This window comes from Photobacterium aquimaris, from assembly GCF_002954455.1.
GTDB lineage: Bacteria > Pseudomonadota > Gammaproteobacteria > Enterobacterales > Vibrionaceae > Photobacterium > Photobacterium aquimaris.
In genome coordinates this window covers 2,357,614-2,415,284 of the sequence record NZ_MSCC01000001.1, presented here as the reverse complement: position 1 = coordinate 2,415,284, position 57,671 = coordinate 2,357,614, and the positions used below count along the sequence as shown (strand labels likewise).

Below are 57,671 nucleotides of genomic sequence, written 5' to 3'. Positions count from 1 at the left end.
GCAGGTAATTTTAATAATGATATTGGTGTGCCACTAACATTATTGCGCTTAACACCTGCCGATAAGTATGCCGTGATCGAACTGGGTGCGAATCACTTAGGTGAAATAGCCTATACCACTGCATTAGTAAAACCTGATGTGGCATTGATTAATAATCTGGCAGCGGCTCACCTTGAAGGTTTTGGTTCATTAGCTGGTGTCGCCAAAGCCAAGGGTGAAATTTTTGAAGGGCTAACCGCATCAGGACAAGCGGTGATTAATCTTGATTCTAATCGACTTGAGATGTGGCAACCGTCACTGGTAGCACATACTGTCGCGAGCTTTTCTGCTACTAGCGATAATGCCGACTACTTTGCAACTGCGATCAAAATTAACCCTCAAGGTTTAGCGTGTTTTATGATGCAAACCCCACAAGGTGCTATCGAAATCAGCTTAACGCTTGCTGGAATGCATAATGTCAGTAATGCGTTGGCTGCGGCGGCATTAACCATGGCATTAGGGGCAACGTTAACCGAGATTAAACTGGGTTTAGAAACCGTAACTAATGTCAAAGGACGATTAGCGATCACTGAACCACGCTCAGGGTTACGGTTAATTGATGATACTTATAATGCCAGTGTCGCCTCGGTGAAAGCCGCGATTGATGTGCTGTCTAGCTTTAGCGGTAAACGTTACTTTATTCTTGGTGACATGGCTGAACTGGGCGTCGAAAGCGACAGTTTACACCGTGAAGTTGGCGAATATGCGCGTGAAAAACAGTTTGATGGTGTGATGACATTTGGTCGTGCCAGCGCTGTTGTTAGCCAATTAAATAATGGTCAGCATTTTAGTGATAAAACTGCATTGATCGATGAACTTAAACAAAAATTACATCAACAACTTAGCCAACATCATACTTCACAAGTGACTGTGCTTGCCAAAGGTGCGCGTAGCTCACATATGGAAGATGTTATTATTGCATTGCAGGAAGATAAATAATGATTTACTGGTTAGCTGACCACTTTCAGTCCTCAATCCCTTTTTTCCGTCTGTTTGAATACCTGACGTTTCGCGCCATCATGAGTATTTTAACAGCGTTACTGTTCTCATTGTGGCTTGGTCCACGGATGATTGCGCGTTTACAAATGCTGCAAATTGGCCAAGTGGTACGTAATGACGGCCCTGAGTCACATTTCAGTAAGCGTGGTACGCCAACCATGGGCGGACTAATGATTCTCGCTGCAATTACGTTAACCGTATTATTGTGGTGTGATCTGAGCAACCCTTATGTTTGGGCGGTACTGGTTGTCATGCTTGGTTATGGCGCAGTGGGCTTTGTTGATGATTACCGCAAAGTTGTCCATAAAAACACCGACGGCTTAATTGCGCGTTGGAAATATTTCTGGCAGTCAGCCATCGCACTTGTGGTGGCTTTTGTGCTTTATGCTTACGGTAAAGATACTGCTGCAACCCAATTAGTAGTGCCGTTCTTTAAAGATGTGATGCCACAATTGGGTCTGGCTTATATCGTACTGACTTATTTTGTGATTGTTGGCACCAGTAACGCAGTTAACTTAACTGATGGTCTCGATGGTCTGGCAATTATGCCAACAGTGATGGTTGCTGCAGGTTTTGCCTTCATTGCTTGGGCAACGGGTAACTACAACTATGCCGAATATCTGCACATCCCTTACTTAAGCAATGCGGGTGAGTTAGTTATTTTGTGTACTGCAATTGTTGGTGCAGGTTTAGGTTTCTTATGGTTTAACACTTACCCAGCGCAAGTGTTTATGGGCGATGTAGGCTCATTAGCATTAGGTGGCGCACTGGGTACGATTGCAGTATTGGTTCGCCAAGAGTTTTTGTTGGTGATCATGGGTGGTGTATTTGTGATGGAAACTGTATCGGTAATTCTACAAGTCGGCTCGTTTAAATTACGTGGTCAACGTATTTTCCGTATGGCACCGATTCACCATCACTACGAATTAAAAGGCTGGCCAGAACCACGTGTTATTGTCCGTTTTTGGATTATCACGTTGATGCTGGTATTGATTGCATTAGCAACATTGAAGGTACGTTAACATGAATGGCTTGGTTGGTATTAATAAGGTTGTTGTGATTGGACTTGGTATGACCGGTCTATCTGTAGTTAACCATTTAGTACGATTACCGCAATCGCTGGATATTAAAGTGATTGATACTCGTGATAATCCACCAGGCCAAGACCAATTGCCCGCAGGCGTTGCTATGTGTGCTGGGCAGTGGAATTTAGCATGGTTGTTAGATGCTGATTTGATTGTGGCTAGCCCAGGTATTGCATTGGCAACGCCGGAGTTATTGTTAGCAGCACAAGCAGGGATTGAGCTTGTCGGTGATATTGAATTATTTGCGCGTGCGGTTAATAAACCCGTGGTTGCGATCACAGGATCTAACGGTAAAAGTACTGTCACCAGTTTAGTCGGTGAAATGGCTAAAGAAGCCGGTATCAATGTTGGTGTTGGTGGCAATATTGGTTTTGCGGCGCTGGATATGTTGGCGCAAGATCATGATCTTTATGTATTAGAACTTTCAAGTTTTCAGTTAGAAACCACCTCATCATTAGCTCTTGAAGCGGCGGTATATTTAAATTTATCTGAAGATCATATGGATCGCTATCCTGGCGGTTTAGGTGATTATAGTAACGCTAAAATGCGTATTTTTAATCATGCCAAATTAGCTGTTTATAACCGTGATGATCTGGCCACGAAACCGTTATTTAGCAGTGACATGACCAGTTTTGGTTTTGATAGTAACGATTATGGTTTAGTTAGCGTTGATGGTGCGGAATGGCTCGCTATAGCAGGTGAGCCATTAATGGCTGTGAGTGAGATTGCTTTAGTTGGGCGTCATAATGTAGCTAACTGTTTAGCGGCATTAGCGTTAGCTGACGCGATCGGCATTGATCGTCAGGCTGCTTGCCAAGCAATGCGTCGTTATACCGGCCTTGCTCATCGTTGCCAACTTGCCGTTAATCAACATGGTGTTAAATGGGTTAATGACTCTAAAGCAACCAACCTTGCTAGCACTTTGGCAGCATTAACAGGCTTACAACTGGCTGGCAAACTGCATTTATTAATGGGTGGCGATGGTAAAGGTGCTGACTTCAGTGAACTTAAACCTGTTCTGGCTGACTTAAATGTACAACTGTATTGTTTTGGGCGTGATGGTCATTTATTTAGCGAACTCGTAGAGGATGCGATAAATGTCGACACCATGAGTGAAGCAATGGATCGTGCAGCAGCAACAGTACATGCTGGCGATATGGTTTTATTATCACCGGCATGTGCCAGTTGGGATCAATTTGCCAACTTTATGGCCCGCGGTGATGCTTTTGTTGAACAAGCCATTCGGCTTCAAGATTCAGTCTCAGGAAATATGTAATGTTTAAAATGGCCCGTAACGGATTATCGGTAGTGTCTGGCTGGTTTTTAAAGCCAGCCAAACCGATTCTGTATGATCGCCAATTAGTGTGGATAGCTATAGCCTTAATGATTACCGGTTTAGTGATGGTAACCTCAGCATCCATACCTGTCGCCACTCGTCTTACTGGCATTCCTTTCTTCTTTGCACTGCGACATGCGTTTTTTCTCGCGTGTTCATTAGTGATTGCAGCGATTGTAATGCAAGTTCCATTAACCAAATGGGAAAAATATAGCGTACCGATGTTACTAACTTCGATCTTATTATTGATCGTGGTATTAGTTATTGGGCGTTCAGTTAATGGTGCGGCACGTTGGATTCCACTTGGTGTGTTTAACTTGCAGCCAGCCGAAGTTGCTAAACTGTCATTATTTGTGTTTCTAGCGGGCTATTTAGTTCGTAAAAATAAAGAAGTTAGAGGCAGTGTTACCGGTTTTCTAAAGCCTCTTGCAGTGCTGGGTATTATGGGGTTTTTATTACTCCAACAACCTGACTTAGGCTCGTTCGTGGTAATGTTCGTTGGTACTATTGGCATGCTGTTTCTTGCTGGTGCACGTTTATGGCAATTCTTAGTCATGATAGGTGTGGCATTGGGGGGGATTACGATGTTGATCGTATTTGAGCCCTATCGTCTGCGACGAGTAACCTCATTCTTAAATCCATGGCAAGATCCATACGGTAGTGGCTATCAGTTAACCCAGTCACTAATGGCATTTGGTCGTGGTGATTGGTTTGGGCAAGGTTTAGGTAACTCGATTCAAAAGCTGGCTTACCTTCCTGAAGCACATACTGACTTTGTGTTTGCGGTGTTAGCCGAAGAATTAGGTTTGATTGGGGTTATCGTGGTATTAACGCTGTTATTTGCGTTAGTGTTTAAAGCGATCATAATTGGCCGTAAATGTCTTGAAGATGGCTTGCTTTTTGGTGGTTATCTGGCAACTGGATTTGGTATTTGGTTTGCATTCCAAACCTTAGTTAACGTTGGCGCAGCTGCCGGTATCGTACCGACTAAAGGCTTAACGCTACCGTTGATCAGTTATGGTGGTTCGAGCCTATTTATTATGGCCGCCGCGGTGGCAATTTTGATTCGGATTGATTTTGAACAACGGGTTGCCGCTAAATTCTCATCAGAGCAACCAGCTGATGTTGATGATGAAGCATTAGATAATATGGAAGTAGCGGTTGAGCAAGGATCTTTAGGTTTACAGAGCCTAGCAACTGCTGAACATTCACAACTAGAACAAGATAAAAAGCATTCTAATGACAAAGAATAAACGTTTATTGGTGATGGCTGGTGGTACTGGTGGTCACGTATTCCCTGGACTTGCAGTTGCACGTCAATTACAGCAACAAGGTTGGGAAATTCGCTGGTTAGGCACTGCGGATCGAATGGAAGCGGAATTAGTACCCAAGCATGGTATTGATATTGATTTTATTAAAGTCAAAGGCCTACGTGGTAGCGGAATTGTAGCGTTACTTGGCGCGCCATTTAAAATTCTCAAAGCGATTTTTCAAGCTCGTAAATACATGCAAGCATGGCAGCCTGATGTGGTGCTAGGTATGGGGGGGTATGTCAGTGGTCCCGGTGGTGTAGCTGCTTGGTCACTTGGTATTCCGGTGGTTCTGCATGAACAAAATGCCGTTGCGGGTTTAACCAATCAATGGCTTGCTAAAATCGCTACCAAAGTATTACAAGCATTTCCAGGTGCGTTTAAGAATAAGCAAGTAGTGGGTAATCCTGTTCGTCAAGATGTAACTTTATTGGCTGATCCTAAGCAACGTTTTGCTGAACGTAGTGGTCCGATTCGCGTGTTAGTGATGGGTGGCAGTCAAGGTGCGCGTATTTTAAATCAGACCATGCCTGAAGTTGCGGCGCTGTTAGGTGATAACGTCACGATTTGGCACCAAGCGGGTAAAGGCAATCAGCAATCGACTGAACAAGCCTACGCTAAAGATACCCATACATCGCACAAAGTTACTGAGTTTATTGATGATGTTGCTGCCGCGTATGGCTGGGCTGATTTAGTTGTTTGTCGCTCTGGTGCATTGACGGTATCAGAGTTATCAGCGGCAGGGGTGGGAGCGATCTTTATTCCCTTTATGCACAAAGATCGACAACAAGCACTAAATGCCGAGCACTTAGTGGCGTGTGGCGCAGCAAAAATGATTGAGCAACCGCAATTAACCGTTGATGGTTTAGCGCAACAAATTAATTTATTAAATCGTATTGCGCTTGAGCACATGGCTTGTGCCGCGCGTAATGCCGCTATCATTGACGCAGACCAACGGGTTGCTGATGTGATCAAATCACTAGCAAAGAATTAAACAGGAACAAAAGTGATGAGTAAACTGGATAACCAGCAATTAGCAAAGATTCGAACTATGGTGCCCGAGATGCGCCGAGTCGAACGGATCCACTTTGTTGGTATTGGTGGTGCTGGCATGAGTGGCATCGCAGAAGTATTAGTTAATGAAGGTTATCGCATTAGTGGGTCGGATATTGCGCCTAATGCGGTTACGAATCGTTTGACTGCCAAAGGGGCTGAGATCTTTTTTGGTCATGCGGCTGAAAATGTTGAAGGCGCAAGTGTGGTGGTAGCATCAACCGCTATCAGCAAGCAAAATCCAGAACTATTAGCAGCAACAGAGTTACGTATTCCTGTAGTACGTCGTGCTGAAATGTTGGCTGAGTTAATGCGTTACCGTCATGGTATTGCAATTGCGGGAACGCATGGAAAAACCACCACCACAGCGTTAGCGACGCAAATTTATTCTGAAGCTGGGCTTGATCCAACATTTGTTAATGGTGGCTTAGTTAAAAGCGCAGGTACTAATGCCCGTCTAGGTTGTAGCCGTTATTTAATTGCTGAAGCTGATGAAAGCGATGCTTCTTTCTTACACTTACAGCCAATGGTGTGTGTAGTCACTAACATTGAAGCTGACCATATGGATACTTATGGTGGTGATTTTGAAGTGTTAAAGCAGACCTTCATTGATTTCATCCATAACCTACCATTTTATGGTTTAGCGGTGATGTGTATTGATGATCCTGTGGTACGTGAATTATTACCACGCGTCGGGCGTCCAATGCTGACTTACGGTTTTGCTGAAGATGCTGATGTACGATTAGTAAATTACACCCAAACTGGTCAGCAAGGTCACTTTACCGTATTACGTAATGATAAGCCGGCATTGAATATTACTCTTAATATTCCAGGTAAACACAATGCCCTTAATGCAACAGCGGCGATTGCGGTTGCGACAGAAGAAGGTGTTAGTGATGATGCCATCATGCGTGCTTTGATTGAGTTTGAAGGTACAGGTCGTCGTTTTGATCATCTTGGTGAGTTTGAGACCGGCAATGGTAACGTGATGCTGGTTGATGATTACGGTCATCATCCAAGTGAAGTTGATGTAACGATTCAGGCGGCACGCGCTGGTTGGCCAGATAAACGCTTAGTAATGATATTCCAACCCCATCGTTATAGCCGTACTCGCGATTTATATGATGATTTTGCCAATGTACTTGAGCAAGTCGACGTACTGGTGATGTTAGATGTTTATGCTGCTGGTGAAACACCGATTGCAGGTGCGGACGGGCGTTCACTATGTCGTACAATTCGCTCTCGTGCCAAAATAGATCCTGTCTTTGTGCCACAAGCAGAAAATTTGCCTGCAATATTAGCCAATATTATTCAAAATGATGATTTGGTTTTGACACAAGGTGCCGGTGATGTTGGCAAAATAGCTCGCCAGTTAGCAGAGTTGCAGTTAAATGTCGTCGCTATGCGCAATGATACCTAGAGGGTATTAAGTGTTGCTGATGGTATCGTAAATACTGATCACTGGCTGTAAATTGGATATTCCATCGCCAGTGATTGCTATTTTTTGCGATTTCTCGACAAATAGATAAATTTATTGTCAGGTTATGCTCGGAAAACGCCTAATGAGTGTTGGAGTGGGTCGAGTTGCTCGGTATAATCGTTTAACTTTGCTCGTTATACCTGACTGAGCGCACCATCGTAAAATACCTTTATGGAATGGTTTGGCTTAAATGGTAAGGTAAATAGACACGCGATGACTGAAGAAGTCGTAAATAAAGAGCATACATCATCCTCTCCTCGAGGTTTAAAACGGTGGGGAGGATTGGCATTTTTTCTCTTTGTCATTGGTTTTACGGTTTGGCTTGTCAGTGCTACCAAAGACTGGATGACGGATGCAAACCGATTACCCTTGTCAAACTTAGTGATTCAGGGGCAGTTACATTATCTGACTCAAGATGATGTTAGACAGTCAATATTACATTTAAACCATCTGGGTACTTTTATGACCCAAGATGTAAATAGTATTCAAGCATCGGTAGAGACATTACCGTGGGTTGCTCAAGCTGCTGTACGTAAACAATGGCCGAATACTATCAAAGTCTTTTTGGTTGAAAACCAACCTGTCGCCGAATGGAATGGTACTTATTTAGTTAATCGTTCTGGTAAAGTTTTTAAGGCGCCAGCATTACAAGTGGCAGGATTAGGGTTAACCAATCTTATTGGTCCTAAAGGTAGTAGCCAAGAGGTTTTAGCTGGATTGCGTGAAATGCGTCCAGTGCTGAAAAAAGCGGGTTTTGGAATTGCATCATTAGCCTTTAATGAACGTGGTTCTTGGCGCGTGATATTAAAAAACGGAATTATACTTGAATTAGGGCATGAAGCTCGAATGCAACGTATACAACGTTTTATCGAGATTTATCCTGAGCTATTGAAGCAGGATAAGCCGATTAATTATGTAGATTTGCGTTATGATACTGGCGCTGCTGTGGGTTGGAAAACAAAACCGGAGTATGAAAAACATGCGCCGGCTAAAAAATAAGAGCGTGCACTGATGACTAAGGCTGCAGATAAAAAACTCATAGTTGGTCTTGATATCGGCACTTCCAAAGTTTGCGCTTTGGTAGGGGAAGTCCTTCCCGATGGCAATGTTAATGTTATCGGTGTAGGTAGCAGCCCGTCACGCGGAATGGATAAAGGTGGGGTTAATGACCTTGAGTCAGTAGTAAAGTCGGTTCAGCGTGCTGTTGATCAGGCTGAACTTATGGCTGACTGCCAAATTGGTTCCGTGTGTTTGTCGCTATCAGGTAAACATATTAGTTGCCAAACAGAAAAAGGCATGGTGCCGATTTCTGATAAAGAAGTAACTCAAGATGACGTCGATAATGTTATTCATACGGCGAAATCGGTAAAAATAAGCGATGAGCAACGTACGTTGCATGTGATTCCACAAGAATTTGCGATTGATTACCAAGAAGGGATTAAAAACCCTGTTGGTTTATCTGGTGTTCGTATGGAAGCAAGTGTTCACTTGATCACTTGCCATAACGACATGGCGCGCAACATCGTTAAAGCAGTAGAGCGTTGTGGCTTGAGCGTTGATCATCTGATTTATTCAGGATTAGCAGCAAGTCAGGCTGTACTGACCCCAGATGAGCGAGAGCTCGGCGTATGCGTGGTCGATATTGGCGGCGGTACAATGGATCTTGCTATTTGGTCTGGTGGTGCATTACGTCATGCGGAAGTGATTCCTTATGCAGGTAATGTAGTTACTAGTGATATTGCTTATGCGTTTGGTACACCGCCGGGTGACGCTGAAGATATTAAAGTGAAATACGGTTGTGCACTGAGTGAGTTGGTGAGCAAAGATGCTAAAGTGGACGTACCTAGTGTAGGTGGTCGTCCATCGCGGAGCTTGCAAAGTCAAACACTGGCAGAAGTGATCGAGCCTCGATATAGTGAATTGCTAGGGTTAGTAAATCAAAAATTACTAACCGTACAAGATCAATTGCGAGAGGCTGGTGTTAAACACCACCTAGCAGCGGGCATCGTCCTTACCGGGGGCGCTGCACAAATGGAAGGTTTAACTGAATGTGCTGAGCGGGTTTTCCGCAATCAAGTACGTATAGGTCAGCCTCTTGAGCTGAGTGGATTGACTGACTATGTTCAGGCTCCACCTTATGCTACCGCAGTAGGATTACTGCACTACGGAAAGGATAGTCAATCATTTGATGAAAATGCTCTTGAGCCGAAACGCTCGGTAACAGGAATATTTTCACGAATCAGTGGTTGGTTCGAAAAGAATTTTTAAACCTGATGCGAACAGGATAACGGAGAGAACAAATGTTTGAACCGATGATGGAAATGTCTGATGAAGCTGTAATTAAGGTCATTGGCGTTGGCGGCGGCGGCGGTAATGCTGTCGATCACATGGTACGTGAGTCTATTGAAGGCGTGCAGTTCATTAGTGTTAACACTGATGCACAAGCTCTTCGTAAAACAAGCGTAAGTACTGTTATTCAAATCGGTGGTGATATCACTAAAGGTTTGGGTGCGGGTGCTAACCCACAAGTGGGTCGTGATTCAGCGTTAGAAGATCGTGAAGCAATCAAGAAAGAGCTTGAAGGCTCTGACATGATCTTCATTGCAGCGGGCATGGGTGGTGGTACCGGTACTGGTGCTGCGCCAATCATTGCTGAAGTGGCTAAAGAACTTGGTATTCTTACTGTTGCTGTTGTAACTAAACCATTTAGCTTCGAAGGTAAGAAGCGTATGGCATTTGCAGAGCAAGGTATTGATGAGCTTTCTAAGCATGTTGATTCATTAATCACTATTCCTAACGAAAAGCTACTTAAAGTACTTGGCCGTGGTATCACATTACTTGATGCCTTTGCGAAAGCAAACGACGTACTTAAGAATGCAGTTCAAGGTATTGCCGAGCTAATTACTCGCCCAGGCATGATCAACGTCGACTTTGCGGACGTACGTACCGTAATGTCGGAAATGGGTCATGCAATGATGGGTAGTGGTGTTGCTGCTGGTGACGACCGTGCTGAAGAAGCTGCTGAAATGGCAATTTCTAGCCCATTACTAGAAGATATTGATCTAGCGGGCGCACGTGGTGTACTTGTTAACATCACTGCAGGTATGGATATGCGTCTAGACGAGTTTGAAACTGTGGGTAACACAGTTAAAGCATTCGCGTCTGATAACGCAACAGTGGTTATTGGTACTTCACTTGACCCTGATATGACTGATGAGCTACGTGTAACCGTAGTAGCAACAGGTATTGGTAAAGAGTGCAAGCCAGATATCACACTAGTAACGTCATCTAAGCCAGCGCCAGTTGTTGCACAGGAACAACCTGCTGCAGTCGCTGAAGAGAAGCCTGTTGAAACTCAACAAGCTAAATCTCAAGGTGCTGATCATGACTACCTAGATATTCCAGCATTCTTGCGTAAGCAAGCGGACTAAAATAGTCATCATATTGATTGTGGTACTAATTTTAGTTAAGCGAGCAGTGCATCTTTTGTTTCACCACAAAAGGTGCATTGTTTCACCGCAGTGAATTATTTTGGATATTTTTTGGGTTATGGTATGATAAGTGTTCAATTCGCCAAGTCGGCGTTGCGAATAGTTTCTATTCACCTAATTAGTTTGCAAACAAAAGTTTGTTTAACCGTTGAGATATAAAGCAGATGATCAGACAACGTACACTTAAAAGCATTGTGCAGACGACTGGTGTGGGCCTCCACTCTGGACGTAAAGTGACGCTTATTCTGCGTCCTGCTGCCGCAAATACTGGCGTGATTTATCGCCGTACTGACCTTAATCCACCTGTGGATTTTCCTGCTAATGCAGACTCAGTACGCGATACCATGTTATGTACTGCCCTTGTGAATGAACAAGGAGTGCGCATTTCAACTGTTGAGCACTTGAATGCTGCACTAGCCGGTATGGGTATCGATAACGTAATTATCGAAGTTGATGCGCCTGAAATTCCAATTATGGATGGTAGCGCAAGCCCATTTATTTACCTGCTTCAATCAGCAGGTATTGATACGTTAAATACGCCGAAGCGTTTTTTACGTATTAAAAAGCCTGTTCGCATTGAAGATGGCGACAAGTGGGCGGAACTCGTGCCTTTTAACGGTTTCCGTCTCGATTTTGCTATCGACTTTAACCACCCTGCGATTGATTCAGATCAGCAGCGTCTAGTGTTAGATTTTTCAAGCCAGTCTTTTGTTAAAAAGATTAGCCGTGCGCGTACTTTCGGTTTCATGCGTGATATCGAATACCTTCAGTCGCAAAACTTGTGTCTTGGTGGTAGCTTTGATAACGCGATCGTATTGGACGACTACCGTATCCTGAACGATGATGGTTTGCGTTTTGACAATGAGCTTGTTACTCACAAAGTATTGGATGCTATTGGCGACCTTTACATGTGTGGTCATAATATCATTGGTGAGATGCGTGCTTATAAATCAGGTCATGCGCTTAACAACCAACTACTGCGTGCAGTATTGGCTGACCAAGAAGCTTATGAGTGGTCAACCTTTGAAGATGAGCGTGAAGTGCCAGTCACTTTTGCGCAACCGGGTATGGTATTGGCGTAAATCACGCAATAGCCTTGTATTAAAAAACGCCGAGCATTTATGTTCGGCGTTTTTGTATTTGTTGGTTGTGATTAGCTGGTTTTCTTTTTAGCCAACTTTGCTAACCGTTCAAGACACGCTTTAACTTTATCCGGTGCATTGGCTGCGGTGGCTAATAGGTGTTGGGCGGCAACATCGCTGATCGGTTTTTGAATAATATCAGGAATTTTATCTTGCTTACGAATCGCAACTGCCGCCAGTGCTGGGTTTACCTTGACTTCAATATCACGCAATTTAGGCAATAATTTCTCGCGTAATTTGATCATTAATTGGTAGCGTTCATAATTGAGTCGCATCGACCATGCCGCTGAGGCGGTTTCAATGATCAGTACCCCTTGACGATAATTACTAACACGACAGTGCTCGGCACAATTTAAATGCGCTTTGACGGCGCTATCGAGTTGGCTTAATGCAGCTGCACGTTGTTGAATCGACGATAGACCATCACTGTCGAGCAGATGAGCTGGGGTTTGTGGACGATGATCTCTCATGATTTTAGTTCCTGAATATTCAACAGAATAAAAATGTTACTTTTGCGGATATGATTCTAATTTTTTATAGATAAACGCCGTTGCTGTGGCTTTTATCATAGGCGATGACATTAATATGACTTATCATATCAGACATATAGGTTAATATATGTTGAGTGATATGTCTGCCACGCGTCAGTGACCATGGTATTTTTTGTGCTGCAATGGCAATAAAGACGATGAGTTTAGCATTGAGTAAGGTGCTTTTTGTTAGGATAATAATGTTAGCCCTTGAAAAGCGATGAGCACGACACAATATCAGTACTACATGTTTCAGGATTAACCTCTTAGTCACCGTTGTGACGATTCCAGTGGGATAAGGATGGCTTAGGTCCCCCAAGGAATGAAACCCGAATTAAGCGATTCAGCAATAGAAACGCTGATATAACAAAGAGAAAACGGCATCACCATGTTATCAAAACTACTCACTAAAGTTATCGGTAGCCGTAACGACCGCACTCTGCGTCGTATGCGCAAAATTGTTGATCAAATCAATAAGCTAGAACCTCAGTTTGAAAGCCTACAAGATCATGAGCTGCAAGCAAAAACAGCTGAATTTCGAGAGCGTTTAGATCAAGGCGAAACGCTGGATCAACTACTACCAGAAGCCTTCGCGACTGTTCGTGAAGCATCAAAACGTGTTTATGGCATGCGTCACTTTGACGTGCAGCTACTTGGCGGTATGGTTTTAAACGACTGTAAAATTGCTGAGATGCGTACCGGTGAGGGTAAAACTCTTACAGCAACATTGCCTTCATACCTTAATGCTTTGACCGGTAAAGGTGTTCACATTGTTACCGTGAACGACTACCTTGCAGCGCGTGATGCCGAAACAAACCGTGAGTTATTTGAATTCCTCGGTATGACCGTGGGTGTTAACGTACCTAATATGTCACCGCCAGCGAAGAAAGAAGCTTATGCGGCAGATATTCTTTACGGTACTAATAACGAATTTGGTTTTGACTACCTGCGTGACAATATGGCGTTCCGCCCTGAAGATCGCGTTCAGCGTGAGCGTTTCTTTGCGGTAGTCGATGAAGTTGACTCAATTTTAATCGATGAAGCGCGTACACCGCTAATTATCTCTGGCCCGGCCGAAGATAGTTCAGAAATGTACATCAAAGTGAACAAGCTTATTCCATTATTGGTGCGTCAAGATAAAGAAGACAGCGCTGATTACCGTGGTGAAGGTCACTACACCGTTGATGAAAAGTCTAAGCAAGCGCACTTTACTGAAACAGGTCAAGAATTCATTGAAGAGTTGTTGATCAAAAATGACATTATGGCTGAGAACGATACTCTTTATTCTCCGGCTAATATCAGTTTATTACACCACGTTAATGCCGGTTTACGTGCTCACGTGTTGTTTGAAAAAGACGTCGATTATATCGTGCAAGATGATGAAGTTATCATTGTCGATGAGCACACTGGCCGTACTATGCCTGGTCGTCGTTGGTCTGAAGGTCTTCACCAAGCTGTTGAAGCGAAAGAAGGCGTTAAGATTCAAAATGAAAACCAAACCTTGGCCTCAATTACCTTCCAGAACTACTTCCGTTTATACGAGAAGTTATCAGGTATGACTGGTACAGCTGATACCGAAGCGTTTGAATTCCAATCTATTTATAACCTTGATACGGTAGTACTACCAACTAACCGTCCAATGGCGCGTATCGATAACGGCGATTTAGTCTACATGACTGAAGCGGAGAAATTCGCAGCGATCAGTGAAGATATTACCGAACGTGTTAAGAACGGTCAGCCATGTCTTGTGGGTACGGTATCGATTGAAAAATCAGAGATGCTATCAAATGCACTTAAAAAAGCCGGTATCAAGCACAACGTACTAAACGCTAAGTTCCACGAAAAAGAAGCTGATATTATCGCCGAAGCGGGTGCGCCAGGTGCGGTAACTATCGCAACCAACATGGCCGGTCGTGGTACCGATATTATGTTGGGCGGTTCATGGAAAACGGATGTTGAAAAACTGACTAATCCAACCGAAGAGCAAATTGCTAAAATTCGTGCCGATTGGCAAATTAAACACGATGCGGTGCTAGCATCGGGTGGTTTGCACATTCTTGGTACTGAGCGTCATGAATCTCGTCGTATCGATAACCAGCTACGTGGTCGTGCTGGTCGTCAAGGTGATGCTGGTTCTTCACGCTTCTATCTTTCAATGGAAGATGGCCTAATGCGTATCTTCGCCTCTGATCGTGTTTCTGGCATGATGAAGAAGCTGGGTATGGAAGAAGGCGAAGCGATTGAACACCCATGGGTATCAAAAGCTATCGAAAACGCACAACGTAAAGTTGAAGGGCGTAACTTTGATATTCGTAAGCAATTACTTGAGTTTGATGATGTTGCCAACGACCAACGTCAGGTAGTGTATGAACTACGTGATGAGCTAATGAATGCTAACGATATCAGTGAAATGATTGAGCACAACCGTGAAGACGTGTTGAACGCAATTATTGATAACTATATTCCACAGCAATCATTAGAAGAAATGTGGGATATCGAAGGCTTACAAACGCGTCTAAAAGAAGACTTTGACTTAGAACTACCGATTCAACATTGGTTAGATACTGAAGATAAGCTTTACGAAGAAGCGTTACGTGAACGTATTATTGAAAAAGCATTTGAGCTTTACCGTGAAAAAGAAGCGGTTGTTGGTGCAGAAGTACTACGCAACTTTGAAAAAACGGTCATGCTTCAAAACCTTGATACGTTATGGAAAGAACACCTAGCAGCGATGGATCACCTTCGTCAAGGTATTCACCTACGTGGTTATGCTCAGAAGAACCCTAAGCAAGAGTACAAGCGCGAGTCGTTTGAACTGTTTGAAGAGATGTTAGATAACTTAAAGAGTGATGTGGTATCGATCCTAAGTAAGGTTCGCGTACAGCAGCAGGAAGAAGTTGATCGTATGGAAGAAGATCGTCGTCAAATGGCAGAAATGCTAGCACGTCGTCAACAGTTCCAACATCAGGATGCTGACAACCAAATTGTCGATGAATCATCTCAAACAGAAGACGATAGCCATCAAGGGACGTTTGAGCGTGAAGAGCGTAAGATCGGCCGTAATGAGCCTTGTCCATGTGGTTCAGGTAAGAAATATAAACAGTGTCACGGTAAGATCGACTAAGATCGCCGTTAAGCTGTAATAAAAAAGGTCGCTCTGAGCGACCTTTTTTTATTCCCCATACACCTCAACTATCTTGGCTAATACCGCCGCATTTGCTTTTGGAAATGGATACTGTTCAAGATCGTTAATCGCAACCCATAATCCTGCTTGACCTTCATTGCCGCGAGCTTCACCGCTGAATTTGGTGACAGCAAAGAAATCAAACTTTAGCGCTTTATCGGAGTAATCATGATCAAGGCTAATCAACGGCGCTAATGCCGTGACGGTAATACCTACTTCTTCGCTTAACTCACGTATTAGTGCTTGTTCAGCGGTTTCATTGGCTTCGACTTTACCGCCGGCAAATTCCCATAATCCACCTTGATGAGCATTGGCATCACGGCGAGTAATAAATATTTGATCTTGGGCTGGGTTTAAAATGATCCCGGCCGCGATCCAAAGCCGTTTTTTGAGCATAGCTGGTTGGGTCATAAGCTCGTTCCTAGATAAATCGAATACTAAAATAAAGCGATTAAAAAAGGCGAGCTAATGTGAACATTGACTCGCCCTTAATCAGTAATAGCGTGTTAAACCGATGCTGAAGAGTTAATAGTTATCTTCCGACCAACCATCGCTATCAGACATATCGGGTGCGCCCGCAATGGATTTCTCCTCATCTGCCCACTCACCAAGATCAATCAATTGGCAGCGTTTACAGCAGAAAGGACGATAAGGGCTTTGCTCGCCCCAAACCACATCAGTTTTACAAGTTGGGCATTTCACCACGGTTGGTTGAGATTGCGACATAGTCACCTCAGCAAATAGCTAATTTAAAGTCGATATTGGTTGCCACTGTCGAGCCGTCTTCATAAGGTGAAAAGCGAATAGAGAAGTGGCTACGGTGGCCTGATACCACAGGATAAACACCATAGCTTGCATCGATTTCAATTCGAAGTAAACACGATAAGCTCGCATCATTTTGGAAAAAACCATTATGTGCGACTTGTGGTTGGTATTGTGCTGATTGACGCACTAAATGCAGCCACAGGGTTAACGCTTGATCGACTTCAGCCAATTGATCAAGCCATGCTTGCAAGGTTTGCTGACGTTCATCTAGCGGTAACTGACGCCAGTAATGTAATGCCGGTAGATCAAAACTACAGGTGCCACCAGGAATAGCAAAGCGTTGGCGAATCGAGCTTAGAAAACGGTCTTCACGCAGGCTTTGACCTAGGCGTGGTGCAGCTAATAGGTTTTTCTGAGCATGACTCATGCTATCAAGTAATGATTGGATCGCAACGGGATCAACGCCATCGTAATCTAACCATGCTTTTAATTTGGTACTTTGTTTATCGAGCGCTTTTGCAAGATCGGTTTTAACCGGAATTTGCTCAATGAGTTCAAGTAGATCAAATAAAGCATTAAAGAAAATCGTATATTGCCATGGGTCGCTAAGTTCGCTGCTTTGATGTAATTGTTGTAGTAAGTGTTCAAGGCGCAGGTAAAGGCGCACCTTTTCATTCAGTGGATGTTCATAGCGATGTATTTGCATAACGGAAACCAATGGAAGCCAAAAAAAGAATAATGAATGCACGCAGAGCGTTATTTCGCAGCCTGTGCTAGGGCGAGATAATGCTGGTGTAGCTGAGCGACTTGAGTCAACAGTGCCTGATTATCACCGTTATTACAAATGATATCATCAGCAGCATCGAGGCGTTGTTGACGTGTTGCTTGCGCTGAGAGAATATTTTTTATTTGCTCTAGCGATACATTATCTCGTTGTTGGGTACGCATTATCTGTGTTTGTTGGTCAACGTCAACCACCAGTAACCGATCGGTGAGGGTTTGAAGGTTATTTTCCACCATTAATGGCACGATCAGTAGGCAGTACGGTGATGTTGCGCGATCAATATCGGCTAACATTTTGGCTCGAATCAGTGGATGTAACAGTTGATTGAGCCAGCTTTTAAGTTGTGGGTCACTAAATATTGCCGCTCTTAATTGACTGCGATCGAGATTACCGTCTGCCAGTAGTATGCTTGAACCGAATTTTTCAACAATGCGCGCTAAGCCGACACTGCCAATTGCCACTACTTCTCGAGCAATAATATCGGCATCGATCAAATCAATGCCATAGTTGCCAAATAAATTCGCCACCGTGGTTTTACCACTGCCAATACCACCTGTTAAACCGATCACTACCGCCATTAATTAAAATCCTAAATATGAACTAACATACCAATGTAAAATTGGTTGGCCCCATAGAATAGCAATCCAGCCAGCGACGGCAAGGTATGGTCCAAAAGAGAACGGTGTTTGTTGATCTTCGCCCTTGGTTCGCAGCATGATAATGCCGCAGATCGCGCCGACAAATGAAGACAGTAGTACCACAAACGGTAATAACGACCACCCAACCCAAGCGCCGATGGCCGCTAACAGTTTAAAATCACCGTAACCCATGCCGTCTTTTTTAGTTAGTAGCTTAAACGCCCAAAATACCGACCATAGTGATAAGTAACCCGCCATCGCACCAATAACAGCATCGGTTAATGACACCGGACTGATGCCGATGACAGCCAATAAAATCCCCGCCCACATTAATGGCAGCGTGATTTGATCGGGCAGCAGCATTTTGTCGATATCAATAAAGGTCAGTGCGATAAGAGCAAAACTGCAACCAACGACAGCGACAGCCCACCATGTAGGCGGTAATACTAACGCGACGGTTAAACTAATGATGGCAGTCAGTAATTCAATTGCAGGGTAGCGTTTACTGATTGGCGCATGGCACTCGCGGCATTTACCTTTTAATACTAACCAGCTAATCAGCGGAATATTTTCTAGTGCAGTAATAGCATGATTACAATGGGGGCAACGCGAACGTGGCACACTTAAATTAAACGGCGCATCGGTATCATTGGCTTGAGCATTATCCAGTTCTGGAAAGCAATCTTGGCATTCTTGACGCCATTGCCGCTCCATCATAATCGGCAGTCGATAAATGACCACATTTAGAAAACTACCAATCAATAACCCCAAAATGGTGGCAAACAGCGGATATAGCCACGGGTAATAACTCAATACAGCCATGCAGTGCTCTCTAAAAAAAGTAGTCGGTTAACCTTAGCGTGATGGTGCTTGATTGAGTTGTGATCACCCTATAACGCTCATTAGCGTAAAGATAGGCATGTACATCGCGACTAACAAACCACCGATAATGGTACCAAGAATGATAATAATAAATGGCTCGAGAATTTGACCAAGGTTATCGACAGTATTATCGACATCATCTTCATACAATTGCGCCATTTTATTGAGCATATCATCAAGTGAGCCAGATTCTTCACCTATCATCACCATTTGTAACATTAATTCTGGAAAAACATCTGCTTGGCGCAAGGCTAAGTACAATGGCATTCCCGCTGCGGTGCTGTTATAGACTTCATCAATCGCTTGTTCGATATAAAGGTTATTACTGGTTTTAGCTGCTGATTGAATGCCAGTTAATAATGGAATACCGGCATTAAAAGTGGTCGCAAGAGTACGAGCAAAGCGCGAGATGGTGGCTTTGAGTAATACATCGCCGACGATGGGCAATTTAAGGCTGAGTTTATCGGCACGATAATGAAAGCGGTAGTAATGCTTATAACAATAACGATATAGCAAGATCACAGCCACAATGCCGATACCAAGGTAAGTACCATAGTTGACTAGAAAATCAGAGGCTTTCATTACTTGGCGAGTAAACCACGGCAGTTCAGCACCAAAGCCACTAAAAATAGCCGCAAATTGCGGGATCACAAACACCAGCATTAACACTGTGACCAAAATGGCGGTGATCGATACCATTGATGGATAGATCATCGCTTTAATGATCTTTTTACGCATCGCTTCAGCTTTCTCACGGTAGACTGCAATCCGTGCAAATACTTGCCCTAAATGCCCCGTTTGCTCGCCCGTATCGACTAAATCGCAATAAAATTTATCAAACAGCGGTGAGCTTGAACGCATCGCTTTTGACAGTGATGATCCAGCTTCAACTTGAGTGGTAACTTGATTTAGCGTGGCGCGCATTTCGGCTTTATGATGACTGTTAGCCATTAAAGTTAACGCTTGTACCACGGGTACGCCTGATTCAACCATGGTTGATAACTGCCGAGTGACCATGGTGACATCTTCAGGCTTCATTTGGTTACGAAGACGGCTTAAAGTGCCGGGAGTCGTACGCTTGATCTTTTTAACATTGATCATCTGCTCGGTAAGTTGCAGCCGCACTTCTTGCTCTTGAAAGCCCATGGTGACGCCAGATACTTTACGTCCGGCTTGATTGACGCCACGCCATTGGTAGTAACGAATTTTAGTGGCAGCAACCATAATCAATTCTCTTTAGTTGGCAGGAAAAGGGAAATAAGTGTCGTTGAATATTATCAATAGCACGATTGATGGCGGCTAAAGTTGTAGCACCCGTTGTAATTCTGTCAGGCTAGTAATGCCAGCAACCAGTTTATCGATGCCAGACTCTCGCAGCCGCTGCATACCTTGGCTGGCAGCAATATCTTCAAGTTGTAAGCTGGTGGCATTTTGCATTAATGCTTCGGCGATCTCACGGCTAAATTGCATCACTTCATAAATACCCACTCGACCAACATAGCCTTTGTTGCACTCATCACAGCCTTCTTTATGGGCCTGATAGACGCTGATATTCAGTGGCAGCTGTAGCCGCTCACAGGTGAGATCATCTAATGGGTGTGGTTGCTTACAGTGGCTACATAACCGCCGCGCTAGCCGTTGAGCAATGATCAAACTTAATGATGAGGCGAGGTTAAAATCTTCGACTCCCATATTGGTTAAACGGGTAATGGTTTCAGCGGCGGAGTTGGTGTGCAGGGTTGATAACACCAAGTGGCCAGTTTGGGCCGCTTTCACTGCAATCTCAGCCGTTTCTAAATCACGAATCTCACCGACCATTACTACATCGGGATCTTGGCGCAAAAATGATCGCAATGCTTCGGCAAATCCAAGTCCAGCTTGATTATTGATTTGAACTTGGTTGATGCCTTGCAAGTTGATCTCAACCGGATCTTCGGCAGTGGAAATATTACGCTCATCGGTATTTAAAATACTGAGCCCGGTATATAGCGATACTGTTTTACCGCTTCCCGTGGGGCCAGTCATTAAAATCATTCCTTGCGGGCGCTGAAGAGCGTTTAAATAAGCCTGCTTTTGCGCATCGCTGTAACCTAAAATATCAATATTTAAGCTGGCACTGGAGCTGTCTAAAATTCGCAGCACCACTTTTTCACCCCACAGGGTCGGTAGGGTTGAAACGCGGAGATCAATTGCCAGAGCGTCAGATAACTTTAGCTTAATTCGTCCATCTTGCGGTTGACGACGCTCGGCAATATTAAGCTTTGACATCACCTTTAAACGGGTTGATAACCGCCGTGAAAGGGTCGCAGGTGGTGTGGCATGCTGATGTAAAATACCGTCACAGCGAAATCGAATCCGATAGCTGGTTTCATAGGGCTCAAAGTGAATATCTGACGCTTTACGGCGCAAAGCATCCATTAACACTTGGTTGATATAGCGAGTAACTGGAGCGCTGTCTTGGCTTAAATCGGTGGCCTCATCAACTTCAAGTTCATTGATATCAATGAGGTTACCAAGATCTTCATCGCTGATTTGACGGCTGCTGCCAACATCACCAATGTCACTGCCATAAACCCGCCGAATCGCGGATTCTAGTTGCTTATTGTCTAATAATAATGGTTCAACATTCTTACCAATGGCGAAGCGAAACTCATCTTGAGCATCGACATTGGTAGGATCGCTAAGACCAACAAAAAGGGTGCTGTTGTCTTGTGCCAGTGGCAGGATACGATGACGTAATACTAGTTCACGTTGGTAGACACTTTGGCAACAACCTTGAAAGTCATAGTGGTGAACATCAACCCGATCAAGATTGAACAGGTGCGACAACGAACGCGCTAGTTCATCATCTTCCATGATCCCCAAACGGGTAATGGCGGTCGGGACATTGATCCCTTCCGCCTGTACCGACTCGACTATTTGTTGTTCCTGTTCGCGGCTGATTAACTCAGCTTGGAACAGGATCGAAGCAAGGTTGGTTTGCATTCGCTTTTATTTACAACTTTTTGGTAATAAATCTGATGGTACTGCAGAAGTAGCTCCTGATGTTGTGCAATCCCATGTTCCAGAAGCTGTACGGGTAAGGAGAAAGTCAGTATTAATTAAAAGGCTGTTAACATTTGTAGAATTGAATGTATATGTCATAGTCCCCTCACTTCCTGACGTTTGGGTTAGACTTATTGCACCTAAATCCATACTAGTAGGAATACCTAGAGCTGAGTCTGCAGCTGATGCTGGAAAAACCCCATACTCTGCAGTGTAAGCTTCAACATTTGTTTTGACACCTGACATTGTAGCAAGAGCAGATGCCACTTCCGCTTTAGCAACATATTTTTGGTATTGTGGAATCGCAATTGCTGATAACACACCGATCACCGCTACTACGATCATCAATTCAATAAGGGTAAAGCCTTGTTGCTTTTTCATATTCCATTCCTTGAAAGTTTAGATTCGCGCGTAGCGAACAAAAAAGAGTAGTGCAATAGCTATAGCATAGGTGGCTTAAGGTATTGATTGAATAATGGCTAGAAAATTGCTCGGCTGAGTTTGAATTATTTATTGAGCTGTTGCATAAGTTGCAAAATAGCGCGGGAGTTAAGGCGCAAAAGAGAGGGAGGGATGAGTAGCGAACGAATCGTGATCTACTCACCGCGTGATTGAGGCTTAAAGAAATTAATAAATCCAATGACGCTACAGTGCGCGGTAAGTAGATTCCCTATCTCGCTCGTAACCTCGCTGTAGGGAATGACGGGGTGTGCTCGGTATTCACTGTCGGCAATGACGGGGTGGGTTATACAAACCTCATCGACAAATCCATTGCTCGCACATGCTTAGTTAGCGCGCCGACGGAAATATAATCGACCCCAGTTAACGCGCATTGGCGAATATTAGCGAGAGTAATATCACCTGAGTTTTCCAGTGCCGCGCGACCTGCGTTAATCTTTACCGCCTCGCGCATCATCTCGAGGCTGAAATTATCCAGCATAATAATATCGGCGCCGGCGTTAATTGCTTGTTCTAACTCGGCGAGCGACTCGGTTTCTATTTCTACTGCTTTACCGGGGTTTAATTGTTTAGCGGCGGCGATTGCTTTTTCAATGCCGCCACAAGCCATAATGTGGTTCTCTTTGATCAAATAGGCATCAAATACGCCAATGCGATGGCTAAAACCACCACCACAACTGACCGCATATTTAAGTGCACTGCGCAGGCCAGGAATGGTTTTTCGAGTGTCTAACAGGCGAGTGTTAGTGCCTTGCAGTTGATTGACATATTCGGCGGTAAGGGTGGCACAACCTGATAAGGTTTGAATAAAATTCATCGCGTTACGCTCACCGGTTAACAAAGCCCGTGATGGGCCACTTAGGGTACATAACACTTGATTGGGTTTAACCACCTCGCCATCGCTAACATGCCACTCAATCACCACTTCAGCGCCCAATTGAGCAAACACTTCATCAGCCCACAGTTGACCACAAAAAACGCCATATTCACGGGTGATAATAGTGGCAGTGTTGTAGCTATCAGCAGCAATTAAATTAGCCGTAATGTCGCGGCTGGCATCAATCTCGCCACCTAAATCTTCACGCAGAGCATCAGCCACAGCGCGAGTGATTTCTAGTGGTAATTGTTGCTTAAGGTAAGCAAGGCGGGCAGTGCTGTCGTGTTTGTGTTCCATAGCTGTCATGTCGTATCCATTGCATGAGTTTGCCGGTAAATGAATTACCGCGAGTGATAATCAAAGCATACAGGGAATAGATTCAGTTTTCGAGGGGTGAGGAAGAGCGGAATACGGTGTGGAATATATTTTTCCGTGACTATTTACAGGGGGATAGTTTTAGTTTTTTCTACGGTACTCGATATTTATTTTTTTACTTTGAGGTTGATATGACTTTAACCATTAATAGCGACCATTGGCTTGATAACGTAAAGCGTGTGCCATCCCCCTTTTGTGATGCGCGCCCTGATGATGAGGTTTCTTTGCTGGTGGTGCACAACATTAGCTTACCACCGGGTGAGTTTGGCGGGCCTTACATTGAGCAGTTATTTACTGGTCAGCTTGATCCTAACGAACATGCTTATTTTGAATTAATTCATCAGTTTCGAGTCTCTGCTCACTGCCTGATCCGTCGTGATGGCAGTATTATTCAGTTCGTCCCCTTTAATGTTCGCGCATGGCATGCAGGTGTTTCTTGCTTTGAAGGACGGGACAAATGTAACGACTATTCAATTGGGATTGAGCTCGAGGGGTGTGACAATTTACCTTTCACTGCTAGCCAGTATGAAATCCTAGCCACCCTTAGCCAAAAAATTATGCAGCACTATCCAGCTATCACTCGTCAGCGCGTAACGGGGCATGAATTTATTGCGCCTGGACGTAAAACAGATCCTGGATTGATGTTTGATTGGTCTGGCTATAAAAAGCAGCTATAAAAGCCAGCGACTAAGCGATTATTTATTAATAACTACTGACTATATTGTTGATAAAAGAAGCAAAAATAGCATTGGTCATAGTGGCGTATTACGTGTTTTTAGTGACCAACTGTAGCTTTATTTGGTGGTGAGTGTTGGTTTTGGTTGGTCTTGATGTGTATTTTTTGTTAAGTAATTCCGATTCTATGATTTCAGTCAAGTTGAATGTGGACTTTTGAGATTATTTCTGTAAACTTTCTACGTCAGCAAATTGGTAATACCAATTACCCGTATTGTTAGTTTTGTTATGAAGCAGATTGATTATAAGAAGCATTCATCATAATGACGTATAAACGCATTCGCCAACCTAAACTTTGTGACGCTATTGAGCAAGAGCTTGAGTGTTTGATTGTTGAGGGAACATTATCTCCAGGGCAACAATTGCCACCAGAGCGTGAATTGGCAAAACAATTTGATGTTTCTCGCCCTTCTGTACGCGAGGCGATTCAACGTTTAGAGGCCAAACGTTTACTGACTCGTCGTCAAGGTGGCGGCACCTTTGTTACTGATAATTTATGGAAAAGTTTTTCTGAGCCACTGCTTGATTTATTAGCGGCTCACCCAGAAACACAATTAGATTTAGTTGAAGCGCGCCATGCGCTAGAGGGATTAGCGGCATATTATGCGGCCCTGCGTGGTAATGATGATGACTTTAATCGAATTAAAGATTGTCATGTGCAGATTCAACAGGCGCAACAGCAAGGTGATTTAGCCGCTGAAGCGACAGCGGTAGTGCAATGTCTTATTGCGGTTACTGAGTCGGCACACAATGTAGTGTTATTACACATTATTCGCAGCTTAGCGCCATTGCTTGAACAAAATGTATTACAGAATTTTAAGCATCTTAATCGTCACCAAGCGGTGGTAGATAAGGTGAGTAAACACCGAGCCAATATTGTGCAGGCGATTGTTTCTAAACAGCCTAAAAAGGCACGTGAAGCATCTCATGCACATTTGGCTTACATTGAGGAGACTTTGTTGGATTTATCGCGAGAAGATAGCAGACGGCAACGCTCTCTCCGTCGAATTCAACAACGCAAGGACGGGCTTGACTAGGGTTCTTTATCAGCCAAAGGCCTTTGCAAGTCGCGACATTGTTAGTTTAGTAGATTATAACGAAAGGATAGATCGCATGTCTGAAGTCATGAAAAGTGACGTGGATGCACTGGAAACTCAAGATTGGTTAGAAGCTCTTGAATCAGTAGTCCGTGAAGAAGGTGTTGAACGCGCCCAGTACTTACTAGAGCAAGTATTGGATAAAGCACGTTTAGATGGTGTTGATATGGCTACAGGTATCAACACTAATTACGTTAATACGATCCCTGCAGAGCAGCAACCTGCTTACCCAGGTGATATTACGCTAGAGCGTCGTATCCGTTCTATTATCCGTTGGAACGCGATCATGATCGTATTGCGTGCATCGAAGAAAGATTTAGACCTAGGCGGCCACATGGCGTCTTACCAGTCTGCTTCTGCTTTCTACGAAGTATGTTTTAACCACTTCTTCCGCGCACCTAATGACGTTGATGGCGGCGATTTGGTTTATTACCAAGGTCACATCTCTCCAGGCATTTACTCGCGTGCATTCGTTGAAGGTCGTTTAACGGCTGAGCAACTTGATAACTTCCGTCAAGAAGTTGATGGTAAAGGTATCCCTTCATACCCACACCCTAAGTTAATGCCTGAATTCTGGCAGTTCCCGACGGTATCTATGGGTCTAGGTCCTATCTCTGCGATCTACCAAGCGCGTTTCCTTAAATATTTAGAAGGCCGTGGTCTTAAAGACACTTCAGCGCAACGTGTTTACGCGTTCCTAGGTGACGGCGAGATGGATGAGCCAGAATCACGTGGTGCGATTTCTTTCGCTGCGCGTGAGAAGCTAGATAACCTATGTTTCCTTATCAACTGTAACCTGCAGCGTCTAGATGGCCCGGTTATGGGTAACGGTAAAATCATTCAAGAGCTAGAAGGCCTATTTAAAGGTGCTGGCTGGAATGTGGTTAAAGTGATCTGGGGTAACAACTGGGATTCACTACTAGCAAAAGACACCACAGGTAAGTTACTTCAGTTAATGAACGAAACTATCGATGGTGACTACCAGACATTTAAATCTAAAGATGGTGCTTACGTACGTGAACACTTCTTTGGTAAGTACCCTGAGACTGCAGCACTGGTTGCTGACATGACTGATGAGCAAATCTTTGAACTGAAACGTGGTGGTCACGATTCATCAAAACTATTTGCTGCATTTACTAATGCAAAAGAGACTCAAGGTAAACCAACTGTGATCCTTGCTAAAACTGTTAAAGGTTACGGCATGGGTGAAGCAGCTGAAGGTAAGAACATTGCTCACGGTGTGAAGAAAATGGACATGACTCATGTTCAATATCTACGTGATCGTTTAGGTCTACAAGATCTTATCTCTGATGAAGCAATTAAATCATTGCCTTACCTAGAACTTGAACAAGGTTCTGCAGAGTACAACTACCTGCACGCTCGTCGTGAAGCACTACTAGGTTACACACCTAAGCGTAACCCTAACTTCACTCAAGAATTTAAAGTACCTGAGTTAGAAGAGTTTGCACCATTGCTGGTTGAGCAAAAGCGTGAAATCTCTACCACTATGGCTTACGTTCGTACCCTAAATATTCTATTGAAAGATAAGAATATCGGTAAGAACATCGTGCCTATCATCTGTGATGAAGCACGTACATTTGGTATGGAAGGTCTGTTCCGTCAAGTGGGGATCTACAACCCAGCGGGTCAAACTTACACTCCAGAAGACCGTGGCGTTGTTTCTTACTACAAAGAAGCAAACTCAGGTCAGGTACTGCAAGAAGGTATCAACGAATTAGGTTCAATGGCATCTTGGGTTGCTGCTGCAACATCATACAGCACTAACAACCTACCAATGATTCCATTCTACATCTACTACTCAATGTTCGGCTTCCAACGTGTTGGCGACATGGCGTGGATGGCTGGTGACCAACAAGCACGTGGCTTCTTATTAGGTGCTACTGCAGGTCGTACTACCCTGAACGGTGAAGGTCTACAGCACGAAGATGGCCACTCACACATCATGGCTAACACTGTACCTAACTGTATCTCTTACGATCCAACGTTTGCTTACGAGCTAGCGGTTATCATGCAAGACGGTATTCGTCGCATGTACGGTGAAAATCAAGAGAACATTTATTACTACCTAACAGTAATGAATGAAAACTACGCTATGCCTGCTATGCCAGAAGGCGCAGAAGAAGGTATTCGTAAGGGTATCTACAAGCTTGAGTCTTACGCTGGTGATAAGTCTAAGGTTCAGTTAATGAGCTCAGGTACTATCATGAACGAAGTACGTGCTGCTGCTCAAATTCTAAGTGATGACTACGGCGTAGCGTCTGATGTTTACTCAGTAACATCATTCAACGAATTGACTCGTGACGGTCAAGATGCTGAGCGTTACAACATGCTGCACCCACAAGCTGAGCAGAAAGTACCTTACATCACGACGGTTATGGGTTCAGAGCCTGCAATCGCAGCGACTGACTACATGAAGAACTACGCAGAACAAGTTCGCGCGTTCATGCCTTCTGAGTCATTTAAAGTACTGGGTACTGATGGCTTTGGTCGTTCAGACAGCCGTGCAAACCTACGTCGTCACTTTGAAGTTAATGCTGGCTACGTTGTTGTTGCTGCACTTTCTGAATTGGCAAAACGTGGTGACATCGAGAATTCTGTAGTTGTAGATGCAATTGCTAAATTCAACATTGACGCAGACAAGATCAACCCGCTATACGCGTAAGAGGCAAATATCATGGCAATCGAAATTAATGTACCTGACATCGGTGCGGATGAGGTTGAAGTAACTGAGATTCTTGTTAGCGTTGGCGACAAGGTTGAAGAAGAGCAATCACTGATCACTGTTGAAGGCGATAAAGCATCAATGGAAGTGCCTGCTTCACAAGCGGGTATCGTTAAAGAAATTAAAATCGCGGTTGGTGACACAGTATCTACTGGTTCATTGATCATGATCTTTGAAGCTGAAGGCGCAGCGGTTGCAGCACCTGTAGCAGAAGCAGCACCTATTGCCGCGCCTGTGGCAGCAGCTGCTGAGCTTAAAGAAGTACACGTGCCTGACATCGGCGGTGATGAAGTTGAAGTAACTGAAATCATGGTTGCTATCGGCGACAGCATCGAAGAAGAGCAGTCACTACTTACTGTTGAAGGCGATAAAGCGTCAATGGAAGTACCAGCACCGTTTGCTGGCGTACTAAAAGAAATCAAAATTGCAGCTGGCGATAAAGTATCAACTGGCTCATTAGTAATGATTTTTGAAGTTGCTGGCTCTGCGCCAGTAGCGGCTCCTGCTCAAGCAGCAGCTCCTGTTGCAGCGGCACCTGCTGTTGCTGCAGCAAAAGATGTTCACGTGCCTGATATCGGCGGTGATGAAGTTGAAGTGACTGAAATCATGGTCGCTGTTGGTGATACAGTAGAAGAAGAGCAATCTTTAATTACTGTTGAAGGCGACAAAGCATCAATGGAAGTACCTGCACCTTTCGCTGGTACTATCAAAGAAATCAAAATCGCTGCTGGCGACAAGGTTTCTACTGGTTCTTTAATCATGATTTTCTCTACAACGGAAGGTGAAGTGGCTGGCGCAGCACCAGCAGCGGCTCCTGTAGCACCAGCAGCGGCTCCTGTAGCTCAAGCGGCGGCTCCTGCTCAAGCAGCACCTGCGGCGACAACGGGCGACTTTGAAGAAAACAACGATTATGCACACGCATCACCTGTTGTTCGTCGTCTAGCACGTGAGTTTGGCGTTAACCTTGCGAAAGTTAAAGGTACTGGCCGTAAGAACCGCGTTCTTAAAGAAGACGTACAAAGCTTCGTTAAAGATGCACTTAAGCGTCTTGAGTCTGGTGCTGCAGCATCAGCTTCTGGTAAAGGCGATGGCGCAGCTCTAGGTCTACTTCCTTGGCCGAAGATTGACTTCAGCAAGTTTGGTGACACAGAAGTTAAGCCTCTATCTCGCATTAAGAAGATCTCTGGCGCTAACCTGCACCGTAACTGGGTAATGATCCCGCACGTTACACAGTGGGATAATGCAGATATCACTGAGCTTGAAGCATTCCGTAAAGAACAAAACGCTATCGAAGCGAAGAAAGACTCTGGCATGAAGATCACGCCACTTGTGTTCATTCTTAAAGCTGCTGCGAAAGCACTTGAAGCGTTCCCTTCATTCAACTCATCACTATCTGATGATGGCGAGAGCTTGATTTTGAAGAAATACATCAACATCGGCATCGCGGTAGATACGCCGAATGGCTTGGTTGTTCCTGTATTTAAAGACGTTAACAAGAAAGGTATTTACGAGCTATCTGAAGAGCTAATGACTATCTCTAAGAAAGCACGTGCTGGTAAGCTAACGGCATCTGATATGCAAGGTGGCTGTTTCACTATCTCAAGCCTAGGTGGCTTAGGTGGTACTGCATTCACACCAATCGTGAATGCACCAGAAGTAGGTATCCTTGGTGTATCTAAGTCTGAAATGAAGCCAGTATGGAACGGTAAAGAGTTTGAACCGCGTCTACAACTGCCATTATCACTATCATACGATCACCGTGTGATTGATGGTGCAGAAGGTGCACGTTTCATTACTTACTTAAATGGTTGTCTATCAGACATCCGCCGTTTGGTACTATAAGGTTTCACATCCACAACACCATGCCTACTCTGCGTAGGCATGGAATTGTTGTTTAGCTCACAGGCTACAGTAATTTATTTTTCATTCCATTAACAACTTGATAAAGTTGTTAATCAGTTTGACGGTAAATTTAGCATTAAAAAGAACAGCATTGCTGATAGCCTGTTAGGGATAAAAGACTTACAACGAGGTCATGATGAGCAAAGAAATTAAAGCCCAAGTAGTGGTGTTGGGTTCAGGCCCTGCAGGTTATTCTGCGGCATTCCGTTGTGCAGACTTAGGTCTAGATACGGTTCTAATCGAAAAATACAATACTCTAGGCGGCGTATGTCTTAACGTCGGCTGTATTCCATCAAAAGCTCTACTTCACGTAGCGAAAGTTATTGAAGAAGCAAAAGCGATGGCTGAACATGGCGTGATTTTCGGTGAGCCACAAACCGATATCAATAAAATCCGTCTATGGAAAGATAAAGTAATTACCCAACTTACTGGCGGTCTTGGCGGTATGGCTAAGATGCGTAAAGTAAACGTTGTTAACGGTTACGGTAAATTTACTGGTCCTAATTCAATCGTTGTTGAAGGTGCTGATGGTCAAACTACAGTCACTTTTGACAATGCAATTATCGCTGCGGGTTCACGCCCAATCGAACTACCATTCATTCCGCATGAAGACCCACGTATTTGGGATTCAACAGATGCGCTAGAGCTTAAAGAAGTACCTGAGAAGTTACTTGTTATGGGCGGCGGTATCATCGGTCTTGAAATGGGTACGGTTTACCACGCGCTAGGTTCTGATATCGACGTTGTTGAGATGTTCGATCAAGTCATTCCAGCTGCTGATAAAGATATCGTTAAAGTCTTCACTAAGCGTATTGCGAAGAAATTCAACCTAATGCTAGAAACGAAAGTGACAGCAGTTGAAGCTAAAGAAGACGGCATCTACGTATCAATGGAAGGTAAAAAAGCCCCTGCTGAGCCTGTTCGTTACGATGCAGTGCTAGTGGCTATCGGTCGTGTACCAAACGGTAAACTGATCGACGCTGAAAAAGCCGGTATCAATGTTGATGAGCGTGGCTTTATTAACGTTGATAAACAACTACGTACTAACGTTGCTCACATTCATGCGATTGGTGACGTTGTTGGTCAACCAATGCTGGCGCACAAAGGTGTGCATGAAGGCCACGTAGCGGCTGAAGTTATTTCTGGTAAGAAGCATTACTTCGACCCTAAAGTTATTCCTTCAATTGCCTACACTGAGCCAGAAGTTGCGTGGGTAGGTAAGACTGAGAAAGAAGCAAAAGCTGAAGGTCTAAACTATGAAGTTGCTACTTTCCCATGGGCTGCATCTGGCCGTGCTATCGCATCTGATTGTTCAGATGGTATGACTAAGATGATCTTCGATAAAGACACTCACCGTGTTATCGGTGGTGCTATCGTCGGTACTAACGGTGGTGAATTGTTAGGTGAAATCGGTCTAGCGATCGAGATGGGTTGTGATGCAGAAGATATCGCATTAACTATCCATGCTCACCCAACACTGCACGAGTCGATTGGTCTTGCAGCAGAAGTATTTGAAGGTTCAATTACTGACCTTCCTAATGCAAAAGCAGTAAAGCGTAAGTAAATCTCGCTTAACTTGCTCTGTTAACTAAAAAGCGCCTGATTGGCGCTTTTTTTGTGGCTGAAATTTGATAATGATTGAAAATTAATCCCAATAAGTGCGACAAACTTACAATTTTGTGAATGTTGTAAAACATCGATTTATTTTAAATTTAAGTTAAAAGTGATATGGTATTTAACAGTTTATCTCTCTGATTTACAGCTAAGGCGTCGAATTTATAATAAACGTCAATGATTGATCAGCGAGAGATCATTCAACTTCCAAGGATGTTCGACGTCATCGTCGAGCCAATATATGAGGAATATGTCGTGCTAGAAGCCTACCGTAAACACGTCGAAGAACGTGCAGCTGAAGGGGTTGTTGCCCAGCCGCTAAATGCAGAACAAGTTGCAGCTCTGATTGAGCTATTAAAAACCCCACCGCAAGGTGAGGAAGCTGCATTACTGGATTTATTAGAAAATCGAATTCCACCGGGTGTAGATGAAGCCGCTTATGTTAAGGCAGGTTTTCTAGCTGCGATCACGACTGGCGAGACCCAATCGCCATTGGTTAGCAAAGCAAAAGCAGCGCAATTATTAGGCACTATGCAAGGTGGTTATAATATTGAGCCGCTGATTGCATTACTTGATGATGCTGAACTGGCGCCAATTGCAGTGACGGCGTTATCACATACATTACTGATGTTTGATTCATTTTATGATGTTGAGCAAAAAGCCAAATCAGGTAATGCTTTTGCCGAGCAAGTGCTGCAGTCTTGGGCTGATGCCGAGTGGTTCTTATCTAAACCGGCGCTTGCTGAAAAAATTACTCTAACTGTTTTTAAGGTCAGTGGTGAAACGAATACCGATGACTTATCGCCAGCCCCTGATGCATGGTCGCGACCTGATATCCCACTGCACGCATTAGCAATGTTGAAAATTGAGCGTGAAGGGATCACCCCAGATCAAGCCGGTACTATTGGCCCAATTACTCAAATTGAAGCGCTAAAACAGCTCGGTCATCAATTAGTTTATGTTGGTGATGTGGTAGGTACTGGCTCTTCGCGTAAGTCGGCAACCAACTCAGTATTATGGTTTATGGGCGATGATATTCCTTATGTACCGAATAAGCGCGCGGGCGGTTATGTACTCGGTGGTAAGATCGCACCGATCTTCTTTAATACCATGGAAGATGCAGGCGCATTGCCGATTGAGGTTGATGTTAGCAAGCTAGCCATGGGGGATGTGATTGATGTCTATCCGTTTAAAGGTGAAGTGCGTCGCCATGATAGCGATGAATTAGTATCAACCTTTAAACTTAAAACCGATGTTCTGATTGATGAAGTCCGTGCTGGTGGTCGAATTCCATTGATCATTGGTCGTGGTTTAACTGATCGTGCTCGTCAAGCATTGAACTTACCTGCCTCTGATGTTTTCCGTCGTCCGGTGGCAGTTGAAGATAGCGGTAAAGGTTATACCCTAGCGCAGAAGATGGTCGGTAAAGCATGTGGTGTTGAAGGCGTTCGCCCTGGCACTTACTGTGAGCCTAAAATGACCACTGTTGGCTCGCAAGATACTACCGGTCCGATGACCCGTGATGAGCTCAAAGACTTAGCTTGTTTAGGCTTCTCAGCCGATCTAACCATGCAGTCATTCTGTCATACTTCAGCTTATCCAAAGCCGATCGATGTTAATACTCATCATACATTGCCTGATTTTATTATGAATCGTGGTGGTGTCGCTTTACGTCCTAAAGATGGTGTTATTCACTCATGGCTTAACCGGATGTTATTGCCAGATACGGTCGGTACCGGCGGTGATTCACATACCCGTTTCCCATTAGGTATTTCATTCCCAGCCGGTTCTGGTTTAGTGGCGTTTGCTGCTGCAACAGGCGTGATGCCGTTGGACATGCCGGAATCAGTGCTAGTACGCTTTAAAGGTGAGATGCAACCGGGGATCACCCTGCGTGATTTAGTCCATGCCATTCCTTATTTTGCGATTCAGCAAGGGCTACTAACGGTTGAAAAATCAGGTAAGATCAATGAATTCTCAGGACGTGTACTTGAGATTGAAGGGGTTGAGCATTTATCAGTAGAGCAAGCATTTGAGCTTTCAGATGCATCGGCAGAGCGAAGTGCTGCGGGTTGTACCGTTAAGCTGTCGCCAGAGTCAATCACTGAATATTTAAATTCTAACATCGTGATGCTGAAGTGGATGATCGCTGAAGGTTATGGTGATCGTCGTACCATTGAACGTCGAATTACCGCGATGGAAGCATGGTTAGCCAATCCTGAGCTGATGACGGCAGATAAAGACGCTGAATATGCGCATGTGATCGAGATTGATCTAGCGGATATTAACCAGCCGATTTTATGTGCGCCTAATGATCCTGATGACGCGCGTTTGTTGTCAGAAGTACAAGGCACTCAAATTGATGAAGTATTTATTGGTTCATGTATGACTAACATTGGTCATTTCCGTGCCGCAGGTAAATTACTAGAGAAATTTGGTGGTCAATTAGATACTCGTTTATGGGTTGCACCGCCAACAAAAATGGATAAAGACCAGCTAACTGAAGAAGGCTATTACGGTATCTTTGGTCGTGCTGGCGTGCGTATTGAAACACCTGGATGTTCATTGTGTATGGGTAACCAAGCTCGAGTGAAAGACAAAGCAACGGTAATGTCGACCTCGACCCGTAACTTCCCTAACCGTTTAGGCAATGGCGCTAACGTGTACTTATCTTCTGCAGAATTAGCAGCTGTCGGCGCAATTTTAGGACGGATTCCAACTATGGATGAATACCTAACCTACGCCCAGCAAATTGATGCGACAGCGGCAGATACTTATCGTTACCTCAATTTTGATCGTATGGCTGAATACACCAATAAAGCCGATGAAGTGATCATTCAGCAACCGGCTTAATTTAGGTTGTTGATGATATAACGCTTAGCAAATAAAACCCTAGATAAACCAACGCTGCGAATAATCGCGGCGTTGTTATTAGAGCAATATGAATCTTGGGGCAATGTTCATATCAGTGAAGATGTTGCTTAACGACCTAAACAATACATTGCCGCGACATTACGTGCAGTTAATTCAACGTTGATTGCCGCATCCTTAAAGGCTTGCTCAAGATTCATTGCCGCAGGCACAATACTAAATACCGCATCAATACCGTGTTGATGGACAACCCCACAATCTTGGCTTAAACAACCAGCAATACCAATTACTGGCTTGTTAAATTTCTTGGCTGCGCGAGCAACACCAATGGGCGTTTTACCATGAATCGTTTGGCTATCAATACGACCTTCGCCAGTGATCACCAGATCAGCATCTTTTACTATTGCCTCTAAGTTAACCGCATCAATCACGATCTCGATCCCCGAGCGTAATTGGGCGTTAAATAAACCTAATAATGCTGCTCCCATACCGCCAGCAGCACCGGCACCTGCCATATGCTTAACATCAATGGTTAAGTCACGTTTCATGATAGCGGCATAGTGAGCAAGGTTTTGATCAAGCTCTGCCACCATTGCTGGTGTCGCACCTTTTTGAGGACCAAATACCTGTGATGCACCTTTTTGACCACACAGTGGATTATCAACATCACACGCAACTTCTAGTTTGATGGTAGCGAGACGTGGATCGATATGGCTAGTATCTATTGTCGCCAGTTGTGCCAGCGCTTGGCCACCAAATCCTAAAGGCTGACCATTACTGTCTAGCAGTTGCACGCCAAGTGCTTGCGCCATACCTATACCACCATCGTTGGTCGCACTGCCACCGATACCGACAATAATATGCTCAACGCTATGATCGAGTGCAGCTAAAATTAACTCACCAGTACCATAGCTGGTTGTTAATAGTGGATTGCGTAACTGTGGGCTAACAAGGTGTAATCCTGATGCGGCCGCCATTTCAATAACAGCGGTTTTTCCGTCACCCATGATGCCGAAAAAACCGTGTACTTGTTTACCTAATGGACCTGTAACGGAATGCTGAATAATAGTGCCGTTAGTAGCGTCAATCAGTGATTGTACTGTGCCTTCACCACCATCAGCCATCGGCAATTTAATGTATTCGGCAGTTGGTATCAGTTGACGAAATCCCGTTTCAATCGCAGTCGCCACTTCCATTGCGGTTAGGCTTTCTTTGTATGAGTCAGGAGCAATAATAATTTTCATAATCAATCAGCCTTGTTAAATGTGAGAGTCTGTTAAAGAAAGGCGTATAACGATTTAGTTACTAGAGATAAGTTGCATTTTAGTGACAGATCCTGACAATGGGCGCCAAGCGCATTCTGCTGGCAGTTTAGCAGTTAACAGCAAAAATGATCATAGATGGGGTACTAAAGGTATGGATTACGAGTTTAAAAAAAATACCTTGGATGGTAGTTATCATGCCATTTTTTCAATGGGCCATGAAGTATTAGGCCGTTGGATCATTGATGAGTTAGGCAAGGATGTCGATAAAATAGATATGATAATGGATCAACTTAGCGCATTGAAAAATAGCACTAAAGAATGGCGTTTATCGGGTGAAGAGCTGACATTATGTTTACAAGATAATGAAGCCTTAGTTCAAGCTAACTGTTTGTTTTCAGAAGAAGATGAAGATTTTGAAGAAGATCTGCATTTTTATGATGAAGAAAGCATGTCGGTATGTGGTTTTGAAGATTTAGCTCAAGCATTAGTCGCGTGGCGAGCATTTGTGATCCGTTTCTAATCGGGCTCTTTATCAGTAGCAATTAAATGCCACATTACAGTGAAAAGGCTGCACCTATATGGTGCAGCCTTTTTTTATTGGAGCGAGTAATTTAATAAATACACATATTAAACAACACCTTAAATAAGTGGCATGATGATTGTTTGTTGTTTAACCATAACGATGAAGAATACGAGAGTTAAGGAGCAAACCATGAAAATAATTAATGCGATCATTAAGCCATTTAAATTAGACGACGTCCGCGAAGCGTTAGCCGATGTTGGTGTTGAAGGGATGACAGTATCGGAAGTTAAAGGTTTTGGGCGCCAAAAAGGCCACACTGAACTTTATCGTGGTGCTGAATATCAAGTCGATTTTCTACCAAAAGTAAAATTAGAAATTGCCACCCAAGCAGAAAACTTAGATGACATTGTCGATGCAATTAGTAAGGCTGCGCAAACTGGCAAAATCGGTGACGGTAAAATTTTTGTTTATGATCTTGAACATGCTGTGCGTATTCGTACCGGAGAGGTCGATAGGGAAGCGCTTTAATCACAGTTAGTAGCAAGATAATTAAGACAAGTTATTAGGGGAAGGTAACCATGGAATTATCAGCGACAGTAATTGAACTACGTTATGCACTCGATACATTTTTCTTTTTGATTTCAGGTGCATTAGTAATGTGGATGGCAGCTGGTTTTGCAATGTTAGAAGCAGGGCTAGTACGTTCAAAGAACACCACTGAAATATTAACTAAGAATTTTTGTTTATACGCCATTGCGTGTACCACGTTTTTATTGGTTGGCTACAACATTATGTATGTCGACAACAGTGCGGGTGGTTGGCTACCATCGTTTGGGGCACTAATAGGTACGCAAGCTGAAGGCGCCGACCACTCTTTAGAATCCGATTTCTTTTTTCAGGTTGTCTTCGTCGCTACAGCAATGTCTGTTGTCTCTGGTGCGGTTGCTGAGCGCATGAAACTATGGTCATTTTTACTCTTTTCAGTGGTGCTTACTGGATTAATTTATCCGATTGAAGGTTATTGGACATGGGGTGGTGGCTTCCTTGCTGAAGCTGGTTTTAGTGACTTTGCCGGTTCTGGTATTGTGCATATGGCCGGTGCTGCCGCAGCATTAGCTGGTGTTTTACTGCTGGGCGCTCGAAAAGGTAAATATGGTAAGAACGGTGAGATCAATCCGATTCCTGGTTCAAATATGCCATTAGCCACTCTAGGTACCTTTATTTTGTGGTTCGGTTGGTTTGGCTTTAATGGTGGTTCACAGTTAATGTTATCTGACTTTGAAAATGCGTCTGCGGTTGGACAAATATTCTTAAATACCAATGCTGCAGCAGCTGCAGGTGCGATTATTGCACTGGCTGTATGTAAAACCATGTGGGGTAAGGCTGATTTAACCATGATTCTTAATGGTGCATTGGCGGGCTTGGTTGCAATAACTGCTGATCCATTGTCACCGTCACCATTGGCTGCGGTTGCTATTGGTAGTATTGCAGGTGCATTAGTGGTGTTTAGTATTATTGGTTTCGATAAGATCAAAATTGATGATCCTGTCGGTGCGATTTCAGTCCACGGTGTGTGTGGTTTATTTGGCTTAATGGTGGTGCCATTAAGTAATCCGGATGCTGCATTTATGACGCAGTTATTTGGTGCCGCAGTTATTTTTGGATGGGTATTTGGTGCTAGTCTAGCCGTTTGGGGAATTTTAAAACTCACCATTGGTATTCGTGTTAGTGAGGATGAAGAGCTTGAAGGTATGGATCTACATGACTGTGGTGTAGATGCTTATCCTGAATTTGTCAGCTTAAAATAACAATAATAGCGCTATTTAGCGGTTATTAAAGTTAAAAAAGCGTCACCGTTAGCGGTGACGCTTTTTTGTAATGAAGTGTTACAGGTTGATTGTGTTCACAGCCGAAAACCGTATAATCTGCATTAATCTAATTGAGAAACATTATCATTACATTTTGCATTAAGGGATTTAGCAATGAAGAAACTTTTAGCTACAGCAGTTCTATTTGGCTTAGCTGCACCTCAAGTCGCTACTGCTGCTGAAGAAGTTAACGTTTACTCGTACCGTCAGCCTTTCCTTGTTGAACCAATGTTTAATGAGTTCACTAAAGAAACAGGTATTAAAGTTAACGTTAAGTTTGCTAAAGCGGGTATTGCTGAAAAATTACAGCAAGAAGGTGAATACAGCCCTGCAGACGTAGTATTAACGACCGATATTAGTCGTTTGGTTGAGTTGTCTGACAAGAAGCTGGTTCAGCCAGTAGATAGTAAAATTATTGATGCTAATATTCCTGCACAATTTCGTGATAATGAAGACGAGTGGTTTGCACTAACACTGCGTTCTCGTAATGTCTATTCATCAAAAGATCGTGTTGGTAAATTACCAGCTTCTTTTGATTACAGCGATTTAGCAAAACCTGAGTGGAAAGGTAAACTTTGTACTCGCTCAGGTAAGCACCCATACAACGTATCACTGGTATCAGCAATGATTGCCCATAACGGCGAAGCTGAAACTAAAACATGGCTAGAAGGTGTAAAAGCCAACTTAGCGCGTAAGCCTCAAGGTAACGATCGCGGTCAAGTACAAGCGGTTAAAGAAGGTTTATGTGATATAGCAATTGGTAATAGCTACTACCTTGGCAAAATGGTTAACGATCCAAACCAAAAAGCATGGGCTGAAGCGGTTGAGATTAACTTCCCAGGTCAACAAGGTAACGGTACACACGTTAACGTCAGCGGTATGGCAATGGCGAAGTACGCACCTAATAAAGATAATGCATTGAAATTAATGGAATTCTTGACTGCAACTGCCGCACAGCAAATGTATGCTGAAGTGAACTATGAATACCCAGTTAAAGCGGGTGTTAAGCGCTCTGAATTAGTTGCATCATGGGGTGAGTTTAAAGCCGATGATGTCTCACTTGATGAGGTTGCTCAATATCATCAAGCTGCAATCAAACTACTAGATGAAGTGAAGTTTGATCTGTAATTAGTTACAAAATAAATGGGGCGTTAAGCCCCATTTTTCAGTTTAACTTAGTCTATTTTGCAATAAGTTGTGGTAGCTTCTCATGCCTTGCTGACAGTGAATATATTTACTGACAAAGTGGCCTGATAATGCAGGCTTGAATATATTGAAAAACGTACTAAGTAGTAGTAAATGAAAGAAAAGTTTTTATTTTGGCGAATTAGCAGCTGGTTATTAGGTTCGCTATTAGTATTGCCGATTATCGCTATATTCATTACCGCCATGGGTAACTCTGATCAAGTGTTCTCGCACTTGATGAATACAGTGATGTCTACCTACGCATTAAATACTCTTGGGCTGGTGGTTGGTACGGTATTACTGACGTTAGTGTTTGGGCTTCCTTGTGCGTGGTTAATGGCAATGTGCCGTTTACCTGGTGAAAGAATACTTCAATGGGCACTTATTCTACCCCTTGCAATGCCCGGTTATATTGTTGGCTACCTTTATACCCATTGGTTTGATTACGCTGGCCCAATTCAAATTTGGCTGCGTGAACTCTTTGGTTGGCAACATGTTAGCGATTATTGGTTTCCTGATTTACGCTCGCTATGGGGCGCATGTTTTGTTCTTGCTTTAGTGCTTTATCCTTATGTGTATTTGTTAGTTCGCGCCACGTTCATGGAGCAAAGTAATAACCTGCTTCAATCTGCACGTTTGTTAGGTTGTTCGCCGTGGCAAAGTTTTCGCCGAATTTCATTACCTTTAGCTCGCCCTGCGATTGCGGTTGGGGTGTCATTAGTGGCGATGGAAGCGTTAGGTGACTTTGGTACTGTGAGCTACTTTGCCTTAAATACGCTGACGACTGCGGTTTATGACACTTGGCTTGGCTATTCTAATCTTAATGCGGCCGCTAAAATTTCCGCGATTATGTTACTGGTGATTTTATTACTAATCAGTAGTGAACGTTTTAGTCGTCGTAAACAAAAAATGTTTCAACAGCAATGCGGTAATGATAGCCACACTAAATATCAACTTACAGGTTGGAAGAAATGGTTAGCTGTTGGTTGGTGTTGGGGATTAGTCGGTTGTGCATTTTTGTTACCGATGCTGCAATTGGTTGTTTACGCGATCGATTACTTTGCTCAAAGCTGGACCGAGCAATTTAAGAATTATAGTTTAAACAGCTTAATGGTGTCGTTGGCAGCGGCGATATTTGCGGTGTTATTAGCCTTGATAGTTAATTTTTATCAGCGCTTAGACAGCAGCAGTATTAGCACTGTACCGATGCGATTAGCATCATTAGGTTATGCTGTACCGGGTACAGTATTGGCGATTGGAGTGATGATCCCGCTCACCAGTGCTGATCACTTGGTTAATGATGTTGCACGAAGTTTAGATCTGGACCGCCCAGGACTGATTTTTTCTGGCACTATGTTTGCGATTATTTTTGCTTTTGTGGTGCGATTTGCTGCGGTTGCTATCGGTAGTATTGAAAGTAGTTTAGTTAAAATTCCACCATCATTAGACATGGCAGCTAAAACCATGGGCTATGCATCGACAGCGATGTTACGCAAAGTGCATTTACCATTGATTCGTCGCGGTTGCTTAATTGCAGGCTTGCTGGTGTTTATTGAATCAATGAAAGAGCTTAATGCTGCAATATTATTACGCCCGTTTAATTTTGAAACTTTAGCCACTTATGTATTTAACTTCGCCTCTGATGAGCAATTAGAAGTTGCCGCTTTTCCAGCGATTTTATTGGTCATCGTCGGCTTGATTCCGTTGGTGATGGTTAACCGTTCTTTGGAGCAAAAACATTGATGAAACATGCATTGTCTGTCACCGAACTTAGTTGTAGCTACCATGGGCAGCCGATATTACAAGACTTATCGTTAGCGGTTGAGCGTGGTGAAATCGTGTGTTTGCTTGGCGCCAGTGGTTGTGGCAAAACCACATTATTGAAAGCGATTGCAGGGTTATTACCGCTGACTCAGGGTAGCATCGCGATCAATGATCGTAGCATTGTTGATCAGTCGCTGTGCTTGCCACCCGAGCAACGAAATATCGGAATGATATTTCAAGATTACGCGTTATTTCCGCATTTAACAGTGGCTGAAAATATTGCTTTTGGTTTGCGTCATTGGGATAAAGCCCGTGTAACAGCCAAAATTCAGCAAATGTTAGCACTGGTGCATTTAACTGAACTTGATGATCGTTATCCACATCAACTCTCTGGCGGTCAACAGCAGCGAGTGGCAATTGCACGCGCGTTAGCCAACGAGCCGGATTTGATATTATTAGATGAGCCGTTTTCTAATATTGATACTCAAGTTCGTCACAGTTTGATTCGAGATATTAGACAGATATTTAAAGACCAAGGTGTGACCGCTATCTTTGTTACTCATAGTCGTGAAGAGGCTTTTGCCTTTGCAGATAAAATGGCGGTAATGAATCATGGTGTGATTGAACAATTTGGTACGGCAACTGAGCTTTATTACCAGCCAAGTAGTCGCTTTGTGGCGGAGTTTTTAGGTGTCGGCTCTTATTTACCTGCCACTGTTACGGCTAATCAGCAGTTAAATACACCATTTGGTGAGTTAGCATTAGCGGCGCAGCAAAAATTGGCGCTGGCTACAGATGTGGATTGGTTACTACGGCCACAGCATTTAACGGTGATGCCTGAGAATAATGGTTTAGCGGTAATTATTGAGCAGCAGTTTATGGGTGATAGCTGCCGTTATATTGTTGAGTTTGAAGGACATAAATTAGTTATTAATTCTAATTTACTATTGAATGTCGGTCAGCGAGTAACGGTCAGTGTTACGCCGCATCAGCCGGTTATTTTCGCAACTGCTTAACGACCCAAAAGGCTTATTAACACTAAGCCTTGCGGGTTTTAATTGGCACTAAATTAGTTTTTTGGGGTTAACACTTGCAGATAAATTTGCGCTTGTTCGCGTAAAATATCTTGATCAGGATGCTGGTTAGCCTGCATGTAAATCACATAACACATGCCATGAAGCATTTTAGCTAAGTTCTCAGGGGTTCGATTTGAAACAATTTCATTATTATCAATTGCTTGAATAAATATCTGCTGTACTTGCTTAAGATTTTTTTGGTTGCTTTCGATAAATTGTGGCCATACATCTTCGCGAACTGATGTACTCCATTCAAACCACACTTTGATCCAATCTTGTTGCTCTAATACCGCATCAATTAAGTTATTGCTGATACAAGTTAAACGCGCATGTAAGGCTTTATTTGGTGCCCCAATACATTCTGTCAGTAATTCATTAAATTGGGTCGCAACTTCCATTAATACTTGCTCAACTAATTCTTCTCGAGTTGGAAAGTAATTAAACACCGTTGCTACTGAGACATTTGCCATTTCTGCAATATCAGCGTGACCTGCGCGGCCAATACCACGCCAAGAAAAAACTTCAATTGAATAATCAAGTAACTGTTGCTTGCGCTTTTCTGGTGATAAGCGTGTGCGTGGTTTTTTAGTAATCGTATCCATAATTATTAATTCCCTAGCCGTATTTATAATAATGATGTTTATTTCTTATACATAAACCCTACAGCAGCAACTGAGTGTATTCAAACTGAACTATCAATAAGTGTTTCGAATTTTGGACACTATTGATTAAATAACGCTTAAGATGAATGAATGCTACAATAATGACCTTTGGAATATATCGCCTCAGTCGAATAACGCAGCCGCGTTGATGGAGAATAAAATGAAGCACACTATCGAAGTAATGATTTCTGAACAGGATGTTCAGGAACGTATCAAAGAGCTAGGAAAGCAGATCACAGAGCATTATAAAGACTCTACAGATTTAGTTATGGTCGGCTTACTGCGTGGCTCATTTGTCTTTATGGCAGATTTAGCACGTGCGATTGAGATCCCTCATGAAGTTGATTTCATGACAGCATCAAGCTACGGCAATACTATGCATAGTAGCCGCGATGTTCGTATTCTAAAAGATTTGGATGACGATATTAAAGGTAAAGATGTGTTGTTGGTAGAAGACATTATCGATACTGGTAATACGCTAAGTAAAGTGTGTGAGATTCTATCGCTACGTGAACCTAAATCAATCAGCATCTGTACGTTATTAGATAAGCCAGAACGTCGTGAAGTGGATGTGAAGGTTGATTGGTACGGCTTTATTATTCCTGATGAATTCGTGGTTGGTGTGGGTATCGATTACGCACAAAAATACCGTCATTTACCGTTTATTGGTAAAGTTATTCCAGACGCAGAATAACAATCAAAAAAGCGGCCACCTTATGGTGGCCGCTTTTTTTATGGCTGTTATTTATTGTTTTCTAGCTGCTGTAATTGTTGTTCAAGCGGCGGCAATAATGATGACATTGCTGCTTGATAAGCAACTTCAAGGCTTTCACGACTAGTAGCAGTAACGCCAAGATCTTTTAAAATGCCATTGCTGGTACCATAAATCCAACCGTGAATTTTAACTTCTTGGCCACGCTCCCATGCTTGTTGCATGATAGTAGAATTGCCGAGATGGTAAACTTGTGAAGCGACGTTAATCTCACATAATTTATCATCCCACTTTTCACGTGGTAGGCTACCAAGGTCTGAGCGATGTTTTAGATACAGATCGCGAATATGTAATAACCAATTATTAATAAGACCGAGTGGTGGATTTTCTATTGCCGCAGTCACACCACCACAGCCATAGTGGCCACAAATGATGATATGTTTAACTTTCAGTACATCAACTGCATACTGAACCACAGATAAACAGTTTAAGTCGGTATGAATAACTTGGTTAGCTACATTACGGTGTACGAACAATTCACCAGAGGTTAAACCGGTAAGACGTTCCGCTGGCACGCGACTGTCAGAACAGCCGATCCAAAGATATTGTGGATGTTGCGCTTCTGCAAGGTGAGAGAAAAACTCTGGATCTTCATCCTTAATGTTCTCTGACCATGAGAGGTTGTTTGCAAAGAGCTGCTTTATATCTGCCATGATAATACCTTATATTAATATGTTCCTTACTATACACAAGCTGCGCTGATAGCAAATCGGATTAGTTGTTAGCGTTTTGTCACTAGCCTATAAATATTTAACAGAAAGATTGCATATAATGAATGCTTTAGAAATAAAAAATGTAAGTAAAACTTACAAAGGCGGCGTCAAGGCGCTGAAAAATATGAGCCTTAATGTCGAGCAAGGTGATTTTTTTGCGTTGCTAGGCCCTAATGGTGCGGGTAAATCGACTACTATCGGCATTATCAGCTCGTTAGTCAATAAAACCTCAGGTTCAGTCAGTATTTTTGGCTATGACCTTGATACTCAAAAGGTGGATGCTAAAAATCAACTTGGCTTAGTGCCGCAAGAATTTAACTTTAATCCGTTTGAAACCGTAGAGCAGATTGTGGTTAACCAAGCTGGTTTTTATGGGGTTGAACGCCCACTGGCAAAACAGCGTGCTGAAAAATATTTAACCCAGTTAGATTTGTGGGGCAAGCGTCATGATCGTGCGCGTAATCTTTCTGGTGGTATGAAGCGCCGTTTAATGATTGCACGCGCATTAATGCATGAACCAAAATTATTGATTTTAGATGAGCCAACCGCTGGAGTTGATATTGAATTACGGCGTTCGATGTGGACATTTTTGCAGCGTATCAATCAAGAAGGGGTGACCATTATTTTAACCACTCACTATCTTGAAGAAGCGGAAATGTTGTGTCGAAATATTGGCATTATTAATCATGGTGAATTAGTTGAGCATACCTCAATGAAAGCATTATTGAGCCAACTTGAATTAGAAACCTTTATTTTAGATATTGATACTACAGCAGTAACACCGACGTTGGATATTGGGTCATGTCGCTTAATTGATAGCACGACTTTAGAAGTGGATCTTAACAAAGGTGATGACTTAAACCGTGTCTTTAGTGCGCTAACAGCCCAAGGGGTGATGGTGCGTTCAATGCGAAATAAAAGTAATCGTTTAGAAGAATTGTTTGTTAACTTAGTCAACAAAGATCAAGCATAGTCGTGGTGGATAATTATAAATGAAAAGACAATATTGGATTGCATTCAAAAGTTTAATTACTAAAGAGATCCACCGTTTTACACGGATCTGGGTGCAAACATTGGTTCCGCCTGCGATCACTATGACGCTGTATTTTATTATCTTTGGTAATCTAATTGGTAAGCGTATTGGGGATATGGAAGGCTTTAGTTACATGGAATATATTGTGCCCGGATTGATCATGATGTCGGTGATCACCAACTCTTATTCCAATGTTGCTTCCTCCTTTTTTAGTGCTAAATTTCAACATAATATCGAAGAGTTATTAGTCGCTCCAGTGCCTAACTATATTATTATTGCTGGCTATGTTGGCGGTGGTGTATTACGCGGGCTAGGGGTTGGTTTGATAGTATCTGTAGTATCACTACTATTTGTGTCACTCAATATTGCTCATTTGTGGGTGATTGTTGCGACGGTAGTAATGACCTCAATTGTGTTCTCACTGGGTGGATTAATTAACGCTATTTTTGCGCGTACTTTTGATGATATTAGTATTATTCCAACCTTTGTTCTAACACCTTTAACTTACTTAGGTGGCGTGTTTTATTCGATTAATTTGCTACCAGAAGTGTGGCAAATGGTGTCAAAGGTTAACCCGATTGTGTATATGGTTAACGCTTTCCGCTATGGTTTTCTTGGGGTGTCTGATGTTGGTATTGGGACATCGTTTGCAGTATTAAGTGTGTTTGTTATTGCGCTTTATAGTGTGGCTTATTATTTGATTTCGCGTGGTATTGGTTTGCGTTCATAAGCGTTATTCCAATAGCAACAGTTAAAAAAATACCGCGCGTTAATAACTAACGAGCGGTATTTTTTAGTCGACGTTTAGCAATTAATTTGCTTCAGCGACTTCTTCTTCAACCGTTACAGCAGGAGATAAATCTACTACTTGATTGTCGATTAAACGTGCTTTACCTAACTGAGCAGACATCAGAATAACGGCTTGTTGAGTGGTGTCAGTAATCGGTAATAAAGTCACAGCATCGCGAATAAAGCTTTTATCGGGTTGCAGGCCTGCGGCACGTAATTGATCGTTAGCATCAACAATTAATTCGTCATAGTCACTACGACCACCACGCATTTGGCTGCTGATCCAACGCATTGTACGGGCTAAAACAGGTGCACGCTGGCGTTCATCAACGGTTAGATTACCATTGCGTGAACTCATGGCTAAGCCATCCATTTCGCGTACAGTTGGCACGCCAACAATCTTAATATCCATCGCTAAATCAATCACCATTTGACGAATAAGCGCCAATTGTTGGTAATCTTTTTCGCCAAAGCAAGCCACATCAGGCTGAACAATGTTAAACAGTTTATTGACGATGGTTGCGACGCCACGAAAGTGACCCGGACGTAATTCACCTTCTAAAATAGTCGATAATCCAGGCACGTCGATGAACGTTTGGTTGTTAAGACCGGCTGGATACATGATTTCTGGGGTTGGAGTAAAGACTACATCCACCATATTTTGTTGTTGTAATTTAGCAATATCTTGTTCAAGAGTACGAGGATAATTGGTTAAATCTTCTGCTTTCTCAAATTGCATTGGATTAACAAAAATACTCGCAACAACAACATCGGCATGCTTACGGGCTTTACGCATTAACGTAAGATGGCCTTCATGCAAGTTACCCATGGTTGGAACAAAGGCAATTCGACGACCAGCGCGGCGCCATGTCGTAATCTGCTCTCTTAGTTGGGCAATCTCGGCGAATGTTTGCATCTCTTATTCCTTATTCAAAGGTATGTTGAGACCCTGGAAATGCACCAGACTCAACATCTTCAATGTATTTAGTAACCGCAGCACGCATATCGCCAGTTTCTGCAAGGAAGTTCTTAGAGAACTTCGGCATATAGTTTGCAGAAATACCAAACATGTCGTGCATAACCAGTATTTGGCCATCAGTCGCATTACCCGCACCGATACCAATTACAGGCACATCCACCGCCTTGGTAATACGTTCAGCAAGGCTTGCTGGAACACATTCCAATACGATGATTTGGGCACCAGCTTTAGCGAGAGTAATGGCATCATTTACCATGGTCTCAGCTTGATCCAAATTGCGGCCTTGAACTTTATAACCGCCAAAAATATTGACAGATTGAGGGGTTAAACCAAGATGGGCACAGACAGGTACTGCACGTTGTGTCAGGGTTGAAATAGTTTCAGCAACCCAAGCGCCACCTTCGATTTTTACCATGTTAGCCCCGGCACGCATTAATTTTGCGGCATTTTCACACGCTTGTGCTGGGGTTGCGAAGGTCATGAATGGCATATCAGCCATTAGCAGCGAATTAGGGCTGCCTGCACGAACGCTACGGGTATGGTAGGCGATGTCATCAATGGTTACAGGTAGGGTGTCATTTCGGCCTTGGAGAACCATGCCTAATGAATCGCCTACTAACATAACCGGCATATTTTGTTGCTCAAATAATTGAGCAAAGCTTGCGTCATATGCTGTTACTGATGCAAATTTACGACCTTCTTGCTTCCATGACAGTAGATCGTTGATGGTGATTTTTTTCATAGCTTCTTCCTCGCCCTGATGAATTTATGCTTGCCAAATAGCTAAGCCATTACGGTTAACCTGAGTCAATAACGTGCGTAAAGAAGTGTGATCAGGTAAAACTAAATCAGGGTTAATTTCGGCAAGTGGATACAGTACGAACTCCCGTACCTTCATTCCATAGTGCGGCACAGTAAGGCGCTCGCACTGGTGTTGTAGATCACCATATAAAATAATATCGAGATCTAACGTCCTTGGACCCCAGCGTTCATCTTTGCGAACACGTCCTTGTTCGAGCTCAATTGCTTGAGTATGGTTGAGTAATTCAAGCGGAGCTAATGCAGTATCAATTGCGACAACCGCATTAATATAATCAGGTTGGTTTTGTGGTCCCATCGGAGTACTGCTGTACAACGAAGACACACTAACCACCTGACTATGTGGTAAATGTTGCAGTGCTTCAATGGCTGTTTTAGCTTGGGCGACGGGATCGCCCAAGTTACTGCCTATAGCTATATAAGCACGAATCATGATTTAACTTGTGGCTTTTTACGACGTGGTTGCTGTGGGCGACGACGACGTGGGCGGCGACTACCACCATCATTAATATGGGTTACCATTTGGCCGCGTTGGTTATAATCGGCGTTTTGGAACTCACTCCACCACTGAGCTAGCTCTTTGATGTCACTGCCTTCAAACAAGCTTCGCATTTCAAGGAAATCATAAGCGGCACGGAATTTAGGATGTTCCATGGTCTTAAATGCGCGTTTGCCACTGCGACGACTAAAGCGTAGCTGTTGCTGCCAAATGTCACGTACCGTGGTGGTATGGCGGCGTGGAATCGCAATTGAACGCACTTGCTCGTCCAAAATATCATTACTGGCAACCATGAAGGCATCATAGAATGATAAGCCACTTGCAAAAGAGACTTCTTCTGCGCGGATCATCATTGGATACCACAACATTGCAGCATAGATAAAGGCTGGATTTACTCGCTTATCTTCAGCAATACGTTTATCGGTCGAGGCTAGAATGTGCTCGATCATTTTTTCGGTTTTGCTGCTGTTATTCTCAGTAAAGTGATCCGATAGGATCGGGAATAACTGTTGGAATAAATTGTATTCACGCAGCATACGGTAGGTTTCTAAACCTTGACCGGATTGCAGTAATTTAAGACTTTCTTCAAACAAACGTGCTGCTGGAATATCTTGCATCAATATTGCCAGATCACGGATTGGTGCCGCTGTTACTGGTTCAATATCCATATCAAGCTTAACCGCAAAGCGAACCGCACGTAGCATACGTACTGGATCTTCGCGGTAACGGGTTTCTGGATCACCCATTAAGCGAACAACGCGGTTATTCAGATCTTCAATGCCTTGAGCATAGTCGGTTACGGTGAAATCTTTAACGCTGTAGTACAAGGCATTAATGGTAAAGTCACGACGTTCTGCATCTTCTTCGATGGTGCCGTAAACATTATCACGTAATAACATGCCTTCTTCACTGCGAGAAGAAATTTGCGGTTTTTGCTTATTGTCTTTCGGGGCTACAACTTGTGCTGGTGCATCAGAATGGTGGCCACGGAAAGTCGCAACTTCAATAATATCGCGCCCAAAAAGAATGTGCGCTAGACGGAAGCGGCGGCCGATTAAACGACAGTTACGAAACAGTTTTTTGATTTCTTCTGGTGTTGCATTGGTCGCAATATCGAAGTCTTTTGGCTGTTTGTGGAGCAATAAATCGCGGACGCCGCCACCAACAAGGTAAGCGTCGTAACCGGCTTTGTTTAGACGATATAGTACTTTCAGCGCATTTTCGCTGATATCTTTTCGTGAAATGCCGTGCTCTGGGCGTTGGTAAACTTGCAAAGTTTGTTCCTCTGGAACGCGAGTACTACTGTCGCGATTCAATACTTTACGGCAAAAGCTGGCTACTCGATTAAAGATAATACACCCCATATTGTGCACTTGGTTCAACAAACAGCCGTGTATGATATATCACGGCAGACTATTTTAGAATGCTAGTGTGATAGCAGTTGTCTTTGGTAGCTGTTTGAGCTGCCAATGAGTGATGCCCCACTGTAATATTTGTTCTACGCTTTCTGTGACAAGCTCTGTCGGTGGCGAAAAGCCTAAAAAGCATAGCGCTGCCATTAATGCTGGCCGAGGATTAAGTTTATCAATCGCTGGAGCATGGTTTTGTTTCGACAATTTATTACCATTGTCGGTAATGGCAAGCGGTAAGTGCAAATAACCAACTTCAGGATGTCCAAGTTGACGGTAAAGACCAATTTGACGCCCTGTAGGCTCAATTAAATCTGCACCACGAACAACTTCAGTGATCCCTTGTTCGATATCATCTAGCACTACAGCAAGATTATAAGCAAATAAACCATCGCGGCGATGAATAATAAAATCTTCATTCGCCAATGCTAATGGTAACTCGATACGACCATGTAACAGGTCATCGAAATGGGTTATTGGTGTGTCTACTTGTAATCGAACCGCACCATTATTGTGCCGTTGATTGAGGGTACGACAGGTACCGGGGTAAAAGCCGCCCGCTTGTTTAATGTCTTTTCGACTACACTGACAATAGTATGCCTTACCTTTAGCTAACCAAGCGTCAATTTGAGCCTGATAAGCATCATGGCGTAAGCTCTGATACATGATATCGCCATCCCACATGAAGCCAAACGCTTCAAGTGTACGCAGAATATCATCAGCAGCCCCAAGCATTTCGCGAGGTGGATCAAGATCTTCGATCCTAACGATCCATTTTCCTTGCTGAGATTTTGCTTGTAGGTAGCTACCAAGAGCAGCAATTAACGATCCGAAATGCAACGGCCCTGAAGGCGATGGTGCAAAGCGACCGACATATTGATTTGTGTTAGTCATACATTAATAAACGGTTATAAAATCCAAGTTGGTTATTATTGAACTTGGTACGGCAGCGTAAATGTCGCCCAGAGTCAGGGGTAGATATAACAAAATATATTCCCTCCAAACTGAATAATGCTCTCTAAAATGAGAACACTATTCAGTTTGGTGCCTATTTATCTATAACGCGAGATTATGATTAAACAGGCAGAGCTCGTGCGACATCGGTAAGTAAATAACCATAGGGTTAGTTACTGCGTGTTATTTTGAGCGCTAGTGTAAACGAAAGAGGGAGCTTACGCTCCCTCTAAAATTAGCTTAACCTGATAAAGGCGTAAATTAGCCAGCCATTTGCTTTTCTTTGATCTCTGCAAGTGTTTTACAGTCGATGCAAAGATCTGCGGTTGGACGAGCTTCAAGACGGCGAATACCAATCTCAACACCACAAGAGTCGCAGAAGCCAAAATCATCTTCTTCGATACGCTTAAGTGTCTTGTCAATTTTCTTGATCAGTTTTCGTTCGCGGTCACGGTTACGAAGTTCAAGGCTGAACTCTTCTTCTTGTGCGGCGCGATCCACTGGATCGGGGAAGTTAGCGGCTTCATCTTGCATGTGGTTTACAGTGCGATCAACTTCAACGCGAAGCTGGTTACGCCATGCTGATAGAATTTTATGGAAATGCTCTAATTGAGCTTCGCCCATGTATTCTTCGCCAGCTTTTTCCTGATAAGGTTCAACCCCAGCAATAGCCAGGATGCCTAGTGATTTTTTAACGTTGGTCTCTGGCATATAGCATCTCCTAATGTACCTAATAACCGTCACTGGTTAATTTTGGGCGGTATCTATACCAGAAAGGTTACGATGTGGCAATTACTGTATAACTTCAATTCTACGTCAATGTGAAGAAAACGGCATTTTTTATGTCAAATGCTGAAATTGTATACAGTCGGTAAGATTTATTTCGGTTGCATTAATGGTGGCGCGATAGCAAATAATCTCGACACCAGCGGTGATGGCTTGTTGTAATAATTGGGCATATTCAGCATCGATATGCTGTGCCACATCAACCTTTTTGATACCAGTATGTAACACTGCAAAAAATAGTATAGCGCGTGAGCCCAATTGTGCCATTTGAGTCAGCTCTCGTAGGTGTTTCTGACCACGAGTGGTGACGGCATCAGGAAAGTAACCTTGACCATTATCCGCTAATAAGGTCACGCTTTTTACTTCAATATAGCAGGCTGGGCGGGTTTGTGATTCAAGTAATAGATCGATACGGCTATTTTCATTACCGTATTTCACTTCAGTTCGTAACAGCTCATAACCACCGAGCTCTGGTATGCGTTGTTGTTCAATGGCTTCTTTAACAAGGTGATTGGCTTGAACGGTATTAACACAAATCCAATCATTAGCCGCAGTGTGTGCCAGTTGCCAACTATTCGGATATTTACGTTTTTTATTATCAGAAGTTGAATACCATACCGTAGTGCCAGGATCAGCACAGCCGGTCATGGCGCCGGTGTTAGCACAGTGAATCGTTCTAACCTCACCATCATTTAAAGTGACATCAGCTAAAAAGCGTTTATAGCGTTTAATTAAAGTGGCAGCTTGTAGCGGTGGATCAAACTTCATTATGACCTCGAGCATCGATTATTATTTTTAGTTGCGGGGTGGCTTTCGTTACAATGTGATTTCGTATTGATCATGACATAAGGTGGCACCATTGTCACAACTCCCAATTGATGAGGTTTTAGCAACCTTATTTAGCGCGTTAACTCACCATACCCAAGTGATATTAAAAGCACCACCGGGAGCCGGTAAATCAACGCGGTTGCCGTTGGCGCTATTAGATAAAGCCGTTATTCAAGGGCGAATTATCATGCTTGAACCACGACGGCTAGCGGCAAGAAACATTGCTGGGTATTTAGCGCAGCAATTGGGCGAGCGGGTTGGACAAACAGTTGGCTTACGAGTGCGAGGTGAAACGAAAGTCAGTTCGCAAACACGGCTAGAGATTGTCACTGAAGGTGTGATGACGCGAATGTTGCAGCATGATCCTGAACTTGCAGGCGTTGGGCTGATTATTTTTGATGAATTTCATGAACGCAGTATTCATGCAGATACCGCATTGGCATTAGCGATCGAAGTGCAACAAGCTCTGCGGGATGATCTGCAGTTATTAGTGATGTCTGCCACTCTAGATCAAACTGCTTTGGTGCAACTGTTACCAGAGGCTTATTATGTTGAATCTCAAGGGCGGTGTTTTCCGGTTGAATATCGCTATCAAGCAGTGAGTGATCCACGGGATGTGATTGAACAAATGGCGGTCGCGATTAATCAGTTGCTAACCATAGAATCAGGTTCGGTATTAGCCTTTTTACCCGGTGTTGGTGAAATTAAACGCTTGGCACAAGCATTAGCCACGCGTTTAACGCCAGCCAATAGCACTATTAATATTTGCCCGTTGTATGGCCAACTACCGATTGAGCAACAACAACAAGCGATTAATCCACCACCTGCTGGGCAGCGTAAAGTGGTATTAGCGACCAATATTGCTGAAACCAGCTTAACCATTGAAGGAATTCGATTGGTAGTGGATAGTGGTTTGGAACGGATCGCGTTGTGGGATCCTAAAACCGGAATCAGTCGCTTGCAACAAGTACGAATAGCCCAATCCTCGGCTGAACAACGTGCTGGGCGTGCTGGCCGTTTGGAGGCGGGTATTTGCTTGCGAATGTACAGTGAAGAGTCACTTCAACGTCAACCAACAACGCCGCAACCAGAAATCTTACGCAGTGATTTAACCGCGTTGGCGATGGATCTGGTTCAGTGGGGCTGTCATGATCCACAAGAGTTGCAGTGGTTAGATCTACCGCCAGCAATTGCTTTACAGCAGTCGCGGCAGTTATTACAGCAACTAGGTGCGATTGATGAACGTGGTCAACAAACGCCACGTGGTCAAGTGATGCAAACCTTAGGTGTCGATCCGCGTCATGGCGCAATACTCGCGTTTGCAAAACAAATGGCACACCAACAAGCCGATACCACTATTTTGACTACCGCTGCGATGCTGGTGGCATTACTCGAAGATCCACCACGTGGTATTGATAATCCTGATTTATCTTTTCAGCTGCATTTACTTGAAACTAAAAAACTGGCGAAAAATCATGCTTATGTGCAGCGTACTCAGCAACACCTTGCAGCTTTAGGCACGGCTAAAAATAGTGAGCTAAAGGTCAATAATTATTGGGCTGCGATAGTATTAGCGGTGGGTTTTTCAGATCGAATCGCGCAATCTCGTGCTGAAGATGGCCGTTATCAATTAGCCAATGGCCAAGGGGTAATGCTTGAGAGCAGCCAAGGATTAGCGAGTCAGTCTTTGTTGGTAGTGGCCGATGTGGTCAAAACGCGCCAAGGTGATAGTCGAATCTTCTCTGCGATCAGTGCTGATTTAAGCGGGTTACAACACGCATTGCCGGAATTATTTAATCAATGTGAGTGGCTTGACTGGGACGATAAAAAAGGCCGTTTAAGTGCCGAGCATCGTACTTATTGCGGTAAGTTAATTGTTGCACGTAGCCTTGCTGCCACTCCCGATGCCACGCTTGCCAGTGCAGCATTACTCAATGCAGTTAAGCGTAAAGGGTTGGCGGTATTAAATTGGACGCCAGCTGCGACACTGTTACTGACGCGTGGTCGTTGTGGCAACCAGTGGTTATCTGAGGCTGATTTTCCCGCATTAGATGAGGCTAGTTTATTAGCCAATGCTGAGCAATGGTTATTGCCATATCTCAATGGCATTACCACCTTAAAAGGGCTACAAAAAGTTAATCTAGTTGCAGCATTAGAGGCCTATCTCGGTTGGAATAAAAAACAACAGCTCGATCAATTATTGCCAACTCATTATCAAGTACCGACAGGTTCAAAAATTGCCATTCGTTATCAAGCCCAACAGCAACCTGTATTAGCGGTTAAGTTACAGGAAATGTTTGGTGAGCCAACCACGCCGACGATCGCTAACGGTAAAGTTGCTTTGGTGTTAGAGCTTTTATCGCCAGCACAACGACCGTTACAGATCACGCAAGATTTAGCTGGTTTTTGGCAAGGTTCGTATAAAGATGTCCAGAAAGAAATGAAGGGACGTTATCCCAAGCACCCTTGGCCAGATGATCCTGCGAATCATTGCCCAACCCGCAAAATTAAAAAATACCTTTAACGATGCTAAACAAGTTCGATACCTGTATATATAATCAGTTATAGTTGCTAAGATCTTAATACTGAATCATAACAGCAGAGCTCAATCATGGGCTTTGCTTACATACAGGAATGACGGTAGTTGATGCATTATGAGTAAGACGCCACAGCCCCCTAAACCACAGCAGAAGAAACCTGCCGCTGCACGCAAAAAGGCCGCTGTAAAACCAACTGCTAAAAAAGAGCCGGCAAAAAAAACAGCCTCGAAAAAAACTTCAGCTAAAAAAAGTACCACTAAAAAATCAGCGGTCTCTCATCCATGGCTACGTAAGCTGGGTAGTTTAGTGTTTAAAATGACCTTAGTGGTAGTCGCTATTTTATTAGTGATCGGTATTTATTTAGATACTGTGGTGCGTAATAAAATGGATGGCCCAATTTGGGATTTACCCTCAGTTGTCTATGGCCGAGTATTAACGTTACATCCAGGCCAAGCGATGACTATCAGTGATGTGCGACGTGAACTCGATGTATTGCAATATCATAAAGTGCGTAGTCCGCGAAAAATGGGAGAGTATTCAGCCTCTTCAACTCGCGTTGAGCTAATTCGACGTCCATTTAAGTTTGTCGATGATCCGCAACCACAACAGCATGTGATGCTAACGTTTGCTGGCAGTAAGCTGGCCTCGATCGTTGATGTCACCACTAACAGGCCATTAAAAACCCTCAAAATCGAACCTAAACTACTTGGTATGCTTGGGCTATCTGGTAATGAGCAACGGATTTTTATGGCGCGAGATCAATTTCCTCCATTGCTGATTGATGCGCTGTTAACCACTGAAGATCGTGATTTTTATGAGCATGATGGTGTGTCGCCATTAGCTATTCTACGAGCGATGGTAGTCAACCTTAAAGCGGGTCATACCGTTCAGGGTGGTAGTACCCTTACGCAACAATTGGCGAAAAATTTATTTTTAAGTCGTGAGCGCAGTTTGTGGCGTAAAGTCCGTGAAGCTTATATCGCGGTGATTATTGATCACCGTTATAGTAAAGATCGCGTGCTTGAAGCGTATTTAAATGAAATTTACCTCGGTCAAAACGGCGCTAAAGAAATACATGGTTTTCCATTGGCGGCACGATTCTATTTTGGGCGTCCATTAGAAGAGCTGCGAGTGGATCAATTGGCAATGCTAGTTGGAATGGTGAAAGGCCCATCGCAATTTAATCCTTGGCGTCATCCAGAGCGAACCCTTAAACGCCGTGACTTAGTATTGTCACTATTGGCTAAAAATAATTACCTAACGGAAGCTCAATATGAGCAGGCATTTTCTGAACCATTAGGGGTTCAAAAAAACGCGAAAATAGCCAGTCGTCAACCGGCGTATTTTCAGCAGTTACAACGTGAGTTACAACTAGACGTTGGTGATATCTACAAATCAGGTAAAGGACTGCGGATTTTCAGTACTCTTGATCCGTTATCTCAACAAGCGGCGGAAAAAACCATTGCAGCGATGGTGCCACGGTTAAATAAAAAAGCGGGGGTTAAAGTCGAGACTGCAATGGTGGTGGTTGATCGACAAGATGGTGCCGTACGTGCCCTTATTGGTGGTAGTCGTCCCGGCTATGCAGGCTTTAACCGTGCTCTTGATGCTAGTCGTCAAATTGGCTCATTGGCAAAGCCAGCTGTGTATTTGACCGCTCTTAATCAGCCGCAGAAGTTTAGTTTAGCCACCACGCTTAATGATCAAGCGATTGTATTAAAGGGCAGTAAAGGTACTTCATGGCGACCAAGAAACTATGATCGTAAGTTCCGCGGTCAAGTACCGCTCTATTATGCATTAGCGCATTCATTGAATGTGCCTACGGTGAATTTAGGCTTAAAGGTTGGGCTTAATAGCGTGATTAATACCATCGCTAAGTTAGGGGTTAATCGTGATCAAGTTCCACGCTTACCTTCAATATTATTAGGCGCATTTAGCTTGTCACCATTTGAAGTGGCGCAAATGTTCCAGAGTATTACTAATAATGGTCGTAAAGCGCCGTTATATAGCCTTGATGCGGTTGTTGATAGTCATGGGCGGGTGCTATATCAACATCACGCTCAGATTGAACAAGTCGTGCCTGAACAAGCAGCTTGGTTAACGACCTATGATATGAAAAAAGTTGTTAGCCAAGGAACCGCGCGTTTTCTACAAACTAAATTTAGTTCAGCGAAATTAGCCGGTAAAACAGGTACCACTGATAATAATCGTGATAGTTGGTTTGCTGGTGCTGATGGACGCGAAGTTGGCGTGGTGTGGGTTGGGCGTGATGATAACACGCCTGTGCGATTAACCGGCTCTAGCGGCGCGCTACGGGTTTATGCTGATTATCTTGCTCGTCGCCAACCATTACCATTAAATATCGGCTGGCCGCCTTATATCACCACGGTGAAGTATCAACGTACAGCTAATGGCAGTTTGCGATTTGATTGTAACGGCAACGTTGCTTTACCCGCATGGGATAAAAATGGTGACTTAAAGGCGAAGTGTCATGATAGTCAACCTGCGACATGGATAAAGCATATGTTTGCGGGATAATATGAGCCTTGGCGATTGATAATAGTGTGAAACGACAACTGTGAGGTTGTCGTTTTTTTCGTTCATTTTTTACAGACGAAAAAAAAGCCTCATCAAAGATGAGGCTTTCAAAAGATGGTGCCGACTACCGGAGTCGAACTGGTGACCTACTGATTACAAGTCAGTTGCTCTACCTACTGAGCTAAGTCGGCACACTAAATTCTTTTTGTATAACGTCAATGACGTTATTTTAT

The 57,671-nt window shown here is 43.5% G+C and carries 48 protein-coding genes and 1 tRNA gene (1 of these 49 running past the window's edge); 28 read left to right on the top strand and 21 right to left on the bottom strand.

Translation table 11 applies throughout. From position 1 onward, the window contains the following. From murF to lpxC, 10 genes are all read left to right on the top strand, one after another. Window positions 1-978, top strand: partial view of a UDP-N-acetylmuramoyl-tripeptide--D-alanyl-D-alanine ligase gene (gene murF, locus BTN98_RS10650; RefSeq protein ID WP_060998292.1) — the 3' portion only. 405 nt of this gene lie to the left of the window's left edge; the window shows 978 of its 1,383 coding nt (coding positions 406-1,383); its start codon lies beyond the left edge, outside the window; the stop codon is at window positions 976-978. Then, the gene (gene mraY, locus BTN98_RS10645) at window positions 978-2,060 is read left to right on the top strand and encodes a phospho-N-acetylmuramoyl-pentapeptide-transferase (protein ID WP_060998291.1); all 1,083 of its coding nucleotides are present in this window, start codon (window positions 978-980) and stop codon (window positions 2,058-2,060) included. The genes murF and mraY overlap by 1 nt, the downstream gene beginning before the upstream one ends. Window position 2,061: 1 nt before the next feature. After that, on the top strand, window positions 2,062-3,399 hold the full coding sequence (gene murD, locus BTN98_RS10640; RefSeq protein ID WP_060998290.1) for a UDP-N-acetylmuramoyl-L-alanine--D-glutamate ligase: 1,338 nt from the start codon (window positions 2,062-2,064) through the stop codon (window positions 3,397-3,399). Next, window positions 3,399-4,712: a cell division protein FtsW gene (ftsW, locus tag BTN98_RS10635; protein ID WP_060998289.1), complete on the top strand. Its 1,314-nt coding sequence runs from the start codon at window positions 3,399-3,401 to the stop codon at window positions 4,710-4,712. Before murD ends, ftsW begins: the two co-directional genes overlap by 1 nt. After that, on the top strand, window positions 4,699-5,763 hold the full coding sequence (murG, locus tag BTN98_RS10630) for an undecaprenyldiphospho-muramoylpentapeptide beta-N-acetylglucosaminyltransferase (RefSeq protein WP_060998288.1): 1,065 nt from the start codon (window positions 4,699-4,701) through the stop codon (window positions 5,761-5,763). The genes ftsW and murG overlap by 14 nt, the downstream gene beginning before the upstream one ends. Before the next feature lie 15 nt (window positions 5,764-5,778). After that, window positions 5,779-7,242: a UDP-N-acetylmuramate--L-alanine ligase gene (gene murC / locus BTN98_RS10625; protein ID WP_060998287.1), complete on the top strand. Its 1,464-nt coding sequence runs from the start codon at window positions 5,779-5,781 to the stop codon at window positions 7,240-7,242. Window positions 7,243-7,515: 273 nt separating this feature from the next. Beyond that, entirely contained in the window at window positions 7,516-8,301 is a 786-nt protein-coding gene (locus BTN98_RS10620; protein WP_060998366.1) for a cell division protein FtsQ/DivIB, read from the top strand. A gap of 12 nt (window positions 8,302-8,313) precedes the next feature. Further along, window positions 8,314-9,570: a cell division protein FtsA gene (ftsA, locus tag BTN98_RS10615; RefSeq protein WP_060998286.1), complete on the top strand. Its 1,257-nt coding sequence runs from the start codon at window positions 8,314-8,316 to the stop codon at window positions 9,568-9,570. A 32-nt stretch (window positions 9,571-9,602) separates the two neighbouring features. Beyond that, the gene (gene ftsZ / locus BTN98_RS10610) at window positions 9,603-10,733 is read left to right on the top strand and encodes a cell division protein FtsZ (protein ID WP_060998285.1); all 1,131 of its coding nucleotides are present in this window, start codon (window positions 9,603-9,605) and stop codon (window positions 10,731-10,733) included. Window positions 10,734-10,957: 224 nt separating this feature from the next. Then, the gene (gene lpxC / locus BTN98_RS10605; RefSeq protein ID WP_060998284.1) at window positions 10,958-11,875 is read left to right on the top strand and encodes a UDP-3-O-acyl-N-acetylglucosamine deacetylase; all 918 of its coding nucleotides are present in this window, start codon (window positions 10,958-10,960) and stop codon (window positions 11,873-11,875) included. A gap of 71 nt (window positions 11,876-11,946) precedes the next feature. Here the strand turns inward: lpxC and BTN98_RS10600 are convergent, their stop codons facing one another. Continuing rightward, complete coding sequence (locus BTN98_RS10600) at window positions 11,947-12,405, bottom strand: DUF721 domain-containing protein (RefSeq protein ID WP_060998283.1); 459 nt, start codon at window positions 12,403-12,405, stop codon at window positions 11,947-11,949. Window positions 12,406-12,853: 448 nt separating this feature from the next. Here BTN98_RS10600 and secA point away from each other — a divergent pair, with 448 nt between their 5' ends. Beyond that, window positions 12,854-15,589 (top strand): preprotein translocase subunit SecA, encoded by a 2,736-nt coding sequence (secA, locus tag BTN98_RS10595; RefSeq protein WP_060998282.1) that lies wholly within the window; start codon window positions 12,854-12,856, stop codon window positions 15,587-15,589. Window positions 15,590-15,637: 48 nt separating this feature from the next. Here the strand turns inward: secA and mutT are convergent, their stop codons facing one another. From mutT to nadC, 9 genes are all read right to left on the bottom strand, one after another. Beyond that, window positions 15,638-16,045 (bottom strand): 8-oxo-dGTP diphosphatase MutT, encoded by a 408-nt coding sequence (gene mutT / locus BTN98_RS10590; protein ID WP_060998365.1) that lies wholly within the window; start codon window positions 16,043-16,045, stop codon window positions 15,638-15,640. Between the two features lie 129 nt (window positions 16,046-16,174). Beyond that, the gene (gene yacG, locus BTN98_RS10585) at window positions 16,175-16,375 is read right to left on the bottom strand and encodes a DNA gyrase inhibitor YacG (protein ID WP_060998281.1); all 201 of its coding nucleotides are present in this window, start codon (window positions 16,373-16,375) and stop codon (window positions 16,175-16,177) included. A gap of 7 nt (window positions 16,376-16,382) precedes the next feature. Next, on the bottom strand, window positions 16,383-17,120 hold the full coding sequence (gene zapD / locus BTN98_RS10580) for a cell division protein ZapD (protein ID WP_060998280.1): 738 nt from the start codon (window positions 17,118-17,120) through the stop codon (window positions 16,383-16,385). A 50-nt stretch (window positions 17,121-17,170) separates the two neighbouring features. Beyond that, entirely contained in the window at window positions 17,171-17,776 is a 606-nt protein-coding gene (gene coaE, locus BTN98_RS10575) for a dephospho-CoA kinase (protein WP_060998279.1), read from the bottom strand. A gap of 3 nt (window positions 17,777-17,779) precedes the next feature. Then, the gene (locus BTN98_RS10570; RefSeq protein ID WP_060998278.1) at window positions 17,780-18,658 is read right to left on the bottom strand and encodes a prepilin peptidase; all 879 of its coding nucleotides are present in this window, start codon (window positions 18,656-18,658) and stop codon (window positions 17,780-17,782) included. Window positions 18,659-18,721: 63 nt separating this feature from the next. Further along, window positions 18,722-19,942 carry a type II secretion system F family protein gene (locus BTN98_RS10565; RefSeq protein ID WP_060998277.1) on the bottom strand — a complete coding sequence of 407 codons (1,221 nt, stop codon included), beginning with the start codon at window positions 19,940-19,942 and terminating at the stop codon, window positions 18,722-18,724. Between the two features lie 75 nt (window positions 19,943-20,017). Beyond that, window positions 20,018-21,703: a type IV-A pilus assembly ATPase PilB gene (gene pilB, locus BTN98_RS10560; protein ID WP_060998276.1), complete on the bottom strand. Its 1,686-nt coding sequence runs from the start codon at window positions 21,701-21,703 to the stop codon at window positions 20,018-20,020. A gap of 6 nt (window positions 21,704-21,709) precedes the next feature. Next, window positions 21,710-22,144, bottom strand: coding sequence for a pilin (locus tag BTN98_RS10555; RefSeq protein WP_060998275.1), 435 nt, complete (start codon window positions 22,142-22,144; stop codon window positions 21,710-21,712). A 364-nt stretch (window positions 22,145-22,508) separates the two neighbouring features. After that, on the bottom strand, window positions 22,509-23,396 hold the full coding sequence (nadC, locus tag BTN98_RS10550) for a carboxylating nicotinate-nucleotide diphosphorylase (protein WP_060998364.1): 888 nt from the start codon (window positions 23,394-23,396) through the stop codon (window positions 22,509-22,511). Between the two features lie 209 nt (window positions 23,397-23,605). On the opposite strand from nadC, the gene ampD reads away from it, so the two are divergent. From ampD to acnB, 6 genes are all read left to right on the top strand, one after another. Continuing rightward, window positions 23,606-24,151 (top strand): 1,6-anhydro-N-acetylmuramyl-L-alanine amidase AmpD, encoded by a 546-nt coding sequence (gene ampD / locus BTN98_RS10545; protein ID WP_060998274.1) that lies wholly within the window; start codon window positions 23,606-23,608, stop codon window positions 24,149-24,151. 321 nt (window positions 24,152-24,472) lie between these two features. After that, entirely contained in the window at window positions 24,473-25,246 is a 774-nt protein-coding gene (gene pdhR / locus BTN98_RS10540) for a pyruvate dehydrogenase complex transcriptional repressor PdhR (RefSeq protein WP_060998273.1), read from the top strand. A gap of 76 nt (window positions 25,247-25,322) precedes the next feature. Beyond that, entirely contained in the window at window positions 25,323-27,989 is a 2,667-nt protein-coding gene (gene aceE, locus BTN98_RS10535) for a pyruvate dehydrogenase (acetyl-transferring), homodimeric type (protein WP_060998272.1), read from the top strand. Window positions 27,990-28,001: 12 nt separating this feature from the next. Beyond that, on the top strand, window positions 28,002-29,891 hold the full coding sequence (gene aceF, locus BTN98_RS10530; RefSeq protein ID WP_060998271.1) for a pyruvate dehydrogenase complex dihydrolipoyllysine-residue acetyltransferase: 1,890 nt from the start codon (window positions 28,002-28,004) through the stop codon (window positions 29,889-29,891). Window positions 29,892-30,087: 196 nt separating this feature from the next. After that, window positions 30,088-31,515 (top strand): dihydrolipoyl dehydrogenase, encoded by a 1,428-nt coding sequence (gene lpdA / locus BTN98_RS10525; protein WP_060998270.1) that lies wholly within the window; start codon window positions 30,088-30,090, stop codon window positions 31,513-31,515. 305 nt (window positions 31,516-31,820) lie between these two features. Continuing rightward, window positions 31,821-34,418 (top strand): bifunctional aconitate hydratase 2/2-methylisocitrate dehydratase, encoded by a 2,598-nt coding sequence (acnB, locus tag BTN98_RS10520; RefSeq protein ID WP_060998269.1) that lies wholly within the window; start codon window positions 31,821-31,823, stop codon window positions 34,416-34,418. A gap of 128 nt (window positions 34,419-34,546) precedes the next feature. Here the strand turns inward: acnB and BTN98_RS10515 are convergent, their stop codons facing one another. Continuing rightward, entirely contained in the window at window positions 34,547-35,680 is a 1,134-nt protein-coding gene (locus BTN98_RS10515) for a glycerate kinase (RefSeq protein WP_060998268.1), read from the bottom strand. Window positions 35,681-35,852: 172 nt separating this feature from the next. Here BTN98_RS10515 and BTN98_RS10510 point away from each other — a divergent pair, with 172 nt between their 5' ends. The 6 genes from BTN98_RS10510 to BTN98_RS10485 all read left to right on the top strand — a co-directional run bounded on the left by BTN98_RS10510 (window position 35,853) and on the right by BTN98_RS10485 (window position 42,057). Beyond that, window positions 35,853-36,221: a YacL family protein gene (locus BTN98_RS10510; protein ID WP_060998363.1), complete on the top strand. Its 369-nt coding sequence runs from the start codon at window positions 35,853-35,855 to the stop codon at window positions 36,219-36,221. Window positions 36,222-36,413: 192 nt separating this feature from the next. Next, window positions 36,414-36,752, top strand: coding sequence for a P-II family nitrogen regulator (locus BTN98_RS10505; RefSeq protein WP_036793242.1), 339 nt, complete (start codon window positions 36,414-36,416; stop codon window positions 36,750-36,752). Window positions 36,753-36,802: 50 nt separating this feature from the next. Continuing rightward, window positions 36,803-38,032, top strand: coding sequence for an ammonium transporter (locus BTN98_RS10500; RefSeq protein WP_060998267.1), 1,230 nt, complete (start codon window positions 36,803-36,805; stop codon window positions 38,030-38,032). A 174-nt stretch (window positions 38,033-38,206) separates the two neighbouring features. Continuing rightward, on the top strand, window positions 38,207-39,220 hold the full coding sequence (locus tag BTN98_RS10495) for a Fe(3+) ABC transporter substrate-binding protein (RefSeq protein WP_060998266.1): 1,014 nt from the start codon (window positions 38,207-38,209) through the stop codon (window positions 39,218-39,220). Window positions 39,221-39,391: 171 nt separating this feature from the next. Then, the gene (locus BTN98_RS10490) at window positions 39,392-41,020 is read left to right on the top strand and encodes an ABC transporter permease (protein ID WP_060998265.1); all 1,629 of its coding nucleotides are present in this window, start codon (window positions 39,392-39,394) and stop codon (window positions 41,018-41,020) included. Continuing rightward, on the top strand, window positions 41,020-42,057 hold the full coding sequence (locus tag BTN98_RS10485; protein WP_060998264.1) for an ABC transporter ATP-binding protein: 1,038 nt from the start codon (window positions 41,020-41,022) through the stop codon (window positions 42,055-42,057). Before BTN98_RS10490 ends, BTN98_RS10485 begins: the two co-directional genes overlap by 1 nt. Before the next feature lie 53 nt (window positions 42,058-42,110). Here BTN98_RS10485 and BTN98_RS10480 read toward each other — a convergent pair whose 3' ends face one another. Next, window positions 42,111-42,719, bottom strand: coding sequence for a TetR/AcrR family transcriptional regulator (locus BTN98_RS10480; RefSeq protein WP_060998263.1), 609 nt, complete (start codon window positions 42,717-42,719; stop codon window positions 42,111-42,113). A gap of 220 nt (window positions 42,720-42,939) precedes the next feature. Between BTN98_RS10480 and hpt the strand changes: the two genes are divergently transcribed. Beyond that, entirely contained in the window at window positions 42,940-43,473 is a 534-nt protein-coding gene (gene hpt / locus BTN98_RS10475) for a hypoxanthine phosphoribosyltransferase (RefSeq protein ID WP_060998262.1), read from the top strand. 47 nt (window positions 43,474-43,520) lie between these two features. Here hpt and can read toward each other — a convergent pair whose 3' ends face one another. Further along, window positions 43,521-44,204: a carbonate dehydratase gene (gene can, locus BTN98_RS10470; RefSeq protein WP_060998261.1), complete on the bottom strand. Its 684-nt coding sequence runs from the start codon at window positions 44,202-44,204 to the stop codon at window positions 43,521-43,523. 118 nt (window positions 44,205-44,322) lie between these two features. Here can and BTN98_RS10465 point away from each other — a divergent pair, with 118 nt between their 5' ends. Both BTN98_RS10465 and BTN98_RS10460 read left to right on the top strand, forming a co-directional pair. Beyond that, window positions 44,323-45,237 (top strand): ABC transporter ATP-binding protein, encoded by a 915-nt coding sequence (locus BTN98_RS10465; protein WP_060998260.1) that lies wholly within the window; start codon window positions 44,323-44,325, stop codon window positions 45,235-45,237. A 19-nt stretch (window positions 45,238-45,256) separates the two neighbouring features. Further along, the gene (locus tag BTN98_RS10460; protein ID WP_060998259.1) at window positions 45,257-46,027 is read left to right on the top strand and encodes an ABC transporter permease; all 771 of its coding nucleotides are present in this window, start codon (window positions 45,257-45,259) and stop codon (window positions 46,025-46,027) included. An 81-nt stretch (window positions 46,028-46,108) separates the two neighbouring features. On the opposite strand, the gene panC is transcribed toward BTN98_RS10460, so the two are convergent. From panC to sfsA, 7 genes are all read right to left on the bottom strand, one after another. After that, window positions 46,109-47,002 (bottom strand): pantoate--beta-alanine ligase, encoded by an 894-nt coding sequence (panC, locus tag BTN98_RS10455; protein ID WP_060998258.1) that lies wholly within the window; start codon window positions 47,000-47,002, stop codon window positions 46,109-46,111. Between the two features lie 10 nt (window positions 47,003-47,012). Beyond that, on the bottom strand, window positions 47,013-47,807 hold the full coding sequence (gene panB, locus BTN98_RS10450) for a 3-methyl-2-oxobutanoate hydroxymethyltransferase (protein ID WP_060998257.1): 795 nt from the start codon (window positions 47,805-47,807) through the stop codon (window positions 47,013-47,015). A 24-nt stretch (window positions 47,808-47,831) separates the two neighbouring features. Beyond that, window positions 47,832-48,317, bottom strand: a complete 486-nt coding sequence (folK, locus tag BTN98_RS10445) for a 2-amino-4-hydroxy-6-hydroxymethyldihydropteridine diphosphokinase (RefSeq protein WP_060998256.1) — start codon at window positions 48,315-48,317, stop codon at window positions 47,832-47,834. Next, window positions 48,314-49,747, bottom strand: coding sequence for a polynucleotide adenylyltransferase PcnB (pcnB, locus tag BTN98_RS10440; RefSeq protein WP_082732153.1), 1,434 nt, complete (start codon window positions 49,745-49,747; stop codon window positions 48,314-48,316). Before pcnB ends, folK begins: the two co-directional genes overlap by 4 nt. A 54-nt stretch (window positions 49,748-49,801) precedes the next feature. Continuing rightward, window positions 49,802-50,686 (bottom strand): tRNA glutamyl-Q(34) synthetase GluQRS, encoded by an 885-nt coding sequence (gene gluQRS, locus BTN98_RS10435; RefSeq protein WP_060998255.1) that lies wholly within the window; start codon window positions 50,684-50,686, stop codon window positions 49,802-49,804. Between the two features lie 321 nt (window positions 50,687-51,007). Continuing rightward, on the bottom strand, window positions 51,008-51,457 hold the full coding sequence (dksA, locus tag BTN98_RS10430; RefSeq protein ID WP_036793256.1) for an RNA polymerase-binding protein DksA: 450 nt from the start codon (window positions 51,455-51,457) through the stop codon (window positions 51,008-51,010). A gap of 129 nt (window positions 51,458-51,586) precedes the next feature. Further along, on the bottom strand, window positions 51,587-52,300 hold the full coding sequence (gene sfsA, locus BTN98_RS10425; protein WP_060998254.1) for a DNA/RNA nuclease SfsA: 714 nt from the start codon (window positions 52,298-52,300) through the stop codon (window positions 51,587-51,589). A 91-nt stretch (window positions 52,301-52,391) separates the two neighbouring features. Here sfsA and hrpB point away from each other — a divergent pair, with 91 nt between their 5' ends. Both hrpB and mrcB read left to right on the top strand, forming a co-directional pair. Next, on the top strand, window positions 52,392-54,884 hold the full coding sequence (gene hrpB / locus BTN98_RS10420; protein ID WP_060998253.1) for an ATP-dependent helicase HrpB: 2,493 nt from the start codon (window positions 52,392-52,394) through the stop codon (window positions 54,882-54,884). 127 nt (window positions 54,885-55,011) lie between these two features. Continuing rightward, window positions 55,012-57,438, top strand: a complete 2,427-nt coding sequence (mrcB, locus tag BTN98_RS10415; protein ID WP_412779386.1) for a penicillin-binding protein 1B — start codon at window positions 55,012-55,014, stop codon at window positions 57,436-57,438. Between the two features lie 115 nt (window positions 57,439-57,553). Here mrcB and BTN98_RS10410 read toward each other — a convergent pair. After that, window positions 57,554-57,629: transfer RNA gene (locus tag BTN98_RS10410), tRNA-Thr, on the bottom strand. Between the last annotated feature and the right edge of the window lie 42 nt (window positions 57,630-57,671).

Excerpts from the sequence above, each read along its gene's own strand:
- BTN98_RS10480 (WP_060998263.1), bottom strand. The coding sequence starts at position 42,719 with ATGGATACGATTACTAAAAAACCACGCACACGCTTATCACCAGAAAAG.
- BTN98_RS10600 (WP_060998283.1), bottom strand. The coding sequence starts at position 12,405 with ATGAGAGATCATCGTCCACAAACCCCAGCTCATCTGCTCGACAGTGAT.
- pcnB (WP_082732153.1), bottom strand. The coding sequence starts at position 49,747 with ATGGGGTGTATTATCTTTAATCGAGTAGCCAGCTTTTGCCGTAAAGTA.
- BTN98_RS10510 (WP_060998363.1), top strand. The coding sequence starts at position 35,853 with ATGGATTACGAGTTTAAAAAAAATACCTTGGATGGTAGTTATCATGCC.
- pilB (WP_060998276.1), bottom strand. The coding sequence starts at position 21,703 with ATGCAAACCAACCTTGCTTCGATCCTGTTCCAAGCTGAGTTAATCAGC.
- BTN98_RS10460 (WP_060998259.1), top strand. The coding sequence starts at position 45,257 with ATGAAAAGACAATATTGGATTGCATTCAAAAGTTTAATTACTAAAGAG.
- hpt (WP_060998262.1), top strand. The coding sequence starts at position 42,940 with ATGAAGCACACTATCGAAGTAATGATTTCTGAACAGGATGTTCAGGAA.
- gluQRS (WP_060998255.1), bottom strand. The coding sequence starts at position 50,686 with ATGACTAACACAAATCAATATGTCGGTCGCTTTGCACCATCGCCTTCA.
- lpxC (WP_060998284.1), top strand. The coding sequence starts at position 10,958 with ATGATCAGACAACGTACACTTAAAAGCATTGTGCAGACGACTGGTGTG.
- yacG (WP_060998281.1), bottom strand. The coding sequence starts at position 16,375 with ATGTCGCAATCTCAACCAACCGTGGTGAAATGCCCAACTTGTAAAACT.
- BTN98_RS10505 (WP_036793242.1), top strand. The coding sequence starts at position 36,414 with ATGAAAATAATTAATGCGATCATTAAGCCATTTAAATTAGACGACGTC.
- BTN98_RS10620 (WP_060998366.1), top strand. The coding sequence starts at position 7,516 with ATGACTGAAGAAGTCGTAAATAAAGAGCATACATCATCCTCTCCTCGA.
- lpdA (WP_060998270.1), top strand. The coding sequence starts at position 30,088 with ATGAGCAAAGAAATTAAAGCCCAAGTAGTGGTGTTGGGTTCAGGCCCT.
- BTN98_RS10465 (WP_060998260.1), top strand. The coding sequence starts at position 44,323 with ATGAATGCTTTAGAAATAAAAAATGTAAGTAAAACTTACAAAGGCGGC.
- BTN98_RS10555 (WP_060998275.1), bottom strand. The coding sequence starts at position 22,144 with ATGAAAAAGCAACAAGGCTTTACCCTTATTGAATTGATGATCGTAGTA.
- BTN98_RS10515 (WP_060998268.1), bottom strand. The coding sequence starts at position 35,680 with ATGAAAATTATTATTGCTCCTGACTCATACAAAGAAAGCCTAACCGCA.
- murC (WP_060998287.1), top strand. The coding sequence starts at position 5,779 with ATGAGTAAACTGGATAACCAGCAATTAGCAAAGATTCGAACTATGGTG.
- aceF (WP_060998271.1), top strand. The coding sequence starts at position 28,002 with ATGGCAATCGAAATTAATGTACCTGACATCGGTGCGGATGAGGTTGAA.
- dksA (WP_036793256.1), bottom strand. The coding sequence starts at position 51,457 with ATGCCAGAGACCAACGTTAAAAAATCACTAGGCATCCTGGCTATTGCT.
- nadC (WP_060998364.1), bottom strand. The coding sequence starts at position 23,396 with ATGGAACACAAACACGACAGCACTGCCCGCCTTGCTTACCTTAAGCAA.
- ftsZ (WP_060998285.1), top strand. The coding sequence starts at position 9,603 with ATGTTTGAACCGATGATGGAAATGTCTGATGAAGCTGTAATTAAGGTC.
- BTN98_RS10485 (WP_060998264.1), top strand. The coding sequence starts at position 41,020 with ATGAAACATGCATTGTCTGTCACCGAACTTAGTTGTAGCTACCATGGG.
- zapD (WP_060998280.1), bottom strand. The coding sequence starts at position 17,120 with ATGCAAATACATCGCTATGAACATCCACTGAATGAAAAGGTGCGCCTT.
- ftsA (WP_060998286.1), top strand. The coding sequence starts at position 8,314 with ATGACTAAGGCTGCAGATAAAAAACTCATAGTTGGTCTTGATATCGGC.
- BTN98_RS10565 (WP_060998277.1), bottom strand. The coding sequence starts at position 19,942 with ATGGTTGCTGCCACTAAAATTCGTTACTACCAATGGCGTGGCGTCAAT.
- panC (WP_060998258.1), bottom strand. The coding sequence starts at position 47,002 with ATGCAAACATTCGCCGAGATTGCCCAACTAAGAGAGCAGATTACGACA.
- BTN98_RS10570 (WP_060998278.1), bottom strand. The coding sequence starts at position 18,658 with ATGGCTGTATTGAGTTATTACCCGTGGCTATATCCGCTGTTTGCCACC.
- folK (WP_060998256.1), bottom strand. The coding sequence starts at position 48,317 with ATGATTCGTGCTTATATAGCTATAGGCAGTAACTTGGGCGATCCCGTC.
- aceE (WP_060998272.1), top strand. The coding sequence starts at position 25,323 with ATGTCTGAAGTCATGAAAAGTGACGTGGATGCACTGGAAACTCAAGAT.
- coaE (WP_060998279.1), bottom strand. The coding sequence starts at position 17,776 with ATGGCGGTAGTGATCGGTTTAACAGGTGGTATTGGCAGTGGTAAAACC.
- mutT (WP_060998365.1), bottom strand. The coding sequence starts at position 16,045 with ATGCTCAAAAAACGGCTTTGGATCGCGGCCGGGATCATTTTAAACCCA.
- panB (WP_060998257.1), bottom strand. The coding sequence starts at position 47,807 with ATGAAAAAAATCACCATCAACGATCTACTGTCATGGAAGCAAGAAGGT.
- sfsA (WP_060998254.1), bottom strand. The coding sequence starts at position 52,300 with ATGAAGTTTGATCCACCGCTACAAGCTGCCACTTTAATTAAACGCTAT.
- secA (WP_060998282.1), top strand. The coding sequence starts at position 12,854 with ATGTTATCAAAACTACTCACTAAAGTTATCGGTAGCCGTAACGACCGC.
- ftsW (WP_060998289.1), top strand. The coding sequence starts at position 3,399 with ATGTTTAAAATGGCCCGTAACGGATTATCGGTAGTGTCTGGCTGGTTT.
- BTN98_RS10500 (WP_060998267.1), top strand. The coding sequence starts at position 36,803 with ATGGAATTATCAGCGACAGTAATTGAACTACGTTATGCACTCGATACA.
- BTN98_RS10495 (WP_060998266.1), top strand. The coding sequence starts at position 38,207 with ATGAAGAAACTTTTAGCTACAGCAGTTCTATTTGGCTTAGCTGCACCT.
- murG (WP_060998288.1), top strand. The coding sequence starts at position 4,699 with ATGACAAAGAATAAACGTTTATTGGTGATGGCTGGTGGTACTGGTGGT.
- pdhR (WP_060998273.1), top strand. The coding sequence starts at position 24,473 with ATGACGTATAAACGCATTCGCCAACCTAAACTTTGTGACGCTATTGAG.
- ampD (WP_060998274.1), top strand. The coding sequence starts at position 23,606 with ATGACTTTAACCATTAATAGCGACCATTGGCTTGATAACGTAAAGCGT.
- murD (WP_060998290.1), top strand. The coding sequence starts at position 2,062 with ATGAATGGCTTGGTTGGTATTAATAAGGTTGTTGTGATTGGACTTGGT.
- mraY (WP_060998291.1), top strand. The coding sequence starts at position 978 with ATGATTTACTGGTTAGCTGACCACTTTCAGTCCTCAATCCCTTTTTTC.
- BTN98_RS10490 (WP_060998265.1), top strand. The coding sequence starts at position 39,392 with ATGAAAGAAAAGTTTTTATTTTGGCGAATTAGCAGCTGGTTATTAGGT.
- can (WP_060998261.1), bottom strand. The coding sequence starts at position 44,204 with ATGGCAGATATAAAGCAGCTCTTTGCAAACAACCTCTCATGGTCAGAG.